The organism is Halorubrum sp. SP3, assembly GCF_005435195.1.
Taxonomy (GTDB): Archaea; Halobacteriota; Halobacteria; order Halobacteriales; family Haloferacaceae; genus Halorubrum; species Halorubrum sodomense.
Window position 1 is genome coordinate 1 of sequence record NZ_SGTU01000008.1, and the last position, 55,153, is coordinate 55,153.

General features: G+C 70.6%; 59 protein-coding genes, 1 tRNA gene and 1 pseudogene (1 of these 61 cut by a window edge). 33 read left to right on the forward strand and 28 right to left on the reverse strand.

What is annotated here, in order from left to right:
- Positions 1-115: 115 nt before the first annotated feature.
- Together EXE42_RS07730 and trmY are read right to left on the reverse strand one after the other, a co-directional pair.
- Positions 116-532 (reverse strand): CHY zinc finger protein, encoded by a 417-nt coding sequence (locus EXE42_RS07730; protein WP_199240741.1) that lies wholly within the window; start codon positions 530-532, stop codon positions 116-118.
- 10 nt (positions 533-542) lie between these two features.
- A complete protein-coding gene (trmY, locus tag EXE42_RS07735) occupies positions 543-1,157 on the reverse strand; it encodes a tRNA (pseudouridine(54)-N(1))-methyltransferase TrmY (protein WP_137706256.1) in 615 nt (204 codons plus the stop codon).
- Between the two features lie 51 nt (positions 1,158-1,208).
- Between trmY and EXE42_RS19260 the strand changes: the two genes are divergently transcribed.
- On the forward strand, positions 1,209-1,349 hold the full coding sequence (locus EXE42_RS19260) for a hypothetical protein (RefSeq protein ID WP_167603423.1): 141 nt from the start codon (positions 1,209-1,211) through the stop codon (positions 1,347-1,349).
- A 25-nt stretch (positions 1,350-1,374) separates the two neighbouring features.
- Here EXE42_RS19260 and pyrF read toward each other — a convergent pair whose 3' ends face one another.
- The gene (gene pyrF / locus EXE42_RS07740; protein WP_092923766.1) at positions 1,375-2,205 is read right to left on the reverse strand and encodes an orotidine-5'-phosphate decarboxylase; all 831 of its coding nucleotides are present in this window, start codon (positions 2,203-2,205) and stop codon (positions 1,375-1,377) included.
- A 47-nt stretch (positions 2,206-2,252) separates the two neighbouring features.
- Positions 2,253-3,566, reverse strand: a complete 1,314-nt coding sequence (locus EXE42_RS07745; protein ID WP_137706257.1) for a carboxylate--amine ligase — start codon at positions 3,564-3,566, stop codon at positions 2,253-2,255.
- 150 nt (positions 3,567-3,716) lie between these two features.
- Between EXE42_RS07745 and EXE42_RS07750 the strand changes: the two genes are divergently transcribed.
- Together EXE42_RS07750 and EXE42_RS07755 are read left to right on the forward strand one after the other, a co-directional pair.
- Positions 3,717-4,295, forward strand: coding sequence for a DUF5813 family protein (locus EXE42_RS07750; protein ID WP_092923772.1), 579 nt, complete (start codon positions 3,717-3,719; stop codon positions 4,293-4,295).
- A 79-nt stretch (positions 4,296-4,374) separates the two neighbouring features.
- Positions 4,375-4,698 carry a hypothetical protein gene (locus EXE42_RS07755; RefSeq protein ID WP_092923775.1) on the forward strand — a complete coding sequence of 108 codons (324 nt, stop codon included), beginning with the start codon at positions 4,375-4,377 and terminating at the stop codon, positions 4,696-4,698.
- A gap of 47 nt (positions 4,699-4,745) precedes the next feature.
- Here EXE42_RS07755 and tmk read toward each other — a convergent pair whose 3' ends face one another.
- Positions 4,746-5,339 carry a dTMP kinase gene (gene tmk / locus EXE42_RS07760; RefSeq protein ID WP_092923778.1) on the reverse strand — a complete coding sequence of 198 codons (594 nt, stop codon included), beginning with the start codon at positions 5,337-5,339 and terminating at the stop codon, positions 4,746-4,748.
- A gap of 169 nt (positions 5,340-5,508) precedes the next feature.
- Between tmk and EXE42_RS07765 the strand changes: the two genes are divergently transcribed.
- The 7 genes from EXE42_RS07765 to EXE42_RS07795 all read left to right on the forward strand — a co-directional run bounded on the left by EXE42_RS07765 (position 5,509) and on the right by EXE42_RS07795 (position 13,040).
- Positions 5,509-6,888 (forward strand): hemolysin family protein, encoded by a 1,380-nt coding sequence (locus tag EXE42_RS07765; RefSeq protein ID WP_092923781.1) that lies wholly within the window; start codon positions 5,509-5,511, stop codon positions 6,886-6,888.
- 96 nt (positions 6,889-6,984) lie between these two features.
- Entirely contained in the window at positions 6,985-7,848 is an 864-nt protein-coding gene (locus EXE42_RS07770) for a universal stress protein (protein WP_137706258.1), read from the forward strand.
- A gap of 86 nt (positions 7,849-7,934) precedes the next feature.
- A complete protein-coding gene (locus EXE42_RS07775) occupies positions 7,935-8,831 on the forward strand; it encodes a complex I NDUFA9 subunit family protein (RefSeq protein ID WP_137706259.1) in 897 nt (298 codons plus the stop codon).
- Between the two features lie 109 nt (positions 8,832-8,940).
- Positions 8,941-10,119, forward strand: a complete 1,179-nt coding sequence (locus EXE42_RS07780) for a tubulin/FtsZ family protein (protein WP_174549019.1) — start codon at positions 8,941-8,943, stop codon at positions 10,117-10,119.
- Between the two features lie 15 nt (positions 10,120-10,134).
- Positions 10,135-10,794: a 2-phospho-L-lactate guanylyltransferase gene (cofC, locus tag EXE42_RS07785; RefSeq protein ID WP_137706260.1), complete on the forward strand. Its 660-nt coding sequence runs from the start codon at positions 10,135-10,137 to the stop codon at positions 10,792-10,794.
- A gap of 115 nt (positions 10,795-10,909) precedes the next feature.
- Positions 10,910-12,073, forward strand: coding sequence for a 7,8-didemethyl-8-hydroxy-5-deazariboflavin synthase subunit CofG (cofG, locus tag EXE42_RS07790; protein WP_137706261.1), 1,164 nt, complete (start codon positions 10,910-10,912; stop codon positions 12,071-12,073).
- A 106-nt stretch (positions 12,074-12,179) separates the two neighbouring features.
- Positions 12,180-13,040 carry a mechanosensitive ion channel family protein gene (locus EXE42_RS07795; RefSeq protein WP_092923799.1) on the forward strand — a complete coding sequence of 287 codons (861 nt, stop codon included), beginning with the start codon at positions 12,180-12,182 and terminating at the stop codon, positions 13,038-13,040.
- Positions 13,041-13,100: 60 nt separating this feature from the next.
- On the opposite strand, the gene EXE42_RS07800 is transcribed toward EXE42_RS07795, so the two are convergent.
- Positions 13,101-14,552, reverse strand: coding sequence for an MATE family efflux transporter (locus EXE42_RS07800; RefSeq protein WP_137694454.1), 1,452 nt, complete (start codon positions 14,550-14,552; stop codon positions 13,101-13,103).
- 113 nt (positions 14,553-14,665) lie between these two features.
- Here EXE42_RS07800 and thiE point away from each other — a divergent pair, with 113 nt between their 5' ends.
- The gene (gene thiE, locus EXE42_RS07805) at positions 14,666-15,298 is read left to right on the forward strand and encodes a thiamine phosphate synthase (RefSeq protein WP_092923807.1); all 633 of its coding nucleotides are present in this window, start codon (positions 14,666-14,668) and stop codon (positions 15,296-15,298) included.
- Positions 15,299-15,304: 6 nt separating this feature from the next.
- On the opposite strand, the gene EXE42_RS07810 is transcribed toward thiE, so the two are convergent.
- Entirely contained in the window at positions 15,305-16,156 is an 852-nt protein-coding gene (locus EXE42_RS07810; protein ID WP_137706262.1) for an NAD(P)-dependent oxidoreductase, read from the reverse strand.
- Positions 16,157-16,652: 496 nt separating this feature from the next.
- Entirely contained in the window at positions 16,653-17,357 is a 705-nt protein-coding gene (locus EXE42_RS07815; RefSeq protein ID WP_137706263.1) for an SDR family oxidoreductase, read from the reverse strand.
- Between the two features lie 90 nt (positions 17,358-17,447).
- Between EXE42_RS07815 and EXE42_RS07820 the strand changes: the two genes are divergently transcribed.
- The 7 genes from EXE42_RS07820 (at position 17,448) to moaA (ending at position 23,991) form a co-directional block, all read left to right on the forward strand.
- Positions 17,448-18,950: an NAD(P)/FAD-dependent oxidoreductase gene (locus EXE42_RS07820; RefSeq protein ID WP_137694457.1), complete on the forward strand. Its 1,503-nt coding sequence runs from the start codon at positions 17,448-17,450 to the stop codon at positions 18,948-18,950.
- Positions 18,947-19,834, forward strand: coding sequence for a prenyltransferase (locus tag EXE42_RS07825; protein ID WP_394347996.1), 888 nt, complete (start codon positions 18,947-18,949; stop codon positions 19,832-19,834). Before EXE42_RS07820 ends, EXE42_RS07825 begins: the two co-directional genes overlap by 4 nt.
- Positions 19,831-20,769 carry a bisanhydrobacterioruberin hydratase gene (cruF, locus tag EXE42_RS07830; RefSeq protein ID WP_137694459.1) on the forward strand — a complete coding sequence of 313 codons (939 nt, stop codon included), beginning with the start codon at positions 19,831-19,833 and terminating at the stop codon, positions 20,767-20,769. Before EXE42_RS07825 ends, cruF begins: the two co-directional genes overlap by 4 nt.
- A gap of 141 nt (positions 20,770-20,910) precedes the next feature.
- Positions 20,911-21,468, forward strand: a complete 558-nt coding sequence (locus EXE42_RS07835) for a diadenylate cyclase (RefSeq protein ID WP_092923827.1) — start codon at positions 20,911-20,913, stop codon at positions 21,466-21,468.
- A gap of 101 nt (positions 21,469-21,569) precedes the next feature.
- Entirely contained in the window at positions 21,570-21,995 is a 426-nt protein-coding gene (locus EXE42_RS07840) for a universal stress protein (protein ID WP_092923830.1), read from the forward strand.
- A gap of 108 nt (positions 21,996-22,103) precedes the next feature.
- A complete protein-coding gene (locus tag EXE42_RS07845; RefSeq protein WP_137694461.1) occupies positions 22,104-22,871 on the forward strand; it encodes an MBL fold metallo-hydrolase in 768 nt (255 codons plus the stop codon).
- A gap of 115 nt (positions 22,872-22,986) precedes the next feature.
- On the forward strand, positions 22,987-23,991 hold the full coding sequence (moaA, locus tag EXE42_RS07850) for a GTP 3',8-cyclase MoaA (RefSeq protein ID WP_137706264.1): 1,005 nt from the start codon (positions 22,987-22,989) through the stop codon (positions 23,989-23,991).
- A gap of 25 nt (positions 23,992-24,016) precedes the next feature.
- On the opposite strand, the gene EXE42_RS20610 is transcribed toward moaA, so the two are convergent.
- The gene (locus tag EXE42_RS20610; RefSeq protein WP_255510196.1) at positions 24,017-24,142 is read right to left on the reverse strand and encodes a hypothetical protein; all 126 of its coding nucleotides are present in this window, start codon (positions 24,140-24,142) and stop codon (positions 24,017-24,019) included.
- Positions 24,143-24,539: 397 nt separating this feature from the next.
- Here EXE42_RS20610 and EXE42_RS07855 point away from each other — a divergent pair, with 397 nt between their 5' ends.
- Positions 24,540-25,415, forward strand: a complete 876-nt coding sequence (locus tag EXE42_RS07855; RefSeq protein WP_137694970.1) for a Fic family protein — start codon at positions 24,540-24,542, stop codon at positions 25,413-25,415.
- Between the two features lie 350 nt (positions 25,416-25,765).
- Here EXE42_RS07855 and EXE42_RS07860 read toward each other — a convergent pair.
- Positions 25,766-25,840, reverse strand: a tRNA-Arg gene (locus EXE42_RS07860).
- 100 nt (positions 25,841-25,940) lie between these two features.
- On the opposite strand from EXE42_RS07860, the gene EXE42_RS07865 reads away from it, so the two are divergent.
- Positions 25,941-26,585, forward strand: coding sequence for an AAA family ATPase (locus EXE42_RS07865; RefSeq protein WP_137706265.1), 645 nt, complete (start codon positions 25,941-25,943; stop codon positions 26,583-26,585).
- A complete protein-coding gene (locus tag EXE42_RS07870; protein WP_137706266.1) occupies positions 26,582-27,034 on the forward strand; it encodes an RNA-binding domain-containing protein in 453 nt (150 codons plus the stop codon). The genes EXE42_RS07865 and EXE42_RS07870 overlap by 4 nt, the downstream gene beginning before the upstream one ends.
- Before the next feature lie 38 nt (positions 27,035-27,072).
- Here EXE42_RS07870 and EXE42_RS07875 read toward each other — a convergent pair whose 3' ends face one another.
- The 5 genes from EXE42_RS07875 to EXE42_RS07895 all read right to left on the reverse strand — a co-directional run bounded on the left by EXE42_RS07875 (position 27,073) and on the right by EXE42_RS07895 (position 31,228).
- On the reverse strand, positions 27,073-27,675 hold the full coding sequence (locus tag EXE42_RS07875) for a transporter (protein WP_092923894.1): 603 nt from the start codon (positions 27,673-27,675) through the stop codon (positions 27,073-27,075).
- Between the two features lie 111 nt (positions 27,676-27,786).
- Positions 27,787-28,380, reverse strand: coding sequence for a GNAT family N-acetyltransferase (locus EXE42_RS07880; protein ID WP_137706267.1), 594 nt, complete (start codon positions 28,378-28,380; stop codon positions 27,787-27,789).
- 75 nt (positions 28,381-28,455) lie between these two features.
- Positions 28,456-29,388 (reverse strand): alpha/beta hydrolase, encoded by a 933-nt coding sequence (locus EXE42_RS07885; protein WP_137706268.1) that lies wholly within the window; start codon positions 29,386-29,388, stop codon positions 28,456-28,458.
- Positions 29,389-29,467: 79 nt separating this feature from the next.
- Complete coding sequence (locus EXE42_RS07890; RefSeq protein ID WP_092923903.1) at positions 29,468-30,388, reverse strand: DMT family transporter; 921 nt, start codon at positions 30,386-30,388, stop codon at positions 29,468-29,470.
- A 180-nt stretch (positions 30,389-30,568) separates the two neighbouring features.
- A complete protein-coding gene (locus tag EXE42_RS07895) occupies positions 30,569-31,228 on the reverse strand; it encodes an ArsR family transcriptional regulator (protein WP_092923906.1) in 660 nt (219 codons plus the stop codon).
- A 136-nt stretch (positions 31,229-31,364) separates the two neighbouring features.
- Here EXE42_RS07895 and gpmI point away from each other — a divergent pair, with 136 nt between their 5' ends.
- Positions 31,365-32,882, forward strand: coding sequence for a 2,3-bisphosphoglycerate-independent phosphoglycerate mutase (gene gpmI / locus EXE42_RS07900; protein ID WP_137706269.1), 1,518 nt, complete (start codon positions 31,365-31,367; stop codon positions 32,880-32,882).
- Positions 32,883-32,983: 101 nt separating this feature from the next.
- Positions 32,984-34,126 (forward strand): thiolase family protein, encoded by a 1,143-nt coding sequence (locus tag EXE42_RS07905; protein WP_137706270.1) that lies wholly within the window; start codon positions 32,984-32,986, stop codon positions 34,124-34,126.
- A gap of 310 nt (positions 34,127-34,436) precedes the next feature.
- On the opposite strand, the gene thiL is transcribed toward EXE42_RS07905, so the two are convergent.
- Positions 34,437-35,348 carry a thiamine-phosphate kinase gene (gene thiL / locus EXE42_RS07910; protein ID WP_137706271.1) on the reverse strand — a complete coding sequence of 304 codons (912 nt, stop codon included), beginning with the start codon at positions 35,346-35,348 and terminating at the stop codon, positions 34,437-34,439.
- Positions 35,349-35,665: 317 nt separating this feature from the next.
- On the opposite strand from thiL, the gene EXE42_RS07915 reads away from it, so the two are divergent.
- Genes EXE42_RS07915 through EXE42_RS07925 form a run of 4 tightly spaced genes read left to right on the forward strand, consistent with a single transcriptional unit; the run spans position 35,666 to position 38,118 of the window.
- Positions 35,666-35,980: a hypothetical protein gene (locus tag EXE42_RS07915; RefSeq protein ID WP_092923919.1), complete on the forward strand. Its 315-nt coding sequence runs from the start codon at positions 35,666-35,668 to the stop codon at positions 35,978-35,980.
- On the forward strand, positions 35,977-36,153 hold the full coding sequence (locus EXE42_RS18540) for a hypothetical protein (RefSeq protein ID WP_158293698.1): 177 nt from the start codon (positions 35,977-35,979) through the stop codon (positions 36,151-36,153). The genes EXE42_RS07915 and EXE42_RS18540 overlap by 4 nt, the downstream gene beginning before the upstream one ends.
- 4 nt (positions 36,154-36,157) lie before the next feature.
- Positions 36,158-37,198, forward strand: a complete 1,041-nt coding sequence (gene aceA / locus EXE42_RS07920; protein ID WP_092923922.1) for an isocitrate lyase — start codon at positions 36,158-36,160, stop codon at positions 37,196-37,198.
- Positions 37,198-38,118: a CoA ester lyase gene (locus tag EXE42_RS07925; protein WP_137693567.1), complete on the forward strand. Its 921-nt coding sequence runs from the start codon at positions 37,198-37,200 to the stop codon at positions 38,116-38,118. The genes aceA and EXE42_RS07925 overlap by 1 nt, the downstream gene beginning before the upstream one ends.
- A gap of 64 nt (positions 38,119-38,182) precedes the next feature.
- Here the strand turns inward: EXE42_RS07925 and EXE42_RS07930 are convergent, their stop codons facing one another.
- From EXE42_RS07930 to EXE42_RS07935, 3 genes are all read right to left on the reverse strand, one after another.
- Positions 38,183-39,487: a CaiB/BaiF CoA-transferase family protein gene (locus tag EXE42_RS07930; protein WP_137706272.1), complete on the reverse strand. Its 1,305-nt coding sequence runs from the start codon at positions 39,485-39,487 to the stop codon at positions 38,183-38,185.
- Between the two features lie 116 nt (positions 39,488-39,603).
- A complete protein-coding gene (locus tag EXE42_RS19265) occupies positions 39,604-39,768 on the reverse strand; it encodes a hypothetical protein (RefSeq protein WP_007345976.1) in 165 nt (54 codons plus the stop codon).
- Positions 39,769-39,822: 54 nt separating this feature from the next.
- Positions 39,823-40,806 (reverse strand): nucleoside recognition protein, encoded by a 984-nt coding sequence (locus EXE42_RS07935; protein WP_092923932.1) that lies wholly within the window; start codon positions 40,804-40,806, stop codon positions 39,823-39,825.
- 124 nt (positions 40,807-40,930) lie between these two features.
- Between EXE42_RS07935 and EXE42_RS07940 the strand changes: the two genes are divergently transcribed.
- The gene (locus tag EXE42_RS07940) at positions 40,931-41,839 is read left to right on the forward strand and encodes a hypothetical protein (protein WP_137706273.1); all 909 of its coding nucleotides are present in this window, start codon (positions 40,931-40,933) and stop codon (positions 41,837-41,839) included.
- A gap of 251 nt (positions 41,840-42,090) precedes the next feature.
- Here the strand turns inward: EXE42_RS07940 and EXE42_RS07945 are convergent, their stop codons facing one another.
- Positions 42,091-43,041, reverse strand: a complete 951-nt coding sequence (locus tag EXE42_RS07945) for an aminopeptidase (protein WP_137706274.1) — start codon at positions 43,039-43,041, stop codon at positions 42,091-42,093.
- Positions 43,042-43,225: 184 nt separating this feature from the next.
- On the opposite strand from EXE42_RS07945, the gene EXE42_RS07950 reads away from it, so the two are divergent.
- On the forward strand, positions 43,226-44,293 hold the full coding sequence (locus EXE42_RS07950; RefSeq protein WP_092923941.1) for a type II glyceraldehyde-3-phosphate dehydrogenase: 1,068 nt from the start codon (positions 43,226-43,228) through the stop codon (positions 44,291-44,293).
- Positions 44,294-44,339: 46 nt separating this feature from the next.
- Here EXE42_RS07950 and EXE42_RS19270 read toward each other — a convergent pair whose 3' ends face one another.
- From EXE42_RS19270 to EXE42_RS07965, 4 genes are all read right to left on the reverse strand, one after another.
- The gene (locus tag EXE42_RS19270; RefSeq protein WP_167603427.1) at positions 44,340-44,516 is read right to left on the reverse strand and encodes a hypothetical protein; all 177 of its coding nucleotides are present in this window, start codon (positions 44,514-44,516) and stop codon (positions 44,340-44,342) included.
- Between the two features lie 131 nt (positions 44,517-44,647).
- On the reverse strand, positions 44,648-44,947 hold the full coding sequence (locus EXE42_RS07955) for a hypothetical protein (protein WP_092923944.1): 300 nt from the start codon (positions 44,945-44,947) through the stop codon (positions 44,648-44,650).
- A gap of 93 nt (positions 44,948-45,040) precedes the next feature.
- Positions 45,041-46,045 (reverse strand): hypothetical protein, encoded by a 1,005-nt coding sequence (locus EXE42_RS07960; RefSeq protein WP_137706275.1) that lies wholly within the window; start codon positions 46,043-46,045, stop codon positions 45,041-45,043.
- A 77-nt stretch (positions 46,046-46,122) separates the two neighbouring features.
- Positions 46,123-48,558 (reverse strand): cation-translocating P-type ATPase, encoded by a 2,436-nt coding sequence (locus EXE42_RS07965; protein ID WP_137693563.1) that lies wholly within the window; start codon positions 48,556-48,558, stop codon positions 46,123-46,125.
- 124 nt (positions 48,559-48,682) lie between these two features.
- Between EXE42_RS07965 and EXE42_RS07970 the strand changes: the two are divergent.
- Positions 48,683-48,880, forward strand: a pseudogene (locus EXE42_RS07970) (hypothetical protein); the annotation flags it as partial.
- A 358-nt stretch (positions 48,881-49,238) separates the two neighbouring features.
- Here EXE42_RS07970 and EXE42_RS07975 read toward each other — a convergent pair.
- The gene (locus EXE42_RS07975) at positions 49,239-49,715 is read right to left on the reverse strand and encodes a redoxin domain-containing protein (protein ID WP_137706276.1); all 477 of its coding nucleotides are present in this window, start codon (positions 49,713-49,715) and stop codon (positions 49,239-49,241) included.
- Between the two features lie 91 nt (positions 49,716-49,806).
- Positions 49,807-50,310: a DUF367 family protein gene (locus tag EXE42_RS07980; RefSeq protein WP_092923956.1), complete on the reverse strand. Its 504-nt coding sequence runs from the start codon at positions 50,308-50,310 to the stop codon at positions 49,807-49,809.
- 479 nt (positions 50,311-50,789) lie between these two features.
- Between EXE42_RS07980 and EXE42_RS07985 the strand changes: the two genes are divergently transcribed.
- The 3 genes from EXE42_RS07985 (at position 50,790) to EXE42_RS07995 (ending at position 54,397) form a co-directional block, all read left to right on the forward strand.
- Positions 50,790-51,545 (forward strand): coenzyme F420-0:L-glutamate ligase, encoded by a 756-nt coding sequence (locus EXE42_RS07985; protein ID WP_137706277.1) that lies wholly within the window; start codon positions 50,790-50,792, stop codon positions 51,543-51,545.
- A gap of 2 nt (positions 51,546-51,547) precedes the next feature.
- Positions 51,548-52,531 carry a 5,10-methylenetetrahydromethanopterin reductase gene (locus EXE42_RS07990; protein ID WP_092923962.1) on the forward strand — a complete coding sequence of 328 codons (984 nt, stop codon included), beginning with the start codon at positions 51,548-51,550 and terminating at the stop codon, positions 52,529-52,531.
- A 207-nt stretch (positions 52,532-52,738) separates the two neighbouring features.
- Positions 52,739-54,397, forward strand: a complete 1,659-nt coding sequence (locus EXE42_RS07995; protein ID WP_137706316.1) for a methyl-accepting chemotaxis protein — start codon at positions 52,739-52,741, stop codon at positions 54,395-54,397.
- A 37-nt stretch (positions 54,398-54,434) separates the two neighbouring features.
- On the opposite strand, the gene EXE42_RS08000 is transcribed toward EXE42_RS07995, so the two are convergent.
- Positions 54,435-54,674 (reverse strand): hypothetical protein, encoded by a 240-nt coding sequence (locus tag EXE42_RS08000; RefSeq protein WP_092923965.1) that lies wholly within the window; start codon positions 54,672-54,674, stop codon positions 54,435-54,437.
- A 64-nt stretch (positions 54,675-54,738) separates the two neighbouring features.
- A protein-coding gene (locus EXE42_RS08005) for a DoxX family membrane protein (protein ID WP_092923968.1) crosses the window boundary here: on the reverse strand, positions 54,739-55,153 show its 3' portion. Its footprint extends 56 nt past the window's final position; 415 of the gene's 471 nt are visible here — the last part of the coding sequence; its start codon lies off the right edge, out of view; the stop codon is at positions 54,739-54,741.

A 55,153-nucleotide genomic window follows, 5' to 3' on the forward strand; every position in this document is an offset into this window, starting at 1 on the left:
AGCCTCGCGGCTCACGCTTCGCGGCTTCGCCGCTCGCGTTCGCCGCGTCCCTCGCGCGTGCGACTCGCGCCCTGTCGGGCGCTCGTCGGCACGCGCCACCGCACCGCGTCCTTATTTATAAATCGTCGTTGCCGTCTCCGTCGTCCGAACCCTCAACCTCGAAGTACCGGTGGCGGTGTTTCCGACAGCCGGGGTTGAACGCGGCGCCGCACGCGGGGCAGGCGTCGTCGTCGGCCTCGAGGTATTCGCGGGCCGTGAGCGTCGTCCGGCAGGCGCCGCACAGCACCGCCGGCTCGTCGAAGCGCTCGCGGGGCCACGGGACCGCCTCGTGGTCGGCGGCCGCGTCGTGGCAGGCGTCGCAGGGGTAGTACGTCTCACAGCAGCCGAACCGGAGCGCGACCACGTCGACCGGGTCGTCCCAGTGCGAGCAGCGCGTCTCGGGGTCGATGTCGATTCCACGCAGGGGCACCTCGAAGCGCGGGTCGGTGTCGGGCGCGGTCGTCGTCTCGCGGTCGGAGGGGTCGGTCGACATCGCCGGAGGGTCAGTAGCTGGCGTACCCGTCCGTGTCGAGCCAGTTGTGGACGACGGTGACGGCGTGGTCCGCGTGGAGCAGCTCGGGCCCGACGCGCAGTCGCCGCTCGGCGCGGCCGGCGATCGCATCGGCCTCCGATTCGGCGAAGTCGTGGTGATCCGAGAGGACGAACACGGGGTCCTCGGGGGGTTCCGCGTCGACGAGCGGATCGCCGTCCTCGTGGAGCTGGACGAGCGTCCCGTCCGGCCCGCGCCCGTCCCCGCCGACGAGCCGGTCGAGCGTCGCGTCGAGGCCCATCCGGCGGAGTTCGACGCCGGGCGAGACGTCCGCGGGCATGTGGCCGATCGCGTCCGCCTTGGCGTCGAGCGCGTCGCGGACCCGCGCGGCGACGTTGCGCTCGTCGGGGTGGAGGTGCCGGAGCGTGTCGGCGTCGAAGGTGACCGTGAACTCGTCCGCGACGACGAGGTGGACCCGGACCGCCTCGCGGATCCCGTGCGAGAGGAAGACGCCGGCGCTCACGCACCGGCAGCAGAGGTCGAGCCGCCCGGCCCCGGGGATGTCCGACAGCGAGATCGCGTCGGGGTCGGTGGGGACGTCGCGGCCGACGACGACGAACTGGCGCATGTCAGTGGCTCGCCCCGGATCCTCATAAGGCGTGCGACCCGATCGCCGGGTATGAGCCTCACCGGCCTGTGTCAGGTCTGCGAGGCGGCCACGGCGAGCCGGACCTGTGACCGCTGCGGGCGCGCCGTCTGCGACGACCACTGGGACGAGAGCGCGCGCGCCTGCTCCGGGTGCGCCGCCGGCCGCGGGTAGCTCGGTTCGCTCGGCGAGCCGGTCGTTATCGGTGCCGGTTCAGCCGCTTCGTGAGCCGCTTCGCCGCGTCGCCCGCCGCGCCGAAGTAGGTCGCCTCGTCGCCGGGGCGGCTCGACTCCTCGCCGGCGAAGATGATCCCGCGCGAGGAGTTCACGAGGCCGACGTCGACCGGGAGGTCCGGGCGCGCCGCGAGCCCGTGCTCGACCGCGGCCTCTGCGTCGCCGCCCTGCGCGCCGACGCCGGGCACGAGGAAGGGGATCTCGGGGACGATCTCGCGGACCTCGGCCAGCTCCTCCGGCGCCGTCGCCCCGACCACGAGGCCAACGTTGTCGTTCGCGTTCCACACGTCCGCGAGCGCGGCGACGCGCTCGTAGAGAGGCTCGCCCGAGGCGAGTTCGAGGTCCTGGAGGTCGGCGCCGCCCGGGTTCGAGGTGCGACAGAGCGCGAACACGCCCTTCTCCGCGCGGTCGAGGAACGGCTGGAGCGAGTCGCGCCCGAGGTACGGGTTCACGGTGATCGCGTCGACGTGGTCGAGGACCTCGGCGTACCGCCGCGCCGTGTTGCCGATGTCGCCGCGTTTGGCGTCGAGGAGGACCGGGACCCCCTTTCCCTCCGCGTACGCCGCGGTCTCGCGGAGCGCGCGCCAGCCGTCGGGGTCCTCGTAGAACGCCGCGTTCGGCTTGTAGCAGGCGGCGTGCTCGTGGGTCGCGTCGATGATCCGTCGGTTGAACGCCCACCGCGGGAGGTCGGCGTCGGTCACGTGTTCGGGGAGCCGACTCGGGTCGGGGTCGAGCCCGACCGAGACGACGCTGTCGACCGCGTCGATCCGGTCCGCGAGCGTCTCGAAGAAACCCATACGCGCCCTGTGGCGGCAGGCGCACTAACCGTTGTGTTCCGAGCTCGTTAACAGGAGCAGTAGTACTCGCGGTCGACGAACTCCGTCTCGAACAGCTTCGCGGCCGGTCCCGGGTCGGCGGGGCGGTAGACGCCGGTGGTGAGGTTCCCCTCTCGCTCGAACTCGCCGGAGACGAGGCGTCGCCAGTCGGCGGCCGACAGCTGGTCCCAGAACGTCTCATCGCCCGCGAGCAGCGAGAGGTAGTCGCGGAGGTACACCCACCGCGTCGGCTCGACGCCGTCCGACTCGTAGGTCGCGTCGGTGACCGCGGCGTAGGCGGCCATCGGGAGGTTCGTGCCCGCGGCGACCGGCATCGAGATCCACTTCCAGGGCCGGGTGTTGACATCCAGCAGCAGGAACTCCTCGCGGGCCTCGTCGTAGACGAACTCCGACTCGCTGATCCCGTGGTAGCCCGCGTCGTCGAGGACGGCGAGCGCGCGCTCCTCGATCGCGGGTTCGTCCGCGGTCTCGACGAGACAGGAGGTGCCGAAGTCGCGCGGGTATCGCACCGCGGCGTTGCCGACGACCGCGAGCGCGTCGTCGCTCCCCGACGGGGGGACGTACGACGCAAGCGAGTGGTCCTTCCCGGTCGCGATGTCGACGCGCTTCTGGGCCATCACGGCGATCCCCTCCTCGCTCGCGGCCGCGACGACGTCCGCGAACTCCTCACGGTCCGCGACCTCGATCACGTTCGTACCGAACGCCTCCTCGAAGTCGCGCTTGAGCTCCGGTTTTACCACCAGCGGGAAGCCGAGCGCGTCGGCGGCCTCCTCGACCGACGCGTCCGCATCTCGCGTCCCCGCCGCCGCGGTCTCCGCCAGCCGGTACGTCTCCGGGTAGGGCACGCCGAGCGCCTCGCAGGTCGCGTACAGTTCCGACTTGTTCAACACGTCGTCGAGCGTCTCGCTCCCCGCGAACGGGAGTCGGACGCCGTCCGGGTCGGCCTCGGCGTACGAGAGCGCCCACTCGTCCATACAGCCGAACGCGACCGCCTCGGTGCCCGCGGCGTCGACGATCGCCTCCACGTCCTCGCGGAACCCGTCGAGGTCGTCGAGCGGGTACGTCACCGCCCCCGCGAAGTCGACCGCGTCGGACGGCGGGGCGAGCCCGTCGTGGGTAACGGTCCCGGTCCCAGCGTCGCCGGCGTCGCCGGCGCCGCCCGCGCGGTCGAGCGCGATCACGGGCACGTCGTGGGCGTCGAGCGCGTGAGCGACGCCGAGTCCGGTGATGTGCGCGTTGCTGACGAGCGCCGGCGGTCGGTCGAAGTCGGCGTCCGCGAGCGCGTCGATCAGTCCCTCGGTGGATCGAAACTGGTCTGCCATACCCCGTCTCGTCGGTCGACGCACAAAAGCGTCCCACGTACCGGTTCGGAGTGCCCGTATCGACGACGAGAAGCGACGCGTCGACACCGGAGGCGTGGCTCTCGCGGTCGACGCGAGCGCCTTTTCAGGCCGCGTCGCCTCCGGATCGGTATGACGGAATCCGACGACGCCGAACCGGACGCCGAGCGCGTCGACGCGGTCGACGAGCCCGACGCGGCCGACGAGCCCGACGCGGCCGACGAACTCCCCGACCGGGTCCGGCGGGCGTTCGCGGACCGCGGCTCCTTCGAGCGCGACGGCGACGCGTGGGTCTCGACGACGACCGCGTTCGACGGGCGCGTCCGCGCCGAGCCGACAGAGGCGGAACGAATCGGATTCGCGGTGACCGTCCGCGTGCCGATGCTCTCGGCGGTCACCGCCGACGAGGTCGCCGCCGTGGTCGAGGACGGCTGGGCCGACACCTTCGAGCGACGCGCGGTCGACGTCGGCGGGGTCACCCGCCGCGAGCGCGAGTTCGATCCGGTCGTCGAGCGCGAGGGCGACGAGATCCGAGTCACCTACGCGTTCACGGACAGCAACGAGCGTCGCGGCGTCGACGACGCGGGCGCGCTGATCGACTTCGTCGAGGGGACATACGTCCAGGGCGTGATTCCCGGCTACGAGTACACGGAGCCCGTCTCGGACCTGCTCTCGGCCGCGCGCCGGCAGGGCGGCGACGGTGCGGTCTGAGCGGCGACGGTGCCGTCTGAGCGGCGGCGACCCGGTCCGGGGACGATAGGGGGAAGTGTCGGCGGCCCGTACGGCGACCATGCTCGCGCTGTTCGGGTTCGGCAGCCTCCTCGCCTTGGTCGCGTTCCACACGTTCCTCGCCGGGGTCGCGACCCGATTCTTTCGGATTCAGCTCTCGACGTCGTGGGGATCCGTCGTGTACACGCTCGTGTTGACGCCAGTGCTGTTGTTCGTCTCGACGATCGTCTTCACGGGCGTGCTCGGCGTCGGGACCGGGATCGACGTCGGGAGTTCGACGATCCTGCTGTCGCTGCTGGTCGCGCTCCCGCTGGCGCTGGGCGTCGCGATCGACTACCTCTACGTCCCGTCGCCCGAGGAGTACGAACTGCCGGACACGCGCTGAGGGACTCGCGAACAGGGATCTCAGCGTTCGAGCGAACCGGCGGCCTCTCAGCGTTCGACGAGGTCCGCGACGACTTCCTCGACGCGAGCGACCACGTCCTCTGGCGCGCGCGTCGCGTCGACCCGGTGGAACCGGCCGGGGTCGGCGTCGATGAGGCGCTCGTAGTTGTCGCGAACGGCCGCGAGGTAGCCGTCTCGCTCGAACTTGTCGGTCCGGCCGGCGCGCTCGGCCGCGGTCTTCGGATCCAGATCGAGGTATATCGTCGCGTCCGGCGGGCGGGAGAACGCGGCGTGGATCCCGCGGACGTACTCCACGGGCCGCTCGATCCCGGCGTCGGCGCGCGCGAGCGTCGCCCCCTGATAGGCGAACCGAGAGTCCGAGTAGCGGTCGGCTATCACCAGGTCGCCGTCGGAAAGCGCCGGCCGCACGGTCTCCGAGAGGTGGTTCGCGTGGTCGGCGGTGTACAAGAACAGCTCCGCGAGCGGGTCGGCCTCCGGGTCGCCCATCGACCGCGCCACCGCCTCCCCGTACCAGCTGTCGGTGGGTTCGCGGGTGAACGTCGCGTCGGGGTACACGTCGTGGAGCGCCTCCCAGACGGTCGTCTTGCCGCTGCCGTCGAGCCCCTCCAGCGTGATCAGCATGGTGGCGTTCCGCCGCCGCGACGAATAAACGACCCGGGTCGCGGCGGCGCAGTCGGAGGCGCCTCGCCGCGAGCGCGACGCCCGTCCGACCGCCCTTTTTAGTGACCGCTCCCCGAACGGCGGGCATGGTCGTCGACTCAGCGGTCGGTCGCGCGCTCGGAGGGGCCGGATGGTAGCGATCGCCGTCTCGTTCGCTCGCGTGGCGGGCGCGCTGGTGTTGGTCGCGCTGAACGGCTTCTTCGTCGCCTCGGAGTTCGCGTTCGTCAGGATCCGGGCCACCTCGGTCGACCAGCTGGTCGAGGACGGGACGGCCGGCGCGGAGACGCTCCAGGAGGTGATGACCAACCTCGACGACTACCTCGCGGCGACCCAGCTCGGGATCACGCTCGCGTCGCTCGGGCTCGGGTGGATCGGCGAGCCCGCGGTCGCGGCGCTCATCGAACCGGTCCTCGGGGGGATCCTGCCGCAGGGGGCGGTCCACCTCGTCGCGTTCGCGATCGGGTTCTCCGTCATCACGTTCCTCCACGTCGTCTTCGGCGAACTGGCGCCGAAGACGATCGCCATCGCGCAGGCGGAGCGGATCTCGCTGCTGCTCGCGCCGCCGATGCGGCTGGCGTACCTGATCTTCTCGCCCGGCATCGCGGTGTTCAACGGCACCGCGAACGCGTTCACGAGCCTGATCGGCGTGCCGCCCGCCTCCGAGAGCGACGAGACGCTCGAAGAGCGGGAGATCCGGCGCGTGCTGGCCCGATCAGGTGAGGCCGGCCACGTCGACGAGTCCGAGGTCGCGATGATCGAGGGCGTCTTCGAGCTCGACGACACCGCGGCCCGCGAGCTGATGGTCCCCCGCCCCGACGTGGTCTCGCTGCCCGCGGACGCGTCGCTGGCGGCGATCCGCGAGACGGTCCTCGACGTGGGGCACACGCGGTACCCGGTCGTCGGGAGCGACGACGCCGACCGCGTCGTCGGCTACGTGGACGTGAAGGACGTGCTGCGCGCGACCGAAGAGGACGACGCCGACGCCACCGCGGGGGACCTCGCGCGCGAGATACTCGTGGTCCCGGAGACGACGAGCGCGAGCGACCTCCTCGTCCAGTTCCGCGACGAGCGCCGACAGATGGCGGCGGTGATAGACGAGTGGGGCGCCTTCGAGGGGATCGCCACCGTCGAGGACGTCGCCGAGGCGCTGGTCGGCGACCTCCGGGACGAGTTCGACGTCGCCGAGCGCCGCCACACGATCCGGCGGACCGGCGACCGGACGCACGAGGCCGACGGGTCCGTCGCGCTCGTCGACGTCAACGACGCGCTCGGGACCCACCTCAGTGGCGACGGCTACGAGACGCTCGGCGGGTACGTCCTCGACCGCATCGGGCGCTCCCCCGAGGTCGGGGACGTCGCGGAGACCGAGGCGTACGCCTTCGAGGTCACCGCGGTCGACGGCGCGCGCATCTCGACGGTGCGCGTCACGCGGCGCGACGGCTCGGACGAGTCGGGCGACGCCGGTGACGGATCGGACGCCGACGCGGAGTCGCCCGGCGACGCCGCGTAGCGGGACGAGCGTCTCCCTCCCGCGACCGGGACCGGACGGTCCCGCAGCGCGGCAACCACACGAGCGTTTTTCACCCGCGGGCGCGACCGGGGGCGTATGTACGACCGGATCTGCGTCCCCACCGACGGCAGCGACGCGGCCGCGGCGGCCTTCGAGCACACCCTGGCGATCGCCGCCGACCACGGCGCGACGGTCCACCTTCTCCACGTCGCGGACACGACCCGCGACAGCGTGACCCGAATCGGCGGCGACGTAGTCGACGTGCTGGAACAGGAGGGCGAGTCGATCGTCGATGAGGCGGCCGCCCGCGCCGCGGACCGCGGCGTGGAGGCGGAGACGGCCGTCCGGCAGGGGGGCGTCCCCGAGACGGTCGCCGCGTACGCCGAGGAGGTCGGCGCCGACCTCGTCTCGATGTCGACGCGGGGGCGGCAGGGGGTCGAACACCTCGTCGGCAGCACGACCGAGCGCGTCGTCCGGCAGTCGCCGGTGCCGGTGTTGGCGCTCCGTCCGGGCGACGAGGCCGTCCCGTACCCGTACGAGGACGTGTTGGTGCCGACCGACGGGAGCCCGGCCGCGACCGCCGCGCTCGACCGCGCGATCCCGATCGCCGAACGGGCGGGGGCGACGGTCCACGTCCTCTCGGTCGTCGACACCGGCGGGATCGGTATCGGCGACCACGTCGAGGTGGACGTGCTCTCGGAGTACGCCGACGACGCGGTCGCCGAGGGCGTCGAGCGCGTCGAGGACGCCGGGTTAGAGGCGGTCGGCGCCGTCGAGGTCGCCTCCTCGGCCGCGCGGGGGATCCGGGCGTACGTCGACGACCCCGGCGTCGACCTCGTCGCGATGGGGACCCACGGGCGGACCGGCGTGGGCCGGTACCTGCTCGGGAGCGTCGCCGAGCGCACCCTCCGGAGCGCACCCGTGCCGGTGTTGACGGTTCCGGTGTCTGACGAGGCGTGATCTCGACGCGCCGGATCGACGCGGGACCGCCGCCGAGCGTCTGACGCCGCGGTAGGTTTACGGGGCTTCCACGCGAGATACCACGCATGAAAGTGTTGGTAGCCGGCGGGACCGGATTCATCGGTTCGTATCTCTGCCGCGCGCTCGCGGCCGACGGCCACGCGGTGACCGCGCTCTCCCGATCGCCCGAAGAAACGCCGGACGGAGTGACTGGCGTCTCCGGAGACGTGACCGACTACGACTCCATCGCGTCGGCCGTCGACGGCCACGACGCGGTCGTGAACCTGGTCGCGCTCTCGCCGCTGTTCGAACCGGACGGCGGCAACCGGATGCACGACCGGATCCACCGCGGCGGGACCGAGCACCTCGTCCGCGCGGCCGAGGCGGGCGGCGTCGGGCGGTTCGTTCAGCTGAGCGCGCTCGGCGCGGACCCGAACGGAGACACTGCCTACATCCGCGCCAAGGGCGAGGCGGAGGCGATCGTCCGCGAGAGCGACCTCGACTGGACGATCTTCCGCCCCTCGGTCGTCTTCGGCGAGGGCGGCGAGTTCGTCTCGTTCACCAAGCGGCTGAAGGGGATGTTCGCGCCGGGCGTCCCGCTGTACCCGCTTCCCGGCGGCGGGAAGACGCGGTTCCAGCCGATCCACGTCGAGGACCTCGTGCCGATGATCGCCGCCGCAGTGACCGACGACGAGCACGCCGGCGAGACCTACGAGATAGGGGGGCCGGAGGTGCTCACGCTCCGGCAGGTGACGGACCTCGTCTACGAGGCGGAGGAGAAGGGCGTCACCATCGTCCCGCTGCCGATGCCGCTGGCGAAGATCGGCCTCTCCGTCCTCGGCGCAGTGCCCGGGTTCCCGATGGGCCCGGACCAGTACCGCTCGCTGAAGTTCGATAACACGACCGCCGACAACGACGTCGGCGCGTTCGGCGTCGACCCGGCCGAACTGACCACGCTCGGCGAACACCTCGGGATCCGATGACCGGCGACGCGAACGTGTCAAGCGTCCTAATATCACCGCTGGTAACGGCAACCGAAGGCTTATATACGAGATCGCGTTCTGTTCAGTTCAAACGCGGAGGGAGCACACGATGAAACTCGCAATGATCGGATTCGGACAGGCGGGGGGTAAAGTCGTCGACAAGTTCTTGGAGTACGACAAGCGGACTGGCTCCGAGATCGTGCGGGCCGCAGCGGCCGTCAACACGGCGAAGGCGGACCTCATGGGGCTCGAACACATCGACGAGAGTCAGCGCGTCCTCATCGGGCAGTCCCGGGTGAAGGGTCACGGGGTCGGCGCGGACAACGAACTCGGCGCGGAGATCGCGGAGGAGGACATCGACGAGGTCCAGGGCGCCATCGATTCGATCCCGGTCCACGAGGTCGACGCCTTCCTGGTCGTCGCCGGCCTCGGCGGCGGGACGGGCTCCGGCGGCGCGCCGGTGCTCGCGAAACACCTCAAGCGCATCTACACCGAGCCCGTCTACGGGCTCGGGATCCTGCCGGGCAGCGACGAGGGAGGCATCTACACCCTCAACGCGGCCCGCTCGTTCCAGACGTTCGTCCGCGAGGTGGACAACCTGATGGTGTTCGACAACGACGCCTGGCGGAAGACGGGCGAGTCCGTCCAGGGCGGCTACGAGGAGATCAACGAGGAGATCGTCCGACGGTTCGGCATCCTCTTCGGCGCCGGCGAGATCCAGCAGGGTCAGGAGGTCGCCGAGAGCGTCGTCGACTCCTCGGAGATCATCAACACGCTCTCCGGCGGCGGCGTCTCCACGGTCGGCTACGCGGAGGAGGAGGTCGAGGAGCGCTCCTCGGGCGGCCTGCTCTCGCGGCTCCGAGACGACGGCGACGACGACGAGCTCGACAGCGCGCACACCACGAACCGGATCACCAGCCTCGTCCGCAAGGCGGCGCTCGGCCGGCTCACGCTCCCCTGCGAGATCGAGGGCGCGGAGCGCGCGCTGCTCGTGCTCGCGGGCCCGCCGGAGTACCTCAACCGGAAGGGGATCGAGCGCGGTCGCAAGTGGCTCGAAGAGCAGACCGGCTCGATGGAGGTCCGCGGCGGGGACTACCCGTACCGCGGCGCCGGCTTCGTCGCGACGGTCATCCTGCTCGCGGGCGTCACGAACGTCCCGCGGATCAAGGAGCTCCAGCAGGTCGCCATCGAGGCGCAGGACAACCTCGACGAGATCCGCGAGGAGAGCGACGAGAACCTCGACGAGCTCGTCAGCGACGACAGCGACGAGCTGGAATCCCTGTTCTAAGGGCCGCCGTTCGCGATGGAGGTCATCGTCCCCTTTTCGACCGACCGCCCGAAGTCGCGGCTCTCGGACGCCCTCTCGCCCGAGGAGCGGCGCGAGTTCGCGCGGGCGATGCTCGACGACGTGCTGGACGCGGTCGTCGCCGCCGGGGGCGACCCCCGGATACTCGCGACCGACGCCGTCGACCTCGATCACCCGGTCACCGTCGACGATCGCCCCCTGACGACCGCGGTGAACGCGGCGCTGGGCGTGCGGCTGGGAACCGGCGGCGAGGACGGCGCCGGGATCGACGGCTCCCTCGAACCGGTCGCCGTCGTGATGGCCGACCTCGCGCTCGCGACTCCCGCGGCGCTGCGACGACTCTTCGAAGCCGGGCGCGACGCCGATGTCGCGGTCGCTCCGGGGCGCGGCGGCGGTACGAACGCCTTCGTCGCCACGTACCCCGAATTCCGGGTCGACTACCACGGCGCGTCGTACCTCGACCACCGCGAGATCGCGGCCGAGATCGGGGCCGACTTCGCCGCGGTCGACTCGCACCGACTCGGCACCGACGTCGACGAACCCGCCGACCTCGCGGAAGTGCTGATCCACGGCGAGGGGCGGGCGGCGACGTGGCTCCGCGGGGCCGGCTTCGCGCTCGACGCCTCCGAGGGCCGCGTCGCGGTCACGCGAGAGTGAGCGAGGGAGTCGAAACCGATCCGCGGTTCCGTTTCCTCTCGGCGTAACCGAATCAGGTGTCGCAACGGGATCCGCAACCGCGATCCTTTTTGAACGCCGACCGCGAGTGACGGCCGTGTTCGCCGGGGCCGACGAGTACGGGGTCGACGTCGCGGTCGACGAGCGCGCGGTCGAGCGACTGCTCTCGGTGCGCCCCTCCGACGTCGACGCCGCCGATCGGCTCACCTTCGCGCGCAACGTGTTCATCCCGCTCACCACGGCGTGCCGGTACACCTGTACGTACTGTACCTACTACGACGTCCCCGGAGAGGCGTCGCTGCTCTCGCCCGAGGAGGTGCGCGAGCAGTGCCGCGTCGGCGCCGACGCGGGCTGTACGGAGGCGCTGTTCACCTTCGGGGACGACCCCGACGACCGGTACACCGAGGTCCACGACACGCTCGCCGAGTGGGGGTTCGACTCGATACACGAGTACCTCTACCGGGCCTGCGAGATCGCCCTGGAGGAGGGGCTGCTCCCCCACTCGAACCCCGGTGACTTGACGGAGGCCCAGTTCGCCGCCCTCCGCGAGGTGAACGCGTCGATGGGGGTGATGCTGGAGACGACCGCCGACGTCGACGCGCACTCGGGAGGGCGACGGAAGACCCCCGGTCAGCGGCTCAACACGATCCGCGCGGCGGGCCGGCAGGGCGTGCCGTTCACGACCGGGATCTTAGTCGGCATCGGCGAGGACTGGCGCGACCGCGCCGAGAGCCTGCTCGCGATCCGGGCGCTCCACGAGCGGTTCGGCCACGTCCAAGAGGTGATCGTGCAGAACGTCGTCCCCAACGAGCGCTCGGACTTCCCGAAGCCCGACCTCGCGACGATGCGCCGGGTCGTCGCGATGGCGCGCGCGGCGCTCCCGCCCGAGGTGTCCGTTCAGGTTCCCCCGAACCTCTCGCCGGCGGCCGACCTCGTCGACTGCGGGATCGACGACCTCGGCGGCGTCTCGCCGGTGACGGACGACTACATCAACCCCGCCTACGAGTGGCCCGACCTCCGCGGACTCGAAGCCGTCGCGGACGCCGGCGGCGTGCCGCTGTGCGAGCGGCTCCCGACGTACGCGCGGTTCCTCCCCGAAGACCTCCGGCCCGGGGACGTCGACGCCGCGCCCGAACCCGACGGCCGCGAGGCGTGGATCCCGCCCGCGGTCCGGGAGCGGATCGCCGCGGACGACGTCCACGGGCGGCGGCTGCGCGCGGTCGCCCGCGGCGACGGGCCGCTCGCCGTGCGGAGCGACTGACCGACCCTCCCCGCGAGCGGGGCGCCCGACCGGCCGCGTCCCGCACCGGAAATAAACAACCGCGCTGCCAGTAGCTTCTTTATATAGTCTCGTGAAGGGGTGGACGATGTACCCCTTACAGCTCGACGCGGTCGCGAACGCGGTCGACGTCGCGGCGATCGCGACGTCCGTGGTCGGATTCCTCGCCGGCTTCCTCGCGGTGTTGCTGCTCGGCAAGTACGTACTTATCCCGGGACTCCGGCGGGTCGTCAGGTCGCGCGGGTTCGACGAGGCGGTGTTGAGCCTCGGGACGAACGTGCTCAACGCCGTCGTCTGGGTCGCGGCGATCGCGATCGGCTTCGCCGTGGCCGGCTACGGCGGCTTCCTCTCGGCGTTCGCGGTGTTCGGCGGCGCCATCGCGCTCGCGGTCGGGTTCGCCGCGCAGGACCTCCTCGGCAACTTCGTCGCCGGCGTGTTCATCCTCAAGGACAAGCCGTTCGAGGTCGGCGACTGGATCGAGTGGGACGGCGAGTCCGGTCGCGTCGAGGAGATCGACCTGCGGGTCTCGCGGGTCCGGACGTTCGACAACGAACTGGTGACGGTGCCGAACGGCGACCTCGCGAACAGCGCGGTCACCAACCCCGTCGCCTACGACACGCTCAGACAGAAGTTCGTCTTCGGGATCGGCTACGACGACGACATCGGCGAGGCGACCGACATCATCGTCGAGCAGGCGGAGGCCCACGACGAGATACTCGACGACCCGGGCGTCTCGGTCCGGCTCGTCGAGCTCGGCGACTCCGCCGTCGGCCTCCAGTCGCGCTGGTGGATCGACGACCCCGACCGCGGCGACTTCGTCCGGGTGCGCTCCGAGTACGTCACCGCCGTGAAGGAGGCGTTCGACGACGCCGGCATCGACATGCCGTACGTCCACCGGCAGCTCACCGGGAGCGTCGAAGTGCTCGAAGACGTCGCGGCCGACGAGTAGGCCGCCGCGACGCCCGCGGCCGTCCGCACCGCCCTACCCGCCCCACCTGCCCTACCCGCCCTACCCCGCTTCCTCTTCCGCGTCGCCCGCGCCGGGCCGGTATCTGCGGCTGACGGCCTGCCACCGGTTCGACCGGAATCGATAGCCGTTCAGCCCGGCCGGGACGAGCTTCTCCGCCACCAGCGCCGCGTAGAGGCCGCCGACGCCGAGCGGCGTCGCGAGCCCGACCAGCGCGGCCGGGAGCGCGAACGCGTACAGCCCGATCATCGACGCGACGAAGGGCCATCGGGTGTCGCCCGCGCCGCGGAGCGACCCGGTGATCGAGCCGTCGACCCCCAGCGGAACCGCGGAGATCGCGGCGGCGACGACGAACGCCGCGGTCGCGCTCACCGCGGCCGGACCGTCGACGAACACGCCCGCTATCGGACGCGCGGCGAGGATCACCGCGGTCGACGCGAGGACGTAGACGACCGCCGATAAGGCGATCACGTCGCGGCCGTAGGCGGTCGCGAGCGTCTCCTCGCCCGCGCCGAGCCGCTGGCCCACGAGCGTGCTGGCGGCGATGGAGAAGCCCCAGCTGAAGCTGCCGAGCAGGGCCCTGACGCGGCGGCCGACCTCTAAGGCGGCGACGGTCGCCTGGCCGAACGACGACGCGATCCACAGGAGCGGGAAGACGACGATCCCCTCCGCGACTCGACGGGCGATGAGGGGCGCGGACACCCGCAGCAGCTGACGCGTCAGCCCGGCGTCGAACCACGGGCCGGAGCGCCCGACCGGGACGGGGGAGGCGCCGCGGCCGAAGTAGGACCGGCCGGTCATCCCCCACGCGAGGACCAGCCCGACCGCGGCGATGGAGACCGCGGTGCCGAGTCCGGCGCCGAACACGCCGAGCCCGGCGCCGAGGACGAGCCATACCGTGAGGACGACGTTCAGCAGCGCGCCGCCGGCGCGCGCGATCATCGGGGTGCGGGTGTCTCCGACGCCGGCGTACGTCCGGCTCGCGATCATGTTGAAGAACTCGAAGGCGAGCGCGGGCGCCGTGACGACGAGGTAGGTGGTTCCCGCGGACAGCGCCGCCCCGTCGCCGCCGACGAGCGCGATCAGGCGCTCGGCGCCGAGGACGTAGCCGGCGACGATCGGCGCGACGAGGAGCGCGGCCACGATCAGCGACTGCTTGACGACCAGCCCCGCCCGCCCGCGCTCGTCGCCGCCGTAGTTCTGTGAGACGAGCGAGACGGTGCCGCCCGCGAGCCCGATGGAGACGAACTTCGCCAGCTGCCAGTACGCGAACGCGAACCCCATCCCCGCGACGGCCGACACGCCGACCGCGTACCCGATCACCGCGAGGTCGACGGTGTTCTTCGACATGATCGCGAACCCCGTCACGATCCGGGGCCACGCCAGTCCCATCGTCTCGTCGAGCCGCGACCGGTCGATGACGCCGGCCCGGTCGAGCGCGCCCGCGACCGCCTCGGCGACGCGCGCGGCGCCGTTCCGGAGCCGGGATAGCATTGGACCGACATAGGGGGCGGGCCGGCTTGTGTCTGTCCGTCCGACCCGCGTCCCCGCGCTCGACCGCGCCGGGAGCGCAACCGTTTTTATCCGACCACCCGCTCGTACCATGTGTGAATATCGACGGATGGCGGACGTACCTCGTCACGGCGGCCGGCCGCTCGGCGGGGCGGACGACGCCGGAGGTCGTCGCGGCCGCGTTGGAGGGCGGCGTCGACGTCGTCCAGCTCCGCGACAAGGCGACGAGCGCGCGGGAGCGTTACGAGACGGGGCTCCGCGTCCGCGAGCAGACCGACGAGGCCGGGGTGCCACTGATCGTCAACGACCGGATCGATCTCGCAGGCGCGGTCGACGCCGACGGCGTCCACCTCGGCCAGTCCGACCTCCCGGTCGCGGTCGCCCGGGAACAGCTGGGCGAGTCGGCGGTCGTCGGCGTCTCGGCCTCGACGGTCGAGGGGGCCGAGGCGGCCGAGGCCGCGGGCGCCGACTACCTGGGCGTCGGCGCCGTCTACGGCACCGACTCGAAGGACGTTTCCGGTGACCGCGACGGGATCGGGACCGAGCGGATCGCCGCGGTCGTCGACGCGGTCGAGATCCCGGTGGTCGGGATCGGGGGGATCGACGCCGACAACGCGGCGCCGGTGGTCGAGGCGGGCGCGGCCGGCGTGGCAGTCCTGTCGGCGATCACGGCCGCCGAGGACCCGGAGGCCGCGACCGCGGCGATTCGGGACGCGGTGACGGAGTGAGGGGCCTCAGTCCTCGCGTTCGAACTCCGGGTCGAACAGCCGCGCCGACATCGGTTCCGGATCGCCCTCGGTGAGGTTGTACTCGGAGAAGTCAGTCACGCCCGCCTCGCGGAGCAGGGCCTCGTCGTAGAAGCTCTCGCCCGTACACTCCGCCGGGTCCCGCGCGAGGATTTCGAGGACCGCGTCGGAGACGATTTCGGGGGTCCGCCAGTCGTCCTCGGTCCCGAGCCCGAAGTAGCGCGTCGCGCGGGTGTCGATCGTCGTCACCGGCCAGAAGGTGTTACAGCCCACGTCGTCGCCCGCCAGCTCCTCGGCGAGCGAGAGCGTGACGAACGACATGCCGAGCTTCGACCACGCGTACGGCGCCTTCCCCGGCGAGCGGTCGGTCGTGACCGGCGGCGCGTTCGTCAGCAGCCACGCCTCGTCGAGGTCCGCGAGGTGGTCCGCGAACGCGTGCGCAACGAGGTGGGTCCCGCGGACGTTCACGTCGGTGAGGAGGTCGAAGCGGTCGGCGGGCAGGTCCGCGACGTTCGCCAGCTGGATCGCGCTCGCGTTGTTGACGACGATGTCCACCTCGCCGAAGTGATCGATGGCCTCCTCGACGGCCTCCTCGACGCGGTCCTCGTCGCGGAGATTCAGTTCCAGCGCGAGCGCCTCGGGCCCGCGCTCGCGCACCTCGCGGGCCGTCCGTTCGATCGATCCCGCCAGCTCGGAGTCGTCGTCGTCCGTCGTCTTGCCCGTCGAGACGACGTTACAGCCCCGCTCGGCGAGCGCGAGCGCGATCTGCTTGCCGATGCCGCGAGTCGTCCCGGTGATGAACGCCGTCGAGCCCGAGAGATCGGGGTCCGCGAGTGGCATACCCCACGTTCGGTCGACCGCGGGATAATTCTCGGTGGTCGAGCGCGGAATCGACGAGGTGGAATTTAAATACCGACGTGCGGCGGCGACAATCGTTTATAACTGACAACCGTGGTGGCGCGTGCCTGCGAGGCCGCGTTGCGGCCGAGCAGCACGCGCGAGGGACGCGGTGAGCGCTCGGAGAGCGCGAACCGCGAGGCTGGGGAGGCGTGAGGTGCTGTGCGGGGTGGGACTCAAAGGGGCAGCCGCGAGGTCGCCGTAGGCGACGTAAGCACCGCAGCGAAGGAGCGTCAGCGACTGAGCGAGGAGCGCAGCGAGCGTACGGCGGCCTCCCGGCTGGGGCTTTGGAGGTGTTCGTCATCGATCTGCGAACAGATGTTTATCAGCGAGCGGCTGGGGCTTTGGAGGTGTCTGCCGCCGCTGTGTGATCAGGTATTTATAAATGAATGGCTGCGCCCCTCGCGACCTTCGCCGCTAACCCGGCTACAATCCACCCCTATCGCGTCGCGGACTTCCACTCCCGGAGTCCCAACCGCTCGCCGTTCAGGTCCTCGGCGGGCGCCTCGGTGGCGGCCCAGACGAACAGCGGCGCGACGCTCTCGGGGTCGCGGGCGCGCTCCTTCCCGGTGAGGTCGGTCGCGACGAGCCCCGGGTCGACGACGCCGACGGTCGCGTCGAGGTCGGCCGCGAAGCCGCGCGCGACCCCCTCGGCGGCCGCCTTCGAGACGGCGTACGCACCCATCCCGGGCTTCGACTCGGCCGCGACCGACCCCGAGGGGACGATGACGCGCGCGTCGTCGGCGAGGTGGGGAACCGCCTCGGAGATGGTCGCGAACACGCCGCGCGCGTTCGTCCGCATCGTGTCGTCGTAGTCGGCGTACGTGACCTCGGTCGTCGGGCGCTCGCCCGGCGCGCCGTGGAAGACGCCGGCGTTCGCGAAGGCGACGTCGACCGGGCCGGCCTCGCGGGCGACGCGCTCGAAGAATCGCTCGAGGTCGAACTCGTCGCGCACGTCGACGCGGTCGCCCCACGCCGTGCCGCGGTCGCCGTCTTCGTCGTCGTTCAGCGCCGCGACGGTCCGATCGACGGCCGCGCCGTCACGACCGGAGAGGGCGACGAACGCCCCCTCGTCGACGAACGCCTCGGCGACGGCTCGCCCGATGCCGCTCGTTGCCCCGGTGATCGCGACCGTCAGATCCATGTGAAGTCGGCTACGTTCGTCGATGACTTAGTGGTATCCTCTCGCCGCATCTGGCCGGTATTTATACCGATTCCGTCCCTACGCTCGGACATGGACGTGGTCCCGGACATCGACGGCGTCGCCGGCGAGTCGATCGTCGTGATCGGCGGCGGATTCGGCGGGCTCTCGACGGCCTGTTACCTCGCGGACGCCGGCGCGGACGTCACCCTGCTGGAGAAGAACGAGCAGCTCGGCGGGCGCGCCAGTCGGCTCGAAGTCGACGGCTTCCGGTTCGACATGGGGCCGTCGTGGTACCTGATGCCGGACGTCTTCGAGCGGTTCTTCGGCCACTTCGACCGGTCGCCCGACGAGTTCTACGAGTTAGAGCGGCTCGACCCGCATTACCGAGTGTTCTGGAAGGACGGTGACAAGGTCGACGTGCTGCCGGACCGCGAGCGGAACCGGGAGATCTTCGAGTCGTACGAGCCGGGCGCGGGCGAGGCGTTCGACGCGTACCTGGAGGAGTCGAAGCGCACCTACGAGATCGGGATGGAGCACTTCGTGTACGAGGACCGCCCGCGGCTGCGCGACTACGTGGACAGAGACGTCCTCCGTTACTCGTGGGGGCTCTCGCTGCTGGGCAAGATGCAGGGCCACGTCGAGGACTACTTCGACCACCCGAAGCTCCAGCAGCTGATGCAGTACACGCTCGTGTTCCTCGGCGGCTCGCCGACGAACACGCCGGCGCTGTACAACCTGATGAGCCACGTCGACTACAACATGGGCGTCTACTACCCCGACGGGGGGATCGCCGCCGTCGTCGACGGCATCGTCGAGCTCGCCGAGGACCTCGGCGTCGAGTTCGTCACCGACGCCGAGGTGACGGGCATCGAGGGGCGGTACGGCGCCTTCGCGGTCGACACCGAGGACGGCGAGCGCTACCTCGCGGACCGCGTCGTCTCCGACGCGGACTACGCGCACACCGAACAGGAGCTGCTCCCCGAGCGGAAGCGGCAGTACACCGAGGAGTACTGGGAGTCGCGGACGTACGCCCCCTCCGCCTTCCTGCTGTACCTCGGCGTCGAGGGCGACGTGCCGAACCTCGAACACCACACGCTCGTCCTCCCGACCGACTGGGACGAACACTTCGCGCAGATCTTCGACGACCCCGAGTGGCCAGACGACCCCGCGTACTACCTCTGTGTTCCCTCGAAGACCGACGACTCCGTCGCGCCGGAGGGCCACAGCAACCTCTTCGCGCTCGTCCCGGTCGCGCCCGGACTGGCGGACACGCCGGAGATCCGCAACCGCTACCGCGACCTCGTGATCGACGACATCGCGGCGAACACCGACACCGATCTCCGCGGCCGGATCGTCGTCGAGGAGACGTTCTCGGTCGACGACTTCGCGGACCGGTACAACAGCTACGCGGGCAGCGCGCTCGGATTGGCGCACACGCTCACGCAGACGTCGCTGCTGCGCCCGCCGCACGTCTCGGACGCGGTCGACGGGCTCTACTTCACGGGGTCGACGACGACGCCCGGCATCGGCGTCCCGATGTGCCTGATAAGCGGGGGGCTGACCGCGGAAGCGATGACCGACGACGACGTCTGATGACGGCCGTGAGCGACCAGAACCGATCCGCCGGGAGCGAGGGGCTCCGGTACCTGCTGGTGTTGTCGCGGCCGCGGTTCTGGCTTTACCTCGCCGGCCCGGTCGCGGTCGGCGTCACCTACGGTATCGGCGGCGTGAGCGGGCTGTTTACGCCCGTCACGGTCGCGCTCGCCGCCTACTTCCTCGTTCCCGCGAACGTGTTCCTCTACGGCGTCAACGACGTGTTCGACGCCGACATCGACGAACTGAACCCCAAAAAGGAGGGCCGCGAGGCGCGCTGGCGAGGGAGCCGCCTGGTGGTCGCCGCCGTCGTCGCGTCGGGGCTCCTCGGACTCGCGACGCTCGCGATCACGCCCCGCGTCGCGTGGCCGTACCTGCTCGGGTTCCTCGTCTTAGCGGTCGGCTACAGCGCCCCGCCCGCCCGGTTCAAGACGACGCCGTTGCTCGACTCGCTGTCGAACGGGCTGTACGCCCTGCCGGGCGCGGCGGCGTACGCGACGGTCGCGGGCGCGCACCCGCCGCTCGCGGCGCTCGCCGGGGCGTGGCTCTGGACGATGGGGATGCACACGTTCTCCGCGATCCCGGACATCGAGCCGGACCGCGCGGCGGGGATCGATACGACCGCGACGTTCCTCGGCGAGGCGCGGACGTACGCCTACTGCTTCGCGGCGTGGACCGCCGCGGCCGCCGCGTTCTGGATCGTCGACTTCCGGCTCGGCGCGCTGCTCGGCGTGTACCCCGTCTTCGTCGCGTGGGTCGCGCGCTCGTCGGTCTCCGTCGACCGCGCCTACTGGTGGTTCCCGGCGCTGAACACCGTCGTCGGCACGCTGCTGTCGATGGGCGGCCTCTGGCGGGTGTACCCGCTCTGGGAGGCGCTGCCGTGAGCGACGGCGACGGCGGCCCGGCGGAGGGCGGGTCGGTCGCCGGCGAGTCCGCTAGCGGCGCCGCGACCGCGACGACCGGGTCGCGCCTCGACGCGCTCCGCGACCGCGCGCCCGACACGCGCCGCGAGGCCGAGGCGCTGCTCGACCGGCTCGTCCGCGAGAACCGCTTCACCATCGCCGTCGTCTTCCCGCTCGTCGGGGCGGTCGCGCTCGTCGGCAGCGCCGAGGGGTGGGTGCCCGAGCCGTTCGCGTTCCACCCGTGGTTCGTGCTGTTCGGCGTGATCGTGATGCGCTCGCCGCTGGTCGTCGGCGTACTGCCGACGATCGACCGCCGCGCGCTCGGCTGGATCGGCGTGTTGACCGCGTACACGTATCTCATCGAGGGGGTCGGCGTCGCGACCGGGTGGCCGTACGGCGAGTTCGCGTACACGGTCGACCTCGGACCGATGCTCGCGGGCGTGCCCGTCGCGCTCCCGGTGTTCTTCATCCCCTTGGTGACCAACGCCTACCTGCTGTGCCTGCTCCTGCTCGGCCCGCGCGCCGACAGCGTGTGGGTCCGGCTGGCGACGGTGATCCCGGTCGTCGTCGCGATGGACGTCGTCTTGGACCCCGGCGCGGTCTCGCTCGGCTTCTGGGACTTCGGCGGCGGCGCGTTCTACGGCGTGCCCGTCTCGAACTACGCCGGCTGGGTGCTGTCCGCGATCGTCGCCGTCGTCACGCTCGACCGCGCCTTCGCGGCGGCGGGGATCCGCGAACGGCTCCGCGACTGCGAGTTCATGCTCGACGACATGGTGAGCTTCGTGATACTCTGGGGCGGGATCAACGTCTGGTTCGGCAACCTCCTGCCCGCGGCGGTCGCGGCCGGGTTCGGCGTCGGCCTCGTCCGCGCCGACCGGTTCGACACGCGGCCGTTCACGGAGTGGCGACGGTCGTGAACGCGGGCGGAACTCGGGGTCCTCGGCCCTCACCGCGGCGCCGACCGACTCGGCCGCACTTATATACCCCGGACCCGTCCTCCCGACCGTGACCGACGGCGGCAATCGAACGGAACGACCCAACCGGGAGGACCGACGGCGATGAGCGACCTCGCCATCGAGTACGGCGACCACGGGCGCGTGTGCGAGGTCGTCGACCGGCTGACGTACTGCGCCGAACACGTCAGCGTCTCCTTCGACGGGTGGGAGGAGCCGCACGTGAAGGGTCCGGGGCTCTACTTCGCCGTCATCGGCGACAGCGACTACGGCGCGTACGCCGACCCGATGGGCGAGAACCGCTGGCCCCGAGACACCTGTCCGTCCGTCCTCGACGAGGACGCGCTCGCGACCGCCGCCGAGTCGGTGAGCGTCGGGGAGGACGGCGGCGTCGTCGTCGCGGTCGACGGGGAGGTGGAGCGCCAGATGGTGAGGTTCCGCGACCTGGGCACCCGCGACGAGGAGGCCGACCTCGTCGACGACGTGAGCTACGAACCGTGGATGGGGTCGCGACACATGAGCGCGATCGAGACCTCCGTCCGGCCGGAGGTCGTCGCGACGGTGACGCTGAGCGAGGAGACCGGGCGCGTCAGCGTGTTCCGCGACGGCGAGGCGAACAGCATGCGGCGCGAGGAGATCGGCGGCCGCTGGCGCGGCGAGTAGCGCCCGCCGGCGCGGGGCGCGACGCTCTCGGCGCGCACGGCGCTCTCGGAGGCCGACACCGAGGCCCCACCGTTAAGCCCCGGCCGGGCGAACCCCGACGCATGTACGACGAGATTCTGGTGCCGACCGACGGGAGCGAGGCCGTCGACCGGGCGCTCGACCACGCGGTCCGGCTCGCGACCGACCACGACGCGACGCTCCACGCGCTGTACGTCGTCGACCAGCGGATCGCGACCGCCAACTCGGGCGACCTCCACGACGACGTCGTCGAGGACCTCGAATCGCAGGGCGAGACCGCGGTCGACGCGGTCGCCGACGCGGCCGCCGCGGCCGGCCTCGACGCCGAGACGCACATCGCCCACGGCACGCCAGACACGGAGATCGTCGAGTACGCCGACGAGGCCGGCATCGACGTGATCGTGATGAGCCCGGAGGGGAAGTCGCCCCGCGAGCGGATCCGGTCGCTCGGGAGCGTCTCCGACCGCGTCGCGGACGACGCCTCGGTGCCGGTGTTCCTCATCAAGTAGGCGGCTCGTCCCCCGGGCTCGGGCGCCGGCGCCCGGCCGGCGGGGGAGCGCCCGGCCGTCCGCCGCGCGTCCGAGCGAATTAGGTGAGTGCGGACGCGACCGACGGGCATGGAACTCACCGTCCTCGGGTCCGGCAGCGCGATGCCGGTCCCCGACCGCGCGCAGGCCGGGTACCTCCTCGACGACGGCGACCGGTCGCTGCTCGTCGACTGCGGCAGCGGCGTCCTCCAGCGGCTCGCCGGCACGGACACAGGCTACGAGGGCGTCTCGACGGTCCTGTTGACTCACCACCACCTCGACCACGTCGCCGCGCTCCTCCCGCTCCTCAAGGCGCGCTGGCTCGCCGGCGAGGAGCACCTGGAAGTGGTCGGCCCCGCGGGAACGAAGTCGCTCGTCGACGGCCTGCTCGACGTCCACGACTATCTCGACGGGCGGATCGACCTCGCCGTCCGCGAGGTGTCGGCGTCGCGGCCGTTCGCGGCCGGCGGGTTCGACGTGGCGGCCCGCGAGACGCGCCACTCGATGGACGGGTTCGCCTACCGGTTCTCGCCGCCGAGCTCGGACGCCGAGGCCGCCGCCGGGCCGCTCGTCCTCTCGGGCGACAGCGAGGCGTTCGCGGGCATGGCGCGGTTCGCTGACGGCGCCGACTGCCTCGTCCACGACTGCTCGTTCCCGGACGACGTCGACGTGTCGAACCACCCGACGCCGACGAGCCTCGGCGAGTCGCTCGCGGGCGCCGAGATCGGGACGCTCCTCCTGTCGCACCTCTACCCGCACACCGGCGGCCGCGAGCGCGAGATGGAGCAACAGGTCGCGGCGGCGGGGTTCGACGGCGAGGTGCGCGTCGCGACCGACGGCCTCCGCGTGTCGCTGTGACGCCGGATTCGTAACTAAAATCATGCCGCGTCGCGGCCGTAACGTAACCGGTGAGTGTTACACAGTCGCACGAACGACCCGGATACTTAAGCGCGCGTAGTGGCTTCCATCGCGCATGGCCGGCCCACTCGCGGACGACTTCGGACGGGAGGTGACGGGGGTACGGATCTCGCTCACCGACCGGTGTAACTTCGACTGCGTCTACTGTCACAACGAGGGGTTAGGCGACACGCGCGGGCCGATGGAACCGAGCGAGTCGGAGATGAGCGCCGACGACGTGGTCCGCTTCCTGGAGGTCGTCGAGGGGTACGGCGTCGACGCCGTCAAGTTCACGGGCGGCGAGCCGATGCTCCGGCAGGACCTCGAAGAGATCATCGAGCGCACGCCCGACTCGATGGAGGTGTCGATGACGACGAACGGCACGTTCCTCCCCGGGCGCGCCGCGGACCTGAAGGCCGCCGGGCTCGACCGCGTCAACGTCTCGCAGGACGCGCTCGACCCGGACGACTTCGCGGAGGTGACCAAGTCGGGCGCCTACGAGAAGGTCTTAGAGGGGGTCAAAGCCGCCGTCGACGCCGGGCTCGACCCAGTGAAGCTCAACATGGTCGTGTTCACGCACACCGCGGGCTACGTCGAAGAGATGGTCGAGCACGTCGCGGACAACGAGGGGCTCCAGCTCCAGCTCATCCAGTACATGCCGGAGCTGACCGGCAAGCCCGAGTGGAACGTCGACATCGGGCGCGTCCACGACTGGCTCGCGGAGAAGGCCGACCGCGTCGAACACCGCGAGATGCACGACCGGAAGCGCTACTTCGTCGGCGAGGAGAGCGACGACGAGACGGGCGGCATGGTCGAGATCGTCGACCCCGTCGAGAACGAGGACTTTTGCGCCAACTGCGGCCGCGTCCGCGTCACCCACGAGGGTTATTTAAAAGGTTGTCTCAACCGCAACGACGACCTCCGCTCGATGGGCGAGATGACCCGCGAGGAGATCGCGGAGACGTTCGAGGAAGTGGTGGCGAACCGCGTGCCCTACTACGGCGAGTACCTCGTCGAGGGCGACGACGGCGAGTACGAACTGAACGAGAAGTACCTGGGGACGCCGAGCGTGGCGGATTGAGGTCTCAGTCGACGTCCGTGGTCAGTTAGCGGTTCTTCGCGTAGGCGATCCCGCCGTCCGGCCCGACCGCGGCCTGGACAACCTGGTCCGCGACGGCGGTATCGGCGAGCAGCCCGTCGTAGTCGGCGTCCCTGAGGTCTCGTCGGTACACGTGTCTGGGTGTGGTGAGTGGTACTTGGGCGTATGGCTCGCGGAAGGGGTATCACGTCGAACATGGTCAGATCTACGGGCGGAAACGCTACCTAATTAGCATAGGAGCTGACATAAGAGATGGCAGTATAGTCGATACCGTCGAGATCGTTGAGAACGAGGATTCCCACGCCAACTACGACAGCATCCCCGTCACCCATGAGGCATAAAGAATGCCTCAACTGTAACGGCAATATCCGCTTAATTGGCGAAATGGCTCAGGAGGGATTGAAGAAACGACCCCAGTTGTCGCGAATCGCGTGTATACCACGATGAATACAGGATTAACGAGAAGTATAAGCACAAATATTTTAACAATTTGTAGCAATTTGGCTGTATCTGATTTGGAGACAGAATAAATGACAGACACTTACCCGCTACCATGGCGACAATCAATGGGGCCGTCCAGCCTTTCGGACATTGAAATTCTGGAAAATATCGATGAAAGTGATACAATATCTATCAAATATTTGTCTAAGTCTCGGAGGTCAAAAAGTAGGCTTCGACGCCAATGTGAATATTTGGAAAGGGTTGGTTTAATTGAGCAAAGAGGAAATGAATTGTATAGCTTATCCACTAAGGGCCAAAAAGTGGTAGATGGCGAGGTTAACCCCCCTCAGTCAGATGGTTATCTTGATCTAAACTCGTTATTGAATTTGGGACAAAACAGAATAATTGATTTATCTTTCGTGAATCAAGAGGATATAAAACAAATAAACCACAATATTTTCATAGAAACGAGAGATCCCGATATAGAGTCAGAACATGAATACTCTGTAGATGTTCGAGACGCTAGGCGGGAAGATCGAAAAGTGCTATCTGTAAAAAAATGGAAATTGGACCGAATAATTCGCGAATTCCCTCGGATAGAGCCGGTAACGTCTCAGTGTGCTCACTGGGTAACTACTATTGTTTCATTCCACCCATTTCCAGATGCCAATCATCGAACTGCGATGATTACACTAGGCAGATTGATGATAGGTAATGAGATAATTGATGAAAACCATGAGTGGCCGGGAAGTGATATTGAAATTGGAAAGGCGGTTCTGCTTTCCAAGTATCATCGCCATCTATATCCAGAGCGCAAATTTGAGCGGCTTTGGAAGAAAAACACTCTATATTGGCACTGGTATCAGTACTTTGAATATTTATTATTTGATGTTGAATACCCAGCACTAGCTCATCATACCGAGCAGGAGCTACGTGAGAAATTAAAACAGATTAGAGAAAGGTAGGATCTATTCGGAATCTACAGTCCCCATCTTGACGTAGGCACTCTTTTTCTTTTCCATATGCTTCTGCATTTTTTCTTCTAATTCTTGGCGGTCCATATCTGCTATTGTGTCTGGTAGCGTCTTATACTTTGTCTCATCTTGTCCAGAGACTTTGTTGGAAATAAGAGGTAGTACAAGCGCTATTTTCCACTCACAACCGTAAGCCCATCTCGATGGCGTTGCTCCAATAACGAGCACGGTGGGATTCGAACCAAAATCAGACGTGCTCGCTCACTACGTTCGCTGCGCGCGACTGATAGGGTTCGAATCCCCTGCGTGCCGGTTCGCTCGTCGCTTCGCTCCTCGCTGTACGGGCACAGTGGGATTCGAACCCACGACCATCGGATTAGAAGTCCGACGCTCTATCCGGGCTGAGCTATGTGCCCTCATCGGCTTTTGATCCCCCGAGTCTAAAAAACGCCCGCGGTTCGCGCCGCCCGCGGGCCAACAGCAGACCTAAGTCCGCGAGCGGACTACTCGCCGCTAATGAACGTCATCGGAACCGTCGGCCTCCCCGGCAGCGGGAAAGGGGAGGCGGCGAACGTGGCCGAGGCGGCCGGCATCCCGGTCGTCGTCATGGGCGACGTGATCCGCGCCGAGTGCCGCCGCCGCGACCTCGACCCCGCCGAGCATCACGGCCGGATCGCGCAGGCGCTCCGCGAGGAGGAGGGCGACGACGCCATCGCCGCGCGGACGCTTCCCCGGATTCGGGAGGCCGCGACCGAGAGCGACCGCGACGAGACCGTCCTCGTCGACGGCCTCCGCTCGACCGTCGAACTCGACCGTTTCCGCGAGGCGTTCGGCGACGACTTCACGCTCGTCGCGATCCGGGCGCCGTTCGAGCTCCGGGCCGAGCGACTGGGCGAGCGCGGCCGCGACGACTCCGACTCCGACCTGGAGGCGCTCCGCGAGCGCGACGAGCGCGAGATCGACCTCGGCCTCGGCGAGACCTTAGAGCGGGCCGACGTCGAGATCGACAACACCGACAGCCTCGCCGCGTTCCGCGGGCGGGTCCGCCAGGTGCTGGGCGTCGACGACGAGGGGGCGGAGCCGGACCGCTCCGACGACGAGGCCGCCGAGACGTCTGCCGCCGACGCCGAGGCGCCCGAGGCCGGAGGTGACGGCGCGTGATCTACAGCGTCGATGTCCGGATCGAGACGCCGGTTCACGACACCGAGGTGACCGACCGAGTCACCGACGTGGTGGCGAACGTCTTCCCCGACGCCGAGCCGGTCCACGAGGACGGGCGACTCGTCTCCGAGACCCACAGCCTCGACGCCTTCTCCGACGTGCTCCACGAACAGGAGATACTCGACACCGCCCGGCGCGTCTTCCTGCAGAACCGCACCGACGAGGGGTTCGCCTTCTCGCTGAAGAAGCAGGCGGCGCTCGAGGGCGTCGTCAACTTCGCGGTCGGCGAGCCCGACGAGCTGGGCGAGATCGACGTCGAGGTGCGCGTCCGAGAGCCGGATGTCGAGTCGTTCATCGACTACGTCGCGCCCGAGACGGACGAGGGCCAGCCGGTCGACCCCGTTCGCGAGTACGGCGACCGGTTCGACCCCGAGGACGAGGCGCACTGAGGCGTCGAACGGCGCGCGAACGCGTCCGGTTTTCCGATTCAGTCACCCAACAGCGACGAGCCCGCACCGCCTATCGCGCCGAAGGCGGCCGGGTAGACGGCGCCGGCGAGGAGGACGGCGGTGACGACGTCGGGGGCCACGCTCCCGTCGCCGACCGCGTACCGGAACAGGAACGCGCCGACGAGCGCGAGCGGGAGGTAGCCGGCGGCGACGAGCGCGCCCGAGCGGACGCCGTCGAGCGGGGCGTCCGCGCCGGCGACCCGCCCCGCGACGAGGCCGGCGACGAGCAGCAGGAGCGGCGGGACTACGAGCAGGAACCCCGCGCCCTCGGCCTCCATGAGGATGTTCCGCGAGGACGTGCCCCCGAACAGCGCGGGGAACACGGTCTCGACGAAGTGAGCGTTGTAGAACATCCAGCCGGACACCTGCCACGCCGAGATGGGGTCGCCGCCGAACAGCTCGGCGAGGAAGTTGAGCCCGGACAGCCCCTCCTCGATCCGGCCGCTCTGCGTGACGTAGACGGACAGGTAGCCGAGGAGGTAGGCGGCGGCGCCGGCGACCGCGCCGCCGAGCGCCTCTCGCGCGATGTTCCGATTCGAACCCGTCGTCGCGGTCGTTCCACCTGTCGGTGACGAGGACATGCGCCCGGGATCGTTTCGGACGCGGTAAGTGTTTGTTGGGTCGCAGTCACGCCGGTAATTCAACTGAAACGGCCGGTGAAACCTCCGCAGACGGCGAAAATCCCGCGCCGATCACGCGGTCGCCGCTCGCCACTCGTCCTGCGAGATCGTGTACCGGACCTCGTCGTGGACGCTCCCGTCGGCGAAGGTCAACTGATTCCGGAGCCGCCCCTCGCGCCGGCCGCCGAACCGGTCGACGTACTTCTCGATCGCGCGCCGCGACTGCTCGTTGTCGGGGTGGTGGCTCACCGCGACGACGTCTAAGTCGAGGTCGTCGAACGCGACCTCGACGAGCGCGGCGGCGCGCTCGCCGGAGTAGCCGCGCCCCCAGAACCGCTTCCGGAGCCACGTGCCGAGGACCGCCGTGCGCCGCTCCCAGTCGACCTCGAAGCCGCCGAAACCGGCGATCTCTCCCGCGTCGTCTTCCCCCTCGCGGGGCCGGATCACGTAGCTCGCCGCCTCGCCGTCCTCGAAGCGCTCGCGGCCGCGTTCGAGGAACTCCAGCGTCTCCTGCTTCGTCTCGTGGGGGTCCCACGTGACGTACTCGGTCACCGCCTCGATCCCGGGGTCCGACGAGCAGATCCGGTAGCACGTGTCGAGGTCGACGTTCTCGGGTCCCCGCGCCTCCAGCCGGAGCCGGTCGGTCTCGATCGTCTCGGGGAACACACCGGTGCCGACGGCGGCGGACGGATAAACTCTACCGGCGGTCTGGGATCCGTTTCCACGGTCCGACCGGCGCGTTCAGCCGTCGAGCGCGTCGGCGAGGTCGGCGCCCACGTCCGCGATCGCGTCGCGGGCGCGGTCGACCTCTCGCATCGTCATGAACCCGTGGACCATCGCGGGGTAGTTCTCGTAGCGCGTCGCGACGCCGTCCGCGACCAGCCGCTCCGCGTATGCCGTCCCGCCGTCCCTGAGCGGATCGAAGCCGGCGGTTACGACCGTCGCGGGCGCGACGCCGGAGAGGTCGCCGGCGTTGATCGGGTCGGCGTACGGGTTCCGGCGGTGGATATCGTTCCGGTAGTAGCAGTCGGAGAACCACTCGATGTCCTCGCGCGAGAGGACGACCCCGGCGTGTTCGCGCACCGACTCCTGCTCGGGGTCGACGCCGATTCCCGGGTAGAGAAGCGCCTGGTGGGCGATTTCGGGGCCGTCGCGCTCGGCGGCCATGAGCGCCGCCACGGCGGCGAGGTTGCCGCCGGCGGAGTCGCCCGCGACCGCGACCTCCCCGGTGCCGCGGAGCCGCTCCGTCGACGCCGCCGCCCACTCGACGGCGGCGTACGCGTCCTCGACCGCGGCGGGGAACGGGTGCTCCGGCGCGAGGCGGTACTCGACGGAGAGCACCGCACAGCCGCTCTCCCGCGTCAGGTGCCGGCAGAGCCAGTCGTGCGTCTCGACGCTCCCGAGGACGAACCCGCCGCCGTGGAAGAAGACGACGGTCGGATAGGGCGGGTCGCCGTCCGGGAGGTACAGGCGCGCGTCCAACTCGCCCGCGGGCCCCGGAACCGTCACCGACTCGATCGCCCCGATGCTCGGCGGATTCCGGTTCTGAAGCCGCGACAGGGGACCGGTCAGGAGCCGGAGCAGTTTCAGCTTGTAGCGGCCGTGCGGCAGCGGGATCCGCGACTGGCGGGCGGCTGCGCGCTTCGCCTGCGGATCGATCTGGTCGGCGCTCACGTCGTGGGAGTCGTCGGGCCGCCGACAAGACGGTTGCGGCGGGACGCCGGCGGGCGGCGATCGGTCGCAGCCGCGACGCTCACCGCACCAGCTCGGCCGCTCGCAGTTCTTCCCGGATCGCGTCGCGTTTCACTAGGGCGAAGCCGACGCAGATGATCAGGAAGCCGGCGACCGTCGTGGGGGTGATCCCCTCATCGAGGACGAGCCAGCCGACGACGGCCGCGAACACCGGCGCGACGTAGGAGACGAGGTTGATCTCTATCGGGCCGAGCCGGTCGAGCAGGTCGAAGTAGATGAGGAACCCGATCCCGCTCGCGACGATCGAGAGGTAGCCCAAGGCGAGCAGCGACTCGGCGTTCCAGGCCGCGTCGGCGACCGACTCGCCGAGCGCGAGAGAGATCAGGTGCGTGAGTCCGGCGCCGAGCAGCATCGCCCACGCCTCCATCGTCTCGATGGCGATATCGGCCTCGGAGGCCCGAGAGAGCACGGACCCGAGCGCGAACGACGCCGCCGCGAGCAACACGAGGAGCTTCGAGACGGTGCCGCCGCCGGCGAGGTTCGCGGGGTCCGGGTTCGCGAGGACGACCGCGCCGACGAGTCCGATACCGAGACCGAGCGCGCCGACGGCGGTCAGGCGCTCCGCGGGGAGGAAGGCCCGCGCGAAGACGGTGGTCAAAAGCGGCGAGAGGCTGACGATGACGGCCGCGACCGCGCTGGTCACCGCGGGGTCGGTCTCACCGATGAACAGGAACGAGTGGTAGGCGGCGATGATGAACACGGCCCCGGAAGCGACCTCGAGCCACTGGTCGCGCCCGCGGGGGATTGGGTCGTCGACGGCGTACGCCGCGTACGCGAGCATTACCAGACCGGCCACGTCGTACCGGAACGCCGCGAACAGCACCGGCGGGAAGTACGCCAGCCCCGCCTTGATCGCGACGAACGCGGAGCCCCACGCGGCGGCGAGGACGAGAAACAGCGAGAGGTTTCTGAGACGGCTCACGTCCGCCCTCGTCCGGCGCCGAGCCAAAAGCTTCCGGAAACGGCCGCGGTCGCTGGATCGGCTCGGCGCCGGGCGCGCAGTGCGACGGACGCCCGGGGAGCGTGACAGTCCGGGGAGCGTGACAGCCCGGGCAGCGTGACAGTCCGGGGAGCGTGACAGCCCGGGCAGCGTGACGGGCCGTTAGCGGACCTGATACCCGTCGGCGTCGCGGGCGACGACGCCCACGTCGGAGAGCCGACGGAGCGCGCCCTCGACCGTCGACTCCCGTGCGCCGACCTCGTCGGCGACCGCGGCGGGCGTGCCGTCGGTCTCGACCACCGCGGCGATGACGGCCGCGAAAAAGCGGCTGTCTGCCTGCCCGCCGAGTCGATCGTCGATCTCGGCGAGGGTGTCCTCGACGCGACCCTGAACCCACCGCTGGGCGAGCGAGAGCTCGCGGTCGAGGTCCTGGAGGCGCGTGAACTCCTCCGCGAGTTCCGCGAGGCCGCCGGTCGCGCCCGATCCGTCCGGTGCCTCGATCGAGAGGTGGGGACACCGTCCGGACATGTCGAGGCTGTTCTTCGCCGGGTACGCGCTCTTCGCGCCGAAGCCGTACGGCGAGACGCTGACCTCCAGCCGGAGGCTGCGCGCGATCCGGAAGTACTTCCGCCGCTGGTCGTCCGTCGTCGACTCGACGAGACCGGCCTCCTCCAGCTTCCGCAGGTGGTCGATCACCGCCTTCGGGCTCACGTCGAGGTACTCCGAGATCTCCGTGACGTAGCACGGCTTGGTAGCGAGAAGCCGGAGGATGCGTCGCCGGTTCTCGTTGCCGAGGAGATCGAGCAGTACCGCGGAGTCCATTAACGTGTGGTTAGCGTTCAGCGGATAAAAGGTTGGCTTCCGGCGACGACGGTCGGCCGAGCGAGTGGGGCCGCCGGGAGAGCGGCGAGACGGCACCCACCGAAGGGTAGTTACCCCCCGGGCGGCACGCTGGGGTATGGAGACGGCACTCGTGATCCTCGACGGCTGGGGGCTCGGCGACCACGACCGGCGGGACGCCGTGAAGGCGGCCGACACGCCGACGTTCGACGCGGCGACGGAGCGCGGCGCCGACGGGCGCCTCGTCGTCCACGGGCGGCGCGTGGGGCTCCCCGAGGGACAGATGGGCAACTCCGAGGTCGGCCACCTCAACATCGGCGCGGGACGGGTGGTGAAGCAGGCGTACACGCGGATCACGGACGCGCTCGCGGAGGGGTCGCTCTCGGACAACGACGCTATCGCAGACGCGCTCGACCACGCGAGATCGACCGGCGGCCGGGTCCACTTCACCGGCCTCGTCTCCGACGGCGGCGTCCACTCGGACGTGGAACACCTGCTCGCGCTGATCGACGCCGCGGCCGACGCTGGCGTGCCCGCGACGAGCCACGCGTTCACCGACGGGCGGGACACGGCCCCCGAGATCGCCGACGAGTTCCTCGCCGACGTGACCGCGAAGGCCGACGAGCGCGGGACGGGCCACGTCGCGACCGTTACCGGGCGGTACCACGCGATGGACCGCGACGAGAACTGGGAGCGCACGCGGAAGGCGTACGACGCGATCGTCGAACGCGAGGCCCCCCACGAGGCCGAGAGCGCGGTCGCGGCCGCCCGCGAGGCGCACGCCCGCGGCGAGACCGACGAGTTCGTCGAACCGACGCTCGTCGCCGGCGAGCCCGCCCTCGACGACGGGGACGCGGTGATATTCTTCAACTTCCGCGCGGACCGCGCCCGGCAGCTGGTCCGGATGCTCACCGACACCCGGCCCGAGTGGGGCTTCGACCTCGACCAGCCCGAGATCCGCCTGACGACGATGACCGAGTACGACGAGACGTTCGAGTTCCCGGTCGCGTTCCCGCCGGAGATCCCCGCGAACACGATCGGCGAGGTCGTCGCGGACGCAGACGGTACCCAGCTCCGGATCGCGGAGTCGGAGAAGTACCCCCACGTCACCTACTTCCTCAACGGCGGCCGCGAGGTCGAGTTCCCCGGCGAGATCCGCACCATCGTCGAGAGCCCGGACGTCCCCACCTACGACCTCCAGCCCGAGATGTCCGCGTCCGAGGTGACCGACGAGGCCGTCGAGACGATCGCCTCGGACGACCCCGACCTGCTCGTGTTGAACTACGCGAACCCCGACATGGTGGGCCACACCGGCGACTTCGACGCCGCGGTCGAGGCCGTCGAGGCCGTCGACGGACAGCTCGACCGGCTGCTCGACGCGATCGCCGACGCCGGCGCCCACGCCGTCGTCACCGCCGACCACGGCAACGCCGACGACATGGGCACCCCCGACGACCCCCACACCGCTCACACGTACAACCCGGTGCCGTTCGTCTACCTGACGCCCGACGGCGACGACGGCGGGCACGCGGTCCGCGAGGGGGGCTCGCTGTGCGACATCGCTCCGACCCTGCTCGACCTGATGGAGCGCGACCGGCCCGCGGAGATGACGGGCGAGAGCTTGCTCACGGAGTGACCCGGCGGCGCCCGCGACCGCAGCCGAATAAACGATAAACTCGGGATAGATTCCCGCCCGTTCCACGGCGTTTTAATACGCGGTCCCGTCTGTGATCGTTCATGACAGACGAGACCACGCCGGTGATCGCGGCCGCCTACCGAACGCCGCAGGGGAAAGACGGCGGCGTCTACGCGGACGTTCGCAGCGAGGACCTCTCGACGACGCTCATCGACCACGCGCTCGACGAGACGGGGCTGTCGAGCGACGATGTCGACGACCTGATGTGGGGCGTCGCGCAGCAGCGCACCGAGCAGGACAACAACGTCGCGCGCGTTATCGCCCTCCTGTCGGAGCTGGGCGAGTCGGTGCCCGCCACCACGATCAACCGCTGGTGCGCCTCCTCGATGCAGGCGGTCATCTCGGCGTCGGACGCGATCGCCGCGGGGAACCGCGACTGTATCATCGCGGGCGGCGTCGAGAACATGAGCCGCGTCCCGATGGACGGCGACTCCTACCAGCACCTCCACCCCGAGCTCTCGGAGACGTACAACGTCTTCCAGCTGCAGATGGGAATGACCGCCGAGAAGGTCGCCGAGGAGTACGACGTGAGCCGCGAGGCGCAAGACGAGTACGCGGCCCGCAGCCACCAGCGCGCCGCGGAAGCGACCGAGTCGGGCCGGTTCGACGACGAGATCGTCCCCGTCGAGACCGACGACGGCCTGGTCGAGGAAGACGAGGGGATCCGCCCGGACACGACCGCCGAGAAGCTCGCCGGCCTCTCGCCCGCGTTCACCGGCGACGGCACTGTCACCGCCGGGAACTCCTCGCAGATCTCCGACGGCGCGTCGCTGACGGTCGTGACGAGCAAGGCGTTCGCCGACGAACACGGGCTCGACGTGCTCGCGGAGGTCGGCACGAACGCGGTCGCCGGCGTCGACCCCACGGTGATGGGGATCGGCCCGGTGCCCGCCACCCGCGGCCTCCTCGACCGCGCCGGCACCGAGATCGACGACTACGACCTCGTCGAGCTGAACGAGGCGTTCGCCTCCCAGTGCGAGTACGCGCGGCGCGAACTCGGCGTCGACGAGGAGATCTACAACGTCAACGGCGGCGCCATCGCGCTCGGTCACCCGCTCGGCGCCTCCGGCGCGCGCCTCCCCGTCACGCTCCTCCACGAGATGCAGAAGCGCGACGCCGAGCGCGGCCTCGCGACGCTCTGCGTCGGCTTCGGCCAGGGCGCCGCGATCGAGTTCCTGCGATAGACAGCCGCGAGACGGATTTTCGCCGCGGCGCGCCTGCGAGCGGCCGCCCCCGGCGGCCGCGAGCCAGCCCGCGAGGGAGTCAGTCGCCGGAGCGAAGCGACGGCGACTGACGAGGCTGGGGAGGCGTGAGGTGCGTGGCTGTGCGGGGCGGGGCGGGACTCGAAGGGGCGGCCGGGAGGCGGGCGCAGGCGACGCAAGGACCGCAAGGAACGAGCGGAGCGAGTGACTGAGGACCGCAGCGAGCGTGCGCCCGCCTCCCGGCCGGGGCTTCGGCGGTGTTCGTGTCCATCGCGTTGCCGTCGTCGATCGCTTACTCGTCGCCGTGCGTGAAGCCGCGGTCGGGGAGCGGGTCGCCGTCGGCGACGACGCGCGACGACTCCTCCTCGGGCGCTTCGGTTACCGTCCCGATCTGGGTCAAGCCGGCCGGACACGCCTCCGCGACCGCCTCCACGTCATCTTCCGGCACCGCACACAACAACTCGAAGTCCTCACCGAAGTGCGCCGCGAGCTCGAACCGCTCTGCCGACCCCTCCGCGACCTCCTCGACTGCGGGATGGGCCGGAACCGCGTCCCGCTCCAGCTCGATCCCGACCGCGCTCGCCTCGGCCAGTTGGTGACACGACCGCGCCAGCCCGTCGGAGGAGTCCATCATCGCGGTCGCGCTCGGGGCCAGCGCGAGCCCGTCGGCCACGCGGGGCGTGAACCGGAACAGGTCGTTCGCGCGCTCGACCGACTCCTCCGTCTCCTCTTCGAAGAAGCGGAGCGCCGCGGCTGACCGGCCCCACTCGCCGGTGACGCAGAGCGCGTCGCCCGGCCGCGCCCCGTCGCGGGTGACGCTCCCGGCCTCAGTCACGTCCCCGACGGCGGTGGTCGCGGTCGTGAACTCCACGTGTTCGTCGAGGTCGCCGCCGACGTACTCGGCGCCGACCGCCTCGCAGACGTCGACCGCGCCCGCGACGAACGCGTCGAGTTCGTCCGGGTCGAACGCCTCGTCGGCGTAGACGGCGACCGCCGCGCGCGCCGTCGCACCCATGGCGGCCACGTCCGACAGCGAGGCGCCGACCGCGCGCCAGCCGGCGGTGTACCGCGTCGTCCCGGGCGGGAAGTCGGTCCGCTCGTGGAGCATGTCCGTCGTGATGACCGTCCCGTCGACGACGGCGGCGTCGTCGCCCGCGTGCGGGAGGTCGGCCGCGATGGCCCGGAGCGCGTCGCGTTCGTTCACTACCCCACGCTCCGCGCGGCGAGGCCAATAAGCGATCGGTCCGGGCGGGCGAGGCCGGGTCGCCTCGGAGTTAGCGGGGTCACCTCGGAGTTGCGCCCGGGTCGCGTCCTCCGATTCGTCCGTTCCGTGTCGCGTGTTGTCATGGAACATTTAAACGGGTAAAACAACATAACGAATATTATCATTATCAACCATTATGTTTATTACTACCCGCCGAATCGTCCCAGTCGCAATGGCAGTATCCGTACACGGACACGCAGCGACCCGACGCACGGACTCGATCACCAGACGACCGCCGCAACCGCCCACACGACCCGATGACGACACCTAACGACACGAGCGAAGACACGACCCGACGCACCGACAGCACGACCGACCGACGCACGGAGTCGGACACGACGACTTCTCCCGAACGGATCCCCGGCCGCATCCCGCCCACCGAGGAGGCGGGCGCGCCGCTGGTTCCGCCGATCGCCACCCGCCGAGCCGCGGGGACGCGGTCGCCCGGCTCGTCACCGCGGACCGAGACCCGCTCCCGAACGCGCCCGCCGACGGACGGCGAGCGCGACGCGCCGCTCGTCCCCGACATGCGTCCCGCCTCGCGGACGCGGACGGACGGGGGGTCGCGATGAGTTCGTTCCGCCGCGCCGTCCCGCTGGCGCCGGCCGGCGACGGCCCGCGACCGGACGCCACGGCGTTCGCGCCGACGAGGCGCACCACCGCGTCGAACCGGACCGCACCGGAACAGACTGCGCCGAACCGGACCGCGCCCAACCAGACCGCAGACGACGCCGCCACGCAGTAACCCGATGAATCCCAACGAACTCGACGACGACGTCTTCGACAGAGACATCGACAACCCGGCCGGCCGGCGGCTCCGCGAGCTGTTCGACGAGCAGGAGTACACGTTCGCGCCGGGGATCTACCACGCGCTCGACGCCCGCCTCGCGGAGATGGCCGGCCTCGACGCGGCCTACATGAGCGGCTACTCGACCGTCCTCGGCCAGTTCGGCTTCCCCGACCTGGAGATGGTGACGATGAGCGAGATGGTCGAGAACGCGAAGCGCATGGTCGAGGCGACGAACCTCCCCGTCATCGCGGACTGCGACACCGGCTACGGCGGCGTCCACAACGTCCGCCGCGCGGTCCGCGAGTACGAGAAGGCCGGCGTCGCCGCCGTCCACATCGAGGACCAGACCTCGCCGAAGCGCTGCGGCCACATCGCGGGCAAGCAGATCGTCTCCCGCGAGCAGGCGCGGTCGCGCTTCGAGGCCGCGGTCGACGCCAAGCAGAGCGAGGACACGGTGATCATCGCCCGCACCGACGCGTACGGCTCCGCCAACGGCGACTGGGAGGAGCACCTCGAACGCGGCCGGATCTACGCCGACGCCGGGGTCGACCTCGTCTGGCCGGAGATGCCCGACCCGTCTCGCGAGGACGCGGTCGAGTACGCCGAGACGATCCACGAGACGCACCCCGACCTCGACTTAGCCTTCAACTACTCCTCCTCGTTCGAGTGGGGCGCCCAGGAGGACCCGCTCACCTTCGAGGAGCTGGGCGACCTGGGCTACCAGTACATCTTCATCACGCTGTACGGGCTCCACTCGGGCGCGCACGCCGTCTACGAGGACCTCTCGAACATCGCCGAGAACGACGAACAGGCGCAGTTCGACCTCGAGGAGCGGTACATCGGCCACGAGACCGAGAGCCACCACGAGCTCTCCTTCGTCCCGCGCTACCAGGAGGTCGAGGCCGAGTTCGACCCCGAGGCGCGCAAGCGGCAGGAGGAGTCGGCCGGCTTCACCGAGGAGGAGAACGACCCGATCACGGCCTCGGAGGGCGACGACTGATGGGCGGACCGGACGACGTCACGCTCCGACGGAGCCAGCTCGCGACGCCGGGATCCGACCCGGAGATGATCGAACGGGCGCCCGACTCCGGGGCCGACGAGGCGTTCCTCGACCTGGAGGACTCCGTCGCGCCCGCGGCGAAGGTCGACGCCCGCGAGAACGTCATCGAGGGGCTGATCGAGTACGACTGGTCCGACACCCGGCCGTGCTACCGGATGAACGGCGTCGACACCCGGTGGTTCTACGACGACGTGATCGAGGTCGTCGGGCGCGCCGGCGAGCACCTCGACACGATCATGGTGCCGATGGCGAACAATCCGGAGACGGTCGCGACCGTCGACAACCTCCTGACGCAGGTCGAGGCGAACAACGACCTCCCGATCGGAGGCATCGGCCTCCAGGCGCAGATCGAGTCGCCCGAGGCGATGACGAAGGTCACCGACATCGCCCGCGCGAGCGACCGCCTGGAGTCGCTCGTGTTCGGTCCCGGCGACTACACCGCGAACGTCGGCGCCGCGGGGCTCACCATCGGCTCCGGCGGCGGCTACCCCGGCCACTACTGGCACTACCAGCTCGCGCGCATCGCGCACGCGGCGAAGGCGCAGGGGCTACAGGTGATCGACGGCCCGTACGCCGAGATCGAGGACGCGGCGGGGTTCCGCGACTCCTGTCGGTGGGCGAGCCAGCTGGGCTGTGACGGCAAGTGGGCGATCCACCCGAGCCAGATCGAGCCCGCCAACGAGACGTTCGCGCCCTCGCCCGAGGAGGCCGAGAAGGCCCGTCGGATCGTCGACGCCTACGCGGAGGCGAAAGAGCAGGGCAAGGGCGCCGTCTCGGTCGACGGCGAGATGGTCGACGAGGCGACAGACAAGATGGCCCGCGGCATCGTCGCGCGCGCCGAGCAGGCGGGGATCCTGTAAGGTCACCTCGCGCCGCCCCGCGCTCGATTCCCTGTGGGCATCTCCTTTTATTTCGTGCCCGGTTCTACTCCGAGATCGCGCCGCGTTCACGGAGTTCGTCGATGTCGTCGTCGCCGTAGCCGTACTCGCGGAGGACCGACTCCGTGTGTTCGCCGAGCGCGGGCGGGTGACGGCGGACCGTCGTCGGCGTCCGCGAGAGGTGCATCGGGGAGCCGGGGAACCGTACCGTGCCGGCGGTCGGGTGCTCGGCCGCTTCGAGCATCCCGCGCGCCTCGATCTGGGGGTCGGCGAACACCTCGCTCACGTCGCGGACGCGGCTCGCGGGGACGTCATGGTCCGCCAGCCGCTCGACCGCCTCGTCGGTCGTCATCGCGGCGAAGGTCTCCTCGAGCTCGCGGTCCAGCTCCTCCCGGTTCCGGACGCGCCCCTCGTTCTCCTCGAACCGTTCGTCCGCGAGCAGGTCCGGACGGTCGAGCGCCTCGCACAGCGGGGGCCAGAACCGGTCGGACGAGCAGGCGACGACGACGTAGTCGTCCGCCGTCTCGAACGCGCGGTAGGGGACGATGTTCGGGTGCTTGCTCCCCATCCGCCCCGGCGGCTCGCCGCTGGCGAAGTAGTTCGTCGCCATGTAGCTGGTCCAGGCGGCCTGGCCGTCGAGCAGGCTCACGTCGACCTTCTGGCCGCGGCCGTCGCCGAGCTCGCGTTCGAGCAGCGCCGCGAGGATCGCCTGCGTCGCGTACATCCCGGCGCCGATGTCGGCGAGCGCGACGCCGATCCGGACCGGCGGGCCGCCTTCGACCCCCGTGAACGACATGAACCCGCCCCGGGCCTGCATCGTGATGTCGTAGGCCGGCTCGTCGCGGTCGGGTCCCCACTCGCCGTAGCCGGAGATGGCGCAGTAAACGAGCCCCGGGTTCTCGTCCGCGAGGTCGCCGTAGCCGAGGCCCCACTCCTCCGTCTTGCCGACCCGGAAGTTCTCGACGAGCACGTCGGCCTCGCGGGCGAGGTCGCGGGCGACCGCGCGGCCCGCCTCGGTCGTCAGGTCCAGCTGGATCGAGCGCTTGTTGCGGTTGACGCTCACGTAGTAGGCGCTCTCCGCGCCGTCGTCGCTCTCCGCGCCGTCGTCGCTCTCCGCGCCCTCGTCGTCGCTCCCGCCGCCCTCGCCGCCGTCACCCCTGCTGAACGCCGGCGGGACCCACGTCCGGGTCTGGTCGCCCGGACCGGGCCGTTCGACCTTGATCACCGCCGCGCCGAGGTCGCCCAGCTGCATCGTACAGAACGGCCCGACGAGCACCCGAGAGAGGTCCAGCACCGTGAGCCCGTCCAGCGGCCCCACGTCGCCCTCGGGATCGCGCGCTTCACCGACCACGCGAGATCGCCTCCGCGGACCGTCGCCGTGTCCGGTTCATGCGATCCGGCTCAGCCGCCGGGCTACTGAGTGTTGCGGCGGGGTCGAAGCCGAGCGAAACGGGAGGGACGACCGGATCAGGCCGGGAGGGTGTCGATCCCGTCGATCTCGACGTAGCCGTAGCCGCAGTCGGGGCAGCGCCACTTCGTCTTCTCGCCGAGGTGGAGGGTCATCGCCGCGGTCCGGTAGAACGAGCGGGTCTCGCCGCACGCGGGACAGTCCACGTCCTTTTCGAGCGCCATGTGCCCCGGTCGGTCCGGGGCGGTGTTGAACCTACTGATTCGGGTACGGGAAACTCACCACACCGGTGCGAGCAGCAGCGCGACCGTCGCGGAGATGAAGGCGAGCTTCAGCGCGGTGTTGACGACGATCACCTTCGTGCCGAACGACGCGCCCCAGATCCCGTACTGGAAGGGGATCGAGCGCCGGAACGTCGAGACGGCGAACGAGAGGATGCTCCCGATGAGCAGCGACGCGACCGCGGTGCGGGCGGTGAAGGTGCCGGCTTCGGTCCCGGCCAGCGTCGCCGCGCCCGCGGTCGTGTCGAGCGTGAACACCGCGATGACGGGTACCGCTTCGCCGGGGAGCCCGAGCACGCTCGTGATCGGCTCCGCGACGTCCGTCAGCGCCGCCACGTCGTAGGTCGTGACGAGCCAGATGACGAGCGTGTACACGACCGCGAGCCGCGGGACGATCCGGCGGAGCGTCCCCCACGACTTCTCGGCTGCGTCGCGGACGCGCTCCCGGTCGGTGCGGTCGTCGTCTTCGGGCCCGGTCGCGTCGACGTCGTCGAGCGCGGACCGGTCGACGTTCGACTCGGAGAGGAGCAGTCCGCCGGCGACGACGCCCGTGACCGTGATCAGCAGCGCGATGCCGGCGCGCGCGCCGACGTAGACGGCGCCGGTGGTGACCCCGAGGATCGGGATCAACACCGGGACGTAGTAGGTGAACACGTGCTGGACGAAGCCGAAGAACGTGTTCATCACCACCGCGACGAGCGTCGCGCGGTCGTCGAGCAGCCCGGCCTCGCGGTACTCCGCGAGCGTCGCGTAGCCCGCGGTCGTCGACGCCGCGGTCGTGAGGATCGCCGTGCCGACCTCGTCCGGGAGATTCGCCGGCCGCGTGAGCCATCCCGCGACTCCGGCGACGTACCGGACCAATCCGAACGCGACGGCGACGTTGGCGACGAAGACGCCGCCCGCGATGAACGCCGTGATCCGAGCCAGCCGGGGGACCACGTCCGCGAGCAGCGCCGCGAGGTCGGCGGCGACCGATTGCACGAACCGACGTACGCGAGGGGCGCTCAAATGGCCGTCGGAACGCGCGCCCGTTCGCGTCCCGTCGGAACGCGCGCCCGTTCCAGGCGCGCGGGGCTTATGTCGCCCCGCGGAGAACGCCCGCTCGATGGCTCCCGCCGAGGACGACATCTCGATAGACGAAAAGCGCGTGTACGCGGGCAGCGCCGGCCGCACCGACGCCTACGTCGCGACGGGGGCCGGAGTCGTCCGCGTCTCGCTGTCGGCCGACAAGGTCGGCGCGTTCGACATGGTCGCCCGCGACCCCGCCCGCGACGTCGCGGTCCTCTCGCGCGGCGACGGGGCCCCCGACCTCGTCGCCGCGGCCACGCCCGACGGACTCGCCGTCGCCGCGGTCGGGGACGACCCGGAGTTCGCGCTCGTCGACGACTGTCCGGCGGTCGCGGTGGGCGCGACGGGGGCGCGTGACGGGTCGCTCCTCGTCGCCCGCGAAGACGGCGCGGTCGGGCGCGTCGAGTTACAGGGGGGCGAGGAGGGCGGCCCGTCGGCAGCGCCGTCGACGACGCGGCTCGGATCCGTCGCGGAGCCCCGCGCGGTCGACGGCGCGCTCGTCGCGGGCGCGGAGGGGGTGTACCGGGCGGGCGAGGACGGACTCACGGACGTCGGCCTCGACGACGCGCGCGACGCGGCCGGGTCCGGGACGCCCCTCGCGGCGACCGGTGCGGGGCTCTACTGGCTCGGCAACGGCTGGATGACGGCTCGCGAGGGCGCCGCGGACGCGGTCGCGGCCGACGGCGACGGTCACACGATGGCGGTCGTCGACGGCGATCTGTTGGTTCACTCGGGTGCGGGCGAGTGGGAGGACGAGACGTGGGCGGTCGCGGACCTGCCCGTGGACGAGACGGTCGTCGCGCTCGGGTACGGGCCCGGCGTGTCCGTGGTGGTTACGGGGGTCGGGACGCTCTGCGTGGATGCGGGAGACGGCTGGCGCCACCAGGTGGTCGGCGTCCGCGAGGTGGCAGGCGTGGCGCTCGCGGACGTGGAAGAAGACGAGTGAGACGCGGGATCGCTCGGCGTCTCTCCGTTGCTGCCGGCGCGGCGAACACCGCCTCGCGGCCGCCCCTTCGAGTCCCACCCCGCACCGCTCCGCACAGCTCCTCACGCCTCCCCACCCTCGTCGCTCGCTTCGCTCGCGACTCCCTCGCGCGTGCTGACTCGCGGCCTCCGCTTCGCTCCGGCCGCTCGCCGGCACGCGCCACCGCCTCGTTCATTTGTAAATAAAAAGGTCGATATCCGCTCTAGCCGTTCCTACGCGCTCGGTAGGTCGACCGGCTCGCCGTCGGCGTAGACGGTCGGGTTCCGGACGATGCCGTCGAGGTGGAGCGGCGCGTCGGTCTCGCCGCCGATCCCGGCGTTGTCGCCGATCGCGATGTGAACGGTGCCGCCGGCCTTCTCGTCTAAGAGGACCGAGCCGACCAGTTCCTCGACGCCGCCGTTGGTGCCGATGCCGAGCTCCGCGAGGTTGTAGGCGGCGTCGCCGACCGCCTCGGCGGCGGCCTCCACGTCGGCGCGGATCTCCTCGTCGCCGATCTCGGTCACGAACCCGTCCTCGACCTCGAACGCGAGCGTCTGCCCCTCGTCGAGCAGGCCGTGAGGCATCATCGTCCCGTCGACGACGAACGTCCCGGTCGCGGTCTCGGGCGCGACGAACACCTCGCCCGCGGGGAGGTTCGAGAAGTCGCCCGGCTCCCGGACCATCCCCGTGTCGGCGAGCCACTCGCGGTCGCCGATCCCGAACGTGATGTCGGTGCCGGCGGGCGCGGTGACCCGGACCTCCTCCGCCTCCCCGACCTGCGCGAGCACGCCGTCGCAGGCGGCGTCGATGGCGGCGTAGTCGGCGTCGAGCCCGGTCGCGAACACGTCCTCGGTGATCCCCGGGAGGGTCGCGCCGCGCGCGCCGGCGTCGCAGGCGGCGCCGCGAGCGCGGGTGTGACTCAGGCTCTTCGTCGTCGGCGCGAGGAAGACGTCGGCCTCTCGCATCGCGGCCGCGACCGGCTCCGGGGGTTCCGTCCCGTGCTGGTCCGCCGGCGGATATCGCAGGACCGTCGCGTCGTCGGTGACGTCACTCGCCGCCGCGTAGAGCGCCTCGCCGATCGGCTCGCGCTCGTCGTCGGTAACCACGACGACCGACTCGTCGGGCGCGACGTTCAGACACTGTTCGACCGCGGTCGACGCGGCGTCGGAGAGGTCGGTTGCCATACCCGCGTCTCCGTCCGGCCGGGCGTTAGGCCTTGCCATCGACGAATTCACTCTATTCCGTAACCGAATTATTTACGTCCGGTGCCGATCGCCGTCGAATTAACCGACCGCTTACTCGTGGGGTAGTTAATTTCATTTTGCTGTTCTCGAAAACATTATGTCGGTCCCCGAGCGACGGACAGGCATGATACGCGTGGGCGTCAACGGGTACGGCACGATCGGGAAGCGGGTCGCGGACGCCGTCGCGGCTCAGCCCGACATGGAGCTCGCCGGCGTGACGAAGGCGTCGCCCGACTACGGGGTCGAGGCCGCTGCTCGCCGCGACTACGCCCTGTACGCGGCCGTCGAGGACCGCGCCGACGAGTTCGCGGCCGCCGGCGTCGACCTGGCCGGAACCCTCGGCGACCTGCTCGACGCCGTCGACGTCGTCGTCGACTGCGCGCCCTCCGGCGTCGGGGAGCGCAACGCGCCCGTCTACGAGGCCCACGACACCCCGGCGATCTTTCAGGGCGGCGAGGACGTCGCCGTCGCAGACGCCTCGTTCAACGCCCGCGGCCGGTTCGAGGCGGCGCGGGGCGCCGACTCCGTCCGGGTCGTCTCCTGTAACACCACCGCGCTCTCGCGGCTGCTCGCGCCCCTCGACGAGACGTACGGCGTCGAGAAGGCGCGCGTCACCCTCGTGCGCCGCGGCGGTGACCCGAGCGAGACCGACCGCGGTCCGATAAACGACATCGTCCCCGACCCGGCGACGGTCCCCTCTCACCACGGCCCGGACGTGAACGAGATACTTCCCGACCTCGCGGTCGACACCGCGGCGCTGCGGGCGCCGGTCACGGCGATGCACACACACAGCGTCAACGTCACCCTCGAGACCGACCCCGACTCGCAGGCCGTCCGCGACCTGCTCGCCGGCGAGAGCCGCATCTTCCTCGTCCCCGAGGCGGCCGACGTCGACGGCGCCGGCGCCCTGAAGGAGTACGCGGCCGACGCGGGCCGCCCCCGCGGTGACCTCTGGGAGAACTGCGTCTGGGAGGAGTCGATAAGCGTCGCGGGACGGGACCTCTACCTCTTCCAGAACGTCCACCAGGAGGCGGACGTCGTCCCGGAGAACGTCGACGCGATCCGCGCGATGGCGACCGACGTCGACGCGGCCGAGTCGATCGCGCGCACGAACGAGACGCTCGGCGTGGGCCTCGACAGCCGACTCGGGGGCGGCGACGCGGCGCACACGGAGCTGACGGCCGACGACTGACGGCCGCTACCAGTTCTCTCCCCTCGTCGCTGCCCGGCGGCAGCGGTCACTCGCTCGGTCGCGTGACGAGGAACGTCCGCCCGCCGCGGCGTTCGAGGTGGACCTCGCTGCCGTCGACGCGGTTCGCCCGGACCCGTTCCGGGAGGCGGTCGGTTCGACACTCGGTGACGTCCACGCGCGTCGGCGTCGCGTACCGCGGTCGGTCGGCGGTGACTGCGCTCATACGTCTCGGTCGAGCCGGAACGCACCTATAACCGAGCCGTCCGCGGAGTGAAAGTGAAAGTGGAGGGTTCCGGCTCGCCGGCGGCCGGCTCGAGACCTCGACCGGGCGGAGACTCCCGCTTCGGTTCCCGCTTAACGACGGAGGTCGGTCGCCTCGTCGTCCTCGACGAACCGCACCGTGAAGTAGTCGTAGCCGCCGTAGGCGGCGTCGAGCGCGCCCATCCACCAGTTCCACCGTTCGACCAGCGAGGAGCCGTCCGGCGCGTCCTCCAGGTGGCCGATCACTCCCGCCACGGTCAGTCCGTGGCCGCGGTCCTCGGAGGGTCGTTCGGAGTCGACGAGGTCGCGGGCCGCCCGCGAGACGGCGCGCCGTTCGGCCTCGCTCCCGCCGAACTCGTCTTCGAGCGCACTTTCCAGGCGCTGTCTGTCCATACCCGTGTTTAGGGGTTGCGGGTATATGAGTCGCGTGGTAGGGGGTGGCACGTCCGGTGTGCCGGCGGGCCGGGGTCCGACCGCGTCCCCGGCTCACAGCCGTGCCGCGAGCGCGAGAAACAGCAGCGAGAACGGCGCCGTGAGCAGCGCCAGCGCCAGTCCGCCCGCCCCCTCGCCGGCCGCGACGGCCACGAGGAGGCCGACGACGAGCGAGAACGACCCCAACACGGCGAGCGTGAGCCGTTCCGGGACGCTCGCGCGGTCCGGGCCGTCGCTCGCGGAGAGCACCGCGTCGAGCGCCGACTCGACCGCGTCGGCGCGGTCGGTCGGAACGAACAGCCACGGCGTCGACCGGAACCACGCGTTCCCGCGGTACGCGAGCAGGAACAGCGTCGTCCACCGGAGGTCGATCCGCCGCGTCCGCACGACCGACCCGAGGTCGTCGCTCCGGGTTCGGTCGTAGCTCGGGTCGGTCCGCTCGACCGTCGCTTCGGCCGGATCGAGCCGGACGACCTTCCCCGACGACTGGGCGACGGCCGGCACGAACCAGACGAGCCAGAACAGCGGCCAGAAGGCGGGGAGAAAATCCGTCGGGAGCGCCATCGCCGCGGCGACGACCGCGCCGAGCCCGGCGAGCGTCCACCCGGGACTGAGCGCGCCCGCGGCCTCGCGCAGCCGGGAGACCGTCAGCTCGCTGACGGGGGTCTCGCGGTACCAGACGTACAGCGAGGGGAGGGTGGCGACCGCGAGCGCGAACAGGAACCCGACGGCGACGGCGGCCTCGGCGAGGCCGACGGTCGGCGGCTCGAACCCGCCGGCCCCACTGAGCGCGGCGACGGCGACGGCGCCGATTCCGACGAGGACCGCGCCGACGATCCCGCCCGTCGCGCCGGCGGCGAGCGAGCGGAGCCGGTCGTGGCGGACCGGTCCCCACTCGATCGCCCCGGGTCCGGGACCGCGACCCCCGTCGACGCCGGCGGCGGTTCCCGAGTCGTCGCGCTCGCTCGGCTCCTCGCGCTCGGCGTCCTCGACCGATTCGGGGGGGTCGACGGCGTCGACCGCGTCGGCCGCGGCCGCGGGTCCGCGCTCGGAGGGCATACGCGCGAATTACCGCGGGTCAGATAAAAATCGTGAGGGCGGTTCCGCCGGCTTCCGCCGAAAGACGGCGCGCTCCGCTACGCGCCGGACTCGTCGGGGTCCGCGTCCGCCGCCGGCGGCTCGGCGGGCTCGACGTTGCCGAGGCGGAGCGCGTTGCCGGTGACGCCGAGGCTCATCCCCATGTCGCCGACGACCACGGCCATCGCGACGCTCACGTAGCCGAGCGGTGCGCCCGCGGCGAGCAGCGCCTTGACGGCGAGCGAGGCCCCGATGTTCGTCCGGATCGTCGAACTCGCGCGCGAGGAGAGGTCGATCACGTACGGGAGCCGCGTCAGGTCGTCGGCCATCAGCGCCACGTCCGCGGTCTCGATGGCGGTGTCGGTGCCGGCGGCGCCCATCGCGATACCCACGTCTGCGGCCGCCAGCGCGGGCGCGTCGTTGATCCCGTCCCCGATCATCGCGACGCCGCCGTCGGTCTCGGCCGCGAGTTCCCGCACGGCCGCGACCTTCTCGTCCGGGAGCAGCTCCGCGCGCACCTCGTCGACGCCGACGCGCTCGCCGATCGCCCGGGCGGTCCGCTCGTTGTCGCCGGTGAGCATCGCGACGCGGTCGACCCCGAGGCCGTGGAGCCGGTCGACGACCCACGCCGCCTCCGGGCGGACGGTGTCCGCGACCGCGATGACGCCCTCCAGCTCCGCCTCGGTCCCCACGAGGACGACCGTCTTCCCCTCGGCCTGGAGCCGGGGGATCGTCTCGCTCGCCAGGTCGAGGTACCGGCCGTGGTCGCAGGGCTCGGGTTCGGTGACGCTTGCGCTCGCGTCGTCGTGGGCGTCGCCGTCCGCGTCGCGCTCCCGAATCACGCCGCCGTCCGAGCGGACGTGCGCGTGGCTCAGGTCGAAGCCCAGCTCCTCGAACAGCGAGGGCTTGCCGGCGTAGTGGGTCTCGCCGTCGAGGTCGGCGCGGACGCCCTCGCCGGTCAGCGCCTCGAAGTCGGTGACGTCGGTCTCGGCCGTCGATCCGTCGACTGCGGCCGCCTCGCCACCCGTCTCGGCGCCGTGCGCGACGATCGCCGCCGCGACCGGGTGCTCGCTCCGACGCTCGATGGCGGTCGCGCACGCGAGGACGTCGTCGGCGTCGCGGTCGCCCAGCGGGACGACGTCGGTCACCGACAGTTCGCCGCGCGTGAGCGTCCCGGTCTTGTCGAGCGCGACGGCGTCGACGTCGCCGGCGGCCTCCAGGTGCTCGCCGCCCTTGATGAGGACTCCGTTGCGAGCGGCCGCCGTGACGCCGGAGACGACGCTGACGGGGGTCGAGATGACGAACGCGCACGGACACGCGACCACGAGCAGCGTGAGCCCGCGGACGAACCACGTCTCCGCGCCGCCGCCGACGAGGACCGGGCCGAGCGTCGCGGTGGCGATCGCGCCGACCACGACGATCGGGGTGTAGACGCTCGCGAACCGGTCGACGAACCGCTCGGCGCGGGTCTCCTCGCCGTTGGCGGCCTCAACGAGCTCGACGACCTTCGCGATCGTCGACTCCTCCGCGGGCGCGGTCGCCTCGATCTCGAGGTAGCCGGCCTCGTTGATCGAGCCGGCGTACACCTCGTCTCCGAGCGCCTTCTCCGCGGGGACCGACTCGCCGGTGATCGGCGACTCGTCGACGGCGCCGGAGCCCTCGCGGACGACCCCGTCGAGGGGGACGCGCTCGCCGGGGCGCACCGCCAGCCGCTCGCCCGTGGCGACGCTCTCGGCGGGCACCGTCACCTCCTCGCCGTCGCGGATCACGACCGCCTCGTCGGGCGACAGCTCCATCAGCTCGCGGAGGGAGGTGCGCGCCCGGTCGATCGAGTAGCGTTCGAGGAGCTCCGCGACCGAGAACAGCACCGCGAGCGTCGCCGCCTCGAACGGGAGGTCCACGAGCAGCGCGGCGACGACGCCCACGCTCATCAGGAGGTCGATATCGAGGCTCAGGCCGCGAAGCGAGTAGAAGCCGTTCCGGAAGATCGGCGGGCCGGCGACGGCGACGGCCAGCAGGTACGCGACCGACGCGCCGGTGACGGCCCACGGTCCGAGGAAGCCGACGCCGCCGATAGTGGCGAACGTCGGGTCGAGGCCCGGGAGCAGCCACTCCAGGACGAGCCCGACCGCGAGGAAGGCGCCGCCGACCGCGGTCGCGACCGCACGGGGGCTCGTGAACAGGTCGTCGGCGACGCCGTCGGACTCGGCGTCCGCGACCGCGTAGCCGGCGCGCTCGACGGCGGCCGTCAGCGCCTCGGCGTCGGTCCGGTCGGGGTCGTACGCGAGGACGACGACGCCCGTCGTCGGGCGGGTGTCGACCGAGAGGACGCCCTCGCGGTCCAGCGCCCCCTCGACTTTCCCGGCGCACGACGCGCAGTCCATGTCCGGCACCGCGAGCCGGAGTTGCGCCCCGTCGGGGCGATCGGTCGCCTCGCCGGGCCGTCGATCGGTCGACCCCGCGTCGGGGCCGTTCGATTCGCGTGTGTCGCTCATTGGGTCCCCCTATCCGCCGCAGCGTTATTAATTCGGCTGCCATTCTTGCGGATTATTTTATGAAATATTATTAAAATAGCACTTAGAGATAATAAAACGTCCGCGAGTGTTTATCGGTCTATTGCTACTCGCGGGGTCGGTGAGTGGGATCGTCGTCACCTTCGCGCTCGCCGCGTTCGGGAGCCTCGTCGGGCTGGTCGGCGGGCCGCTCGGGAGCCTGCTCGCCGTCGCCGGCGTCCTCGCGGTCGGGCTGTTCCTCACGTTCCTGTTCGCGGTCGACTCGGCGCTCGCGGGCGCCATCGGCGGCGGCGTCGCGAGATAAGCGCGTTTTTGCGAGACAGTCGGCTTTGAGGGATCGAAAAGAGTAGTTTTCTCATCGGCGCGCGCCTCCGAGCGGGCCTGTGGCCCGCGAGGAGCGCGTGCGAGGGAGTCGGTCGCCGAGCGAAGCGACGGCGACCGACGAGGCTGGGGAGGCGTGAGGTGCGGTTGCTGTGCTGTGCTGCTGTGCTGTGCGGGGGGCCTCGCGGCTGGGGCTTTGGGAGTGTTCGCCGTCGATCCGTCAGCAGGTATTTATGGGCGATCGGCTGGGGCTCCAGAGGGATGCGCCACTACGGGTACCTCGCTGTGTTATAAAGCGATGACTGAACGGTACCGGAACCGACTACTCCGCTACCAGTCGCTTATGAAGCGCTCTCGACGGCGTCGAGGACCGCGTCGTAGTCGGGTTCGTTCGTCGGGTCGTCGGCGACCCAGTCGTAGACGACCTGGCCGTCGTCGTCGATCACGAACACGGCGCGGTTCGCGATCCCGTGGAGCCCGAGCTCGGCGATGTCGATCTCGAGGTCGTACGCCCTGATCGCGTCGCCGGCCATGTCGCTCACGAGGTCGAACTCGATGCCGTGTTCCTCGCGGAACGCGCCCTGCGAGAACGGCGAGTCGGCGCTGATCCCGAGCAGGGTGGCGCCGGCCCTCTCGAACGCGTCGGCGCGTTCCTGGAACGCGATCATCTCGTTCGTACACGGCGGCGTGAACGCGCCGGGGAAGAACGCGAGCACGACCGGCCCGTCGCCGACGTGGTCGTCGAGGTCGAACGGCTCGTGGTCGCTCGTCCCGATCGTCGCGGTGAACGTGGGTGCGGCGTCGCCTGTGGATACCATCGTCACGTCGTACGGTCGATTCACGCAAAAGGCTTGTCGCGACCCCGTTCGGTGCCGGTATCGGCGCGGGAGGGGTCGGACCGCGTCGGGGCTACTCGCGGTCGAGGTACTCCTGCTGGACCGCGACGATCTCCGACGAGTCCTCGCAGTCGGCGTACCGCCGGAGCGGCTCCGCGTTGAGTTCGAGGAACGTCTCGCCCCACGTGAACTTCGCGAGGACGCGCTCCGCGTGGTCGCGCTCGCCGAGGATTATCAGCGCGGCCGCGAACGCCTCGACGGTGGTGAGCCGCATCGGCCGCCCGAAGTTCACGGGGTTCGCGGCGACGAGGTACGGCAGCGCGCGGTGTTCGCCCGGGAGCGTGAACTGCTTCTCGCCGGCCGACTCCCACGAGCAGTCGAGCGCGACGAGCGCGTTCTCGCGAGCCATCTCGGCGTCCGCGGGCGAGAGCGCCCGCTCCGCGTGGGGGTTAAGGACGACTCCGTACGGCGTGGCCCGGTCCGAGCGGTGAAGCTCCGCGAGGTCGAAGCGCGAGAGCTTCCGGGCCGTACACTTCTCGGGGTCGTCGTCGCCCTCGTACCGGACGTGGAGGTCCACACCTCGGGTTCGGCGGAGCCGGACATAAGCCGTGCGGACGGTGACCGGTTACCGCGCAAAAATGAGGGAAGCCGAGGCCCGCGGCCCGTCACGGGGCGCGGGTCCGCGTCACGATCGGCTCGTCGTCGTCGGTTTCCGACGGGACGCGGGTCCGCGTCCCGATCGGCATCGATTCGTCTTCCGTCGATTGCTCACACATTACACGCGACGGTCTCACCTCACCACGGAAAACAGTTCGGCTAAGTGATTCATTATTCCGGGGATATCCTAATATCCGTTTACTCTACAGACGCGGAGTGGCACGTACACGAGTAATTATTGATTTTCGAATCCGATTCTCGTATTCGATCTCGAACTCTTACTTCGTGGTTCGCTCCGAGCCGCGTCGCGCCGACTTGGGGAGCTTCAAACCCCGCCGGATACCGTCAAGCTGGCCCGGTACCGGCGGGGTTTTTCCTCGTCGCCGCGCAGGTACATGTATGGAGGTGTTCGCGGTCCCGGACCTCCCGGAGATTAGGGAGGGAGACGACCTCGCGGCGATGATCGACGAGCGCGTCGACCTCCGTGCGGACGACGTGGTCGTCGTCGCCAGCACGGTCGTCTCGAAGGCCGAGGGGCGCGTCTTCGACCTCGCTGACTTCCCGGCGAGCCCGCGAGCGGAGGCGGTCGCCGACCGCCTCGCCGAAATCGCGGGCGAGGAGAAGGACCCGCGCTTCGCGCAGGCCGTCATCGAGGAGTCGACGGAGCTGATCACCGAAGCGCCGTTCCTCCTCACCGCGACCCGCTTCGGGCATATCGGCGTCAACGCGGGCATCGACCGCTCGAACGTCCCCGACGGCGACCTGCTGCTGCTCCCGGAACGGCCCTCCGAGAGCGCCGAGCGGATCCGCGAGGGGATCGCGGCCGACCGCGTCGTCGTCAGCGACACCTGCGGCCGCCCCTTCAGACACGGCCAGCGCGGGGTCGCGATCGGGTGGGCGGGAATGCCCGCGAGCCGCGACTGGCGCGGCGAACGCGACCGCGACGGCCGCGAGATGGGCGTCACCGTCCAGAACGTGGTCGACGAGCTCGCCGCCGCCGCCAACCTCGTCGCCGGCGAGGGCGACGGGGGCACCCCGGTCGTCGTCGTCCGCGACTGGGCGTTCGGCGACCACGACGGCTCGGACGAACACTTCCGCGAGGTCGAGGGCGACTTCGTCCGGCAGGCGCTGCGCGACTGGAGCTACGAGGAGTAACTATGCTCGGCATCGAACTCACCCCCGAACACGAGTTGTCCCGCCTCGTCGACCTCGGCGTCCGCGCCGAGGACGCCGGCTACGACGCCGTCTACTCGACGTGTCACTACAACAACCGCGACCCGTGGGCGTTCCTCTCGCGGCTCGCGGCCGCCACCGACTCGGTCCGGCTCGGCCCGGGCGTCGCGAACCCCTCCGAGACCCACCCCGTGACGCTCGCCTCGAAGGTCGCCACCCTCGACGAGCTGTCGGAGGGGCGCGCCGTCCTCGGTATCGGCCCCGGCGACCCCTCGACGCTCAAAAACCTCGGACTCGAAGACGAGCGCGGACTCCGTCCCGTGCTGGAGGCGTTCAAGACCGCACAGAAGCTGTGGGCCGGCGAGCGCGTCGACCACGAGGGGACCTTCGACGCCGCGGACGCGGGGCTCAACTACGAGCCTCCGCAGGGCGCCGACGTCCCGGTTCACGTCGGCGGCGAGGGGCCGCACATGTGCCGGATGGCGGCGAAACACGCCGACGGACTGCTGTACAACGGCTCGCATCCGAAGGACCTCGCGTGGGCCCGCGAGCAGGTCGACGACGGCCTCGCGGATCGCCCCGACCGCCGGGGCGAGTTCGACCTGATCGCCTACGCCGCGGTGTCGGTCGCCGAGAGCGAGGCCGCCGCCCGCGAGGCCGCCCGCCCGCCGGTCGCGTTCATCGCCGCGGGTGCGGCCCCCCCCGTCCTGAAGCGCCACGGGATCGACTCGGACGCGGCGAGCGAGATCGGCGAGCGCGTCTCCGCCGGCGAGTTCTCGGCCGCGTTCGAGCGCGTGACGCCCGCGATGGTCGACGCGTTCTGCATGGCCGGCACCCCCGAGACCGTCCGCGAGCGCGCCGCCGCCGTCGCCGAACACGCCGACGGGCTCGTGGTCGGGTCGCCGCTCGGACCCGACTTGGAGAGCGCCGTCGACCTCGCGGCCGAGGCGGTCGACGGACTGTTCTGAGGCGCCGCGACGCCGTGACCGCCCGCCGCCCGTTCCCGGTCGCCCCCTCACGGGCGGCGGATTCTCACCCCCTGACAATCGGGAATCGGTCGTGATAACCTCGGCGGGAGGTTCATAACCCGCTCTCGTCGAGGTCCGAACATGTCCACGACACGACGGCGCCGCCCCGGGATACGCGGGCGGTACGAGGCCCTCCTGTGGCGGACGATGGACGCGCTCGGCGTCTCCGAGTCGATAGAGCGCAAGGTCGCCACGGCGGTCGGCATCCAGTTCCTCGTCACCGTCGGCATCTTCCTCACGCAGTTCGTCGTCTCCGGGACCGCCGCGTACGTCGCCTCCGGGGCGCTGTTCCTCGGGGCCGTCGTCGCAATCTACAACACGCTGCTCATCGTCCGGCGCGACTTCGCCGCCCCGATCCGCGCGCTCGAACGCGAGGCGGAGGCGATCGCCGCGGGGGAGCTCGACGGGAGAGACGGGGGGACCGCCGACGCCCTCGATCCGACCCAGCCCGACGAGATCGGGAACCTCGTCGGCGCGTTCGACGAGGTCCACCGATACCTCACGACCGTCTCCGCGCAGGCGGAGGCGCTCGCGGCCCAGGAGTTCGACGACCCGGCGCTCGACGAGGCGGTCCCCGGCTCCTTCGGCGCGTCGCTCGACGAGATGGCCGGGAACCTCGCCGCGTACACCACCGAGATGGAGGCGCTCGTCGACGCCTTCGGCGACGCCGCGGAGCGCGCGCAGGACGGCGACCTGACGGCGACGATCGACGACGAGGCGCTGGCGACCGACGAGGACCGCTACGCCGAACTCGTCGACAACTACAACCGGCTCGTCGCGACGCTGGGCGAGACGCTCGGCGACGTCGGCGCGTTCACGGCGGACGTGGCCGGCACCGCGGACGAGGTGCGCGCGAGCATGGACGAGGTCGACGACGCGAGCGGCGAGGTGGCCGGCTCGGTCCAGGAGATCTCAGACGGCGCGGCCGAACAGACCGACGAGCTGGAGGCGATCGCCGCCGAGATGAACACGCTGTCAGCGACCGTCGAGGAGATCGCGGCGAGCGCGGACGACGCCGCAGAGACCGCCCGCGACGCGGCCGAGCGGGGTCGGTCCGGCCGCGAGGAGGCCGCCGAGGCGATCGCGGAGCTGGAGGCGCTCGAATCCCGTATCGGCGAGACGGCGGCCGCGGTCACCGACCTCGCAGATCGGGTCGGCGAGATCGACGAGATCGCGGCCGTGATCGACGAGATCGCGGAGGAGACCAACCTGCTCGCGCTGAACGCCTCCATCGAGGCGGCGCGCGCCGACGGCTCCGGCGACGGGTTCGCGGTCGTCGCGGACGAGGTGAAGTCGCTCGCGGAGGAGACCCGCGAGTCCGCGGCGGAGATATCTGGGCGCATCGAGGCGGTTCAGGAGGCGTCGGCGGAGACCGCGGCCGACGCCGAGGCGATGGAGGCGCAGGTCGCGGACGGCGTCGAGACGATCGAGTCGACGCTGCGGGAGTTCGAGGGGGTCGTCGAGGAGGTGACGACCGTCGACGAGACCGTCCAGGAGATCAGCGACGCGACCGACGACCAGGCGCGCACGACCCAGGAGGTCGTCGACATGGTCGACGGGGTCGCCTCCGTGAGCGGACAGACCGCGACCGAGGCGGAGACCGTCGCGGCCGCGGCCGAGCAGCAGACCGCGACCGTCTCCGAGGTGACCGAGCGTGTCCACGCCCTCTCGGACCAGTCCGACCGGCTGCTGGCGCGGCTGAACGAGTTCGAGGTCCCGGACGGAACGGGCGGAGCCGCGGGTTCGATCGGCGGTCCGGAGCGCCGCGTCGGGACCCCGCGGGCCGCCGGCGTCGACGACGACTGAGGAGACGGACGGGGGCCCGGACCGCGATCCCGGGGCGCTACTCCGAGCGCCCGCGCCCGCCGAGCGAGGGGAGGTCCACGCCGATTTCGCCGAGCAGCGCGCCGACCGCCGCGTACCCGAGCACGCCGACGGACGCGACGAGCAGGACCTGTCCGACGACGACGAGCAGCGCCGAGAGCGGGTCGCCCGCGCCGAGGATCAGGTCGTTCAGGAAGATGTCGACGAACCGCCCGATGTCGCCGACCAGCCGGGAGACGAAGTCGATGAGCGCCATCATGGGCCACGGTTGGAACGGGGGGTACTTGGGTGTTGAGTTCGCGGCCGCGCCGCGGGCGTCAGCCTCACGCCTCCGCCGCCGTCGACTCCGCCTCGTCGGCGCGCGCGTACCGCAGCGCCCAGCCGATCAGGACCGCCTGGAACGGGAGGCGGACCCACGCCGCGAGCCGCGCCGGGCCGGCGAGCCGGTCCGGGACGAGGTCCTCGATGACGTCGCCGCGAGCGAGGTGGACGTTGGCCGGGAACACCGCTACGAGGAGGGCGACGATCCCCCACGCCGACGGGCGCCGCGTCCGAGGCCACGCGACCCCGATCCCGAGGAGGATCTCGGCGATCCCGGAGAGGTACACCAGCCCGACCGGCCGCGGGAACGACGGCGGAACCGCCTCCGCGAAGCGCTCGGGGATCAGAAAGTGCGCGACCCCGGCAGTGACGTACGTCGCGCCCATCAGCGGCGCGAACGACCGCTCGGGGCCGTCG

Bases quoted from the DNA above. Each gene is read 5' to 3' on its own strand.
- EXE42_RS19260 (WP_167603423.1), top strand. From the start codon at position 1,209: ATGAGCCTCACCGGCCTGTGTCAGGTCTGCGAGGCGGCCACGGCGAGC.
- EXE42_RS18540 (WP_158293698.1), top strand. From the start codon at position 35,977: ATGAGTTCGTTCCGCCGCGCCGTCCCGCTGGCGCCGGCCGGCGACGGC.
- EXE42_RS07780 (WP_174549019.1), top strand. From the start codon at position 8,941: ATGAAACTCGCAATGATCGGATTCGGACAGGCGGGGGGTAAAGTCGTC.
- EXE42_RS07755 (WP_092923775.1), top strand. From the start codon at position 4,375: ATGCTCGCGCTGTTCGGGTTCGGCAGCCTCCTCGCCTTGGTCGCGTTC.
- EXE42_RS07905 (WP_137706270.1), top strand. From the start codon at position 32,984: ATGACAGACGAGACCACGCCGGTGATCGCGGCCGCCTACCGAACGCCG.
- gpmI (WP_137706269.1), top strand. From the start codon at position 31,365: ATGGAGACGGCACTCGTGATCCTCGACGGCTGGGGGCTCGGCGACCAC.
- EXE42_RS07840 (WP_092923830.1), top strand. From the start codon at position 21,570: ATGTACGACGAGATTCTGGTGCCGACCGACGGGAGCGAGGCCGTCGAC.
- EXE42_RS07810 (WP_137706262.1), bottom strand. From the start codon at position 16,156: ATGCCACTCGCGGACCCCGATCTCTCGGGCTCGACGGCGTTCATCACC.
- EXE42_RS07975 (WP_137706276.1), bottom strand. From the start codon at position 49,715: ATGGTATCCACAGGCGACGCCGCACCCACGTTCACCGCGACGATCGGG.
- EXE42_RS07940 (WP_137706273.1), top strand. From the start codon at position 40,931: ATGGCTCCCGCCGAGGACGACATCTCGATAGACGAAAAGCGCGTGTAC.
- trmY (WP_137706256.1), bottom strand. From the start codon at position 1,157: ATGCGCCAGTTCGTCGTCGTCGGCCGCGACGTCCCCACCGACCCCGAC.
- EXE42_RS07895 (WP_092923906.1), bottom strand. From the start codon at position 31,228: ATGGACTCCGCGGTACTGCTCGATCTCCTCGGCAACGAGAACCGGCGA.
- EXE42_RS08000 (WP_092923965.1), bottom strand. From the start codon at position 54,674: ATGATGGCGCTCATCGACTTCGTCTCCCGGCTGGTCGGCGACATCGGG.
- EXE42_RS07770 (WP_137706258.1), top strand. From the start codon at position 6,985: ATGTACGACCGGATCTGCGTCCCCACCGACGGCAGCGACGCGGCCGCG.
- EXE42_RS07925 (WP_137693567.1), top strand. From the start codon at position 37,198: ATGGGCGGACCGGACGACGTCACGCTCCGACGGAGCCAGCTCGCGACG.
- EXE42_RS07995 (WP_137706316.1), top strand. From the start codon at position 52,739: ATGGACGCGCTCGGCGTCTCCGAGTCGATAGAGCGCAAGGTCGCCACG.
- EXE42_RS07865 (WP_137706265.1), top strand. From the start codon at position 25,941: ATGAACGTCATCGGAACCGTCGGCCTCCCCGGCAGCGGGAAAGGGGAG.
- tmk (WP_092923778.1), bottom strand. From the start codon at position 5,339: ATGCTGATCACGCTGGAGGGGCTCGACGGCAGCGGCAAGACGACCGTC.
- EXE42_RS07965 (WP_137693563.1), bottom strand. From the start codon at position 48,558: ATGAGCGACACACGCGAATCGAACGGCCCCGACGCGGGGTCGACCGAT.
- EXE42_RS07845 (WP_137694461.1), top strand. From the start codon at position 22,104: ATGGAACTCACCGTCCTCGGGTCCGGCAGCGCGATGCCGGTCCCCGAC.
- EXE42_RS07955 (WP_092923944.1), bottom strand. From the start codon at position 44,947: ATGGACAGACAGCGCCTGGAAAGTGCGCTCGAAGACGAGTTCGGCGGG.
- EXE42_RS07875 (WP_092923894.1), bottom strand. From the start codon at position 27,675: ATGTCCTCGTCACCGACAGGTGGAACGACCGCGACGACGGGTTCGAAT.
- EXE42_RS07745 (WP_137706257.1), bottom strand. From the start codon at position 3,566: ATGGCAGACCAGTTTCGATCCACCGAGGGACTGATCGACGCGCTCGCG.
- cofC (WP_137706260.1), top strand. From the start codon at position 10,135: ATGGAGGTCATCGTCCCCTTTTCGACCGACCGCCCGAAGTCGCGGCTC.
- EXE42_RS07985 (WP_137706277.1), top strand. From the start codon at position 50,790: ATGGAGGTGTTCGCGGTCCCGGACCTCCCGGAGATTAGGGAGGGAGAC.
- EXE42_RS07960 (WP_137706275.1), bottom strand. From the start codon at position 46,045: ATGCCCTCCGAGCGCGGACCCGCGGCCGCGGCCGACGCGGTCGACGCC.
- aceA (WP_092923922.1), top strand. From the start codon at position 36,158: ATGAATCCCAACGAACTCGACGACGACGTCTTCGACAGAGACATCGAC.
- EXE42_RS07765 (WP_092923781.1), top strand. From the start codon at position 5,509: ATGGTAGCGATCGCCGTCTCGTTCGCTCGCGTGGCGGGCGCGCTGGTG.
- EXE42_RS07730 (WP_199240741.1), bottom strand. From the start codon at position 532: ATGTCGACCGACCCCTCCGACCGCGAGACGACGACCGCGCCCGACACC.
- EXE42_RS07815 (WP_137706263.1), bottom strand. From the start codon at position 17,357: ATGGATCTGACGGTCGCGATCACCGGGGCAACGAGCGGCATCGGGCGA.
- EXE42_RS07915 (WP_092923919.1), top strand. From the start codon at position 35,666: ATGACGACACCTAACGACACGAGCGAAGACACGACCCGACGCACCGAC.
- EXE42_RS07835 (WP_092923827.1), top strand. From the start codon at position 20,911: ATGAGCGACCTCGCCATCGAGTACGGCGACCACGGGCGCGTGTGCGAG.
- EXE42_RS19265 (WP_007345976.1), bottom strand. From the start codon at position 39,768: ATGGCGCTCGAAAAGGACGTGGACTGTCCCGCGTGCGGCGAGACCCGC.
- EXE42_RS07800 (WP_137694454.1), bottom strand. From the start codon at position 14,552: ATGCTATCCCGGCTCCGGAACGGCGCCGCGCGCGTCGCCGAGGCGGTC.
- EXE42_RS07950 (WP_092923941.1), top strand. From the start codon at position 43,226: ATGATACGCGTGGGCGTCAACGGGTACGGCACGATCGGGAAGCGGGTC.
- EXE42_RS19270 (WP_167603427.1), bottom strand. From the start codon at position 44,516: ATGAGCGCAGTCACCGCCGACCGACCGCGGTACGCGACGCCGACGCGC.
- pyrF (WP_092923766.1), bottom strand. From the start codon at position 2,205: ATGGGTTTCTTCGAGACGCTCGCGGACCGGATCGACGCGGTCGACAGC.
- moaA (WP_137706264.1), top strand. From the start codon at position 22,987: ATGGCCGGCCCACTCGCGGACGACTTCGGACGGGAGGTGACGGGGGTA.
- EXE42_RS07750 (WP_092923772.1), top strand. From the start codon at position 3,717: ATGACGGAATCCGACGACGCCGAACCGGACGCCGAGCGCGTCGACGCG.
- EXE42_RS07820 (WP_137694457.1), top strand. From the start codon at position 17,448: ATGGACGTGGTCCCGGACATCGACGGCGTCGCCGGCGAGTCGATCGTC.
- EXE42_RS07795 (WP_092923799.1), top strand. From the start codon at position 12,180: ATGTACCCCTTACAGCTCGACGCGGTCGCGAACGCGGTCGACGTCGCG.
- EXE42_RS07855 (WP_137694970.1), top strand. From the start codon at position 24,540: ATGACAGACACTTACCCGCTACCATGGCGACAATCAATGGGGCCGTCC.
- EXE42_RS07990 (WP_092923962.1), top strand. From the start codon at position 51,548: ATGCTCGGCATCGAACTCACCCCCGAACACGAGTTGTCCCGCCTCGTC.
- EXE42_RS07775 (WP_137706259.1), top strand. From the start codon at position 7,935: ATGAAAGTGTTGGTAGCCGGCGGGACCGGATTCATCGGTTCGTATCTC.
- EXE42_RS07945 (WP_137706274.1), bottom strand. From the start codon at position 43,041: ATGGCAACCGACCTCTCCGACGCCGCGTCGACCGCGGTCGAACAGTGT.